This window comes from Streptococcus zalophi, from assembly GCF_016481285.1.
In the GTDB taxonomy this organism is placed as follows: Bacteria; Bacillota; Bacilli; order Lactobacillales; family Streptococcaceae; genus Streptococcus; species Streptococcus zalophi.
The window spans coordinates 1-57,671 of record NZ_JAENBP010000004.1 but is presented as its reverse complement, the minus strand read 5'-3'; the positions used below and the strand labels follow the sequence as shown (position 1 = coordinate 57,671).

General features: G+C 35.5%; 51 protein-coding genes and 5 tRNA genes (1 of these 56 running past the window's edge). 7 read left to right on the top strand and 49 right to left on the bottom strand.

Going from position 1 to position 57,671, the window contains the following annotated elements; genetic code table 11:
* The 3 genes from JHK64_RS04180 to rlmD form a co-directional block, all read right to left on the bottom strand.
* Positions 1-344, bottom strand: partial view of a GDSL-type esterase/lipase family protein gene (locus tag JHK64_RS04180; RefSeq protein WP_199567748.1) — the 5' portion only. It extends 238 nt beyond the left edge of the window; the window shows 344 of its 582 coding nt (coding positions 1-344); its start codon is at positions 342-344; the stop codon falls past the left edge of the window.
* Positions 341-1,504 carry an MFS transporter gene (locus JHK64_RS04175; RefSeq protein WP_199567747.1) on the bottom strand — a complete coding sequence of 388 codons (1,164 nt, stop codon included), beginning with the start codon at positions 1,502-1,504 and terminating at the stop codon, positions 341-343. Before JHK64_RS04175 ends, JHK64_RS04180 begins: the two co-directional genes overlap by 4 nt.
* A gap of 88 nt (positions 1,505-1,592) precedes the next feature.
* Positions 1,593-2,954 (bottom strand): 23S rRNA (uracil(1939)-C(5))-methyltransferase RlmD, encoded by a 1,362-nt coding sequence (gene rlmD, locus JHK64_RS04170; RefSeq protein ID WP_199567746.1) that lies wholly within the window; start codon positions 2,952-2,954, stop codon positions 1,593-1,595.
* A gap of 33 nt (positions 2,955-2,987) precedes the next feature.
* Between rlmD and recX the strand changes: the two genes are divergently transcribed.
* Together recX and ntdP are read left to right on the top strand one after the other, a co-directional pair.
* A complete protein-coding gene (gene recX / locus JHK64_RS04165; RefSeq protein ID WP_199567745.1) occupies positions 2,988-3,767 on the top strand; it encodes a recombination regulator RecX in 780 nt (259 codons plus the stop codon).
* An 81-nt stretch (positions 3,768-3,848) separates the two neighbouring features.
* Complete coding sequence (gene ntdP, locus JHK64_RS04160; RefSeq protein ID WP_199567744.1) at positions 3,849-4,382, top strand: nucleoside tri-diphosphate phosphatase; 534 nt, start codon at positions 3,849-3,851, stop codon at positions 4,380-4,382.
* A gap of 69 nt (positions 4,383-4,451) precedes the next feature.
* Here the strand turns inward: ntdP and JHK64_RS04155 are convergent.
* From JHK64_RS04155 to JHK64_RS04060, 20 genes are all read right to left on the bottom strand, one after another.
* Positions 4,452-4,523 (bottom strand) — tRNA-Glu (locus JHK64_RS04155).
* Positions 4,524-4,539: 16 nt separating this feature from the next.
* Positions 4,540-4,613, bottom strand: a tRNA-Ile gene (locus tag JHK64_RS04150).
* A 13-nt stretch (positions 4,614-4,626) separates the two neighbouring features.
* A tRNA-Thr gene (locus JHK64_RS04145) sits at positions 4,627-4,699 on the bottom strand.
* Positions 4,700-4,702: 3 nt separating this feature from the next.
* A tRNA-Lys gene (locus JHK64_RS04140) sits at positions 4,703-4,775 on the bottom strand.
* A gap of 26 nt (positions 4,776-4,801) precedes the next feature.
* Positions 4,802-4,874: transfer RNA gene (locus JHK64_RS04135), tRNA-Asp, on the bottom strand.
* 118 nt (positions 4,875-4,992) lie between these two features.
* Positions 4,993-5,922, bottom strand: a complete 930-nt coding sequence (locus tag JHK64_RS04130) for an ATP-binding cassette domain-containing protein (protein ID WP_199567743.1) — start codon at positions 5,920-5,922, stop codon at positions 4,993-4,995.
* Positions 5,915-6,985: an ABC transporter ATP-binding protein gene (locus tag JHK64_RS04125; protein ID WP_199567742.1), complete on the bottom strand. Its 1,071-nt coding sequence runs from the start codon at positions 6,983-6,985 to the stop codon at positions 5,915-5,917. Before JHK64_RS04125 ends, JHK64_RS04130 begins: the two co-directional genes overlap by 8 nt.
* 16 nt (positions 6,986-7,001) lie before the next feature.
* A complete protein-coding gene (oppC, locus tag JHK64_RS04120; protein ID WP_199567741.1) occupies positions 7,002-7,928 on the bottom strand; it encodes an oligopeptide ABC transporter permease OppC in 927 nt (308 codons plus the stop codon).
* Complete coding sequence (locus JHK64_RS04115; RefSeq protein WP_199567740.1) at positions 7,928-9,424, bottom strand: ABC transporter permease; 1,497 nt, start codon at positions 9,422-9,424, stop codon at positions 7,928-7,930. The genes oppC and JHK64_RS04115 overlap by 1 nt, the downstream gene beginning before the upstream one ends.
* A 74-nt stretch (positions 9,425-9,498) precedes the next feature.
* Complete coding sequence (locus tag JHK64_RS04110; protein WP_199567739.1) at positions 9,499-11,475, bottom strand: peptide ABC transporter substrate-binding protein; 1,977 nt, start codon at positions 11,473-11,475, stop codon at positions 9,499-9,501.
* A gap of 737 nt (positions 11,476-12,212) precedes the next feature.
* Positions 12,213-13,013 carry a hypothetical protein gene (locus tag JHK64_RS04105; protein ID WP_199567738.1) on the bottom strand — a complete coding sequence of 267 codons (801 nt, stop codon included), beginning with the start codon at positions 13,011-13,013 and terminating at the stop codon, positions 12,213-12,215.
* A 475-nt stretch (positions 13,014-13,488) separates the two neighbouring features.
* Positions 13,489-14,907: a Fe-S cluster assembly protein SufB gene (gene sufB / locus JHK64_RS04100; RefSeq protein WP_199567737.1), complete on the bottom strand. Its 1,419-nt coding sequence runs from the start codon at positions 14,905-14,907 to the stop codon at positions 13,489-13,491.
* A 12-nt stretch (positions 14,908-14,919) separates the two neighbouring features.
* Complete coding sequence (sufU, locus tag JHK64_RS04095) at positions 14,920-15,369, bottom strand: Fe-S cluster assembly sulfur transfer protein SufU (RefSeq protein WP_199567736.1); 450 nt, start codon at positions 15,367-15,369, stop codon at positions 14,920-14,922.
* A complete protein-coding gene (locus JHK64_RS04090; RefSeq protein ID WP_199567735.1) occupies positions 15,356-16,588 on the bottom strand; it encodes a cysteine desulfurase in 1,233 nt (410 codons plus the stop codon). Before JHK64_RS04090 ends, sufU begins: the two co-directional genes overlap by 14 nt.
* Before the next feature lie 4 nt (positions 16,589-16,592).
* A complete protein-coding gene (gene sufD, locus JHK64_RS04085; protein ID WP_199567734.1) occupies positions 16,593-17,855 on the bottom strand; it encodes a Fe-S cluster assembly protein SufD in 1,263 nt (420 codons plus the stop codon).
* Positions 17,856-17,891: 36 nt separating this feature from the next.
* On the bottom strand, positions 17,892-18,662 hold the full coding sequence (gene sufC, locus JHK64_RS04080; protein WP_199567733.1) for a Fe-S cluster assembly ATPase SufC: 771 nt from the start codon (positions 18,660-18,662) through the stop codon (positions 17,892-17,894).
* 72 nt (positions 18,663-18,734) lie between these two features.
* Positions 18,735-19,892, bottom strand: coding sequence for a glycosyltransferase family 4 protein (locus tag JHK64_RS04075; protein WP_199567732.1), 1,158 nt, complete (start codon positions 19,890-19,892; stop codon positions 18,735-18,737).
* A 1-nt stretch (position 19,893) separates the two neighbouring features.
* Positions 19,894-20,607 carry an adaptor protein MecA gene (gene mecA, locus JHK64_RS04070; protein WP_199567731.1) on the bottom strand — a complete coding sequence of 238 codons (714 nt, stop codon included), beginning with the start codon at positions 20,605-20,607 and terminating at the stop codon, positions 19,894-19,896.
* A 130-nt stretch (positions 20,608-20,737) separates the two neighbouring features.
* On the bottom strand, positions 20,738-21,589 hold the full coding sequence (locus tag JHK64_RS04065; protein WP_199567730.1) for an undecaprenyl-diphosphate phosphatase: 852 nt from the start codon (positions 21,587-21,589) through the stop codon (positions 20,738-20,740).
* Positions 21,590-21,628: 39 nt separating this feature from the next.
* Entirely contained in the window at positions 21,629-23,524 is a 1,896-nt protein-coding gene (locus JHK64_RS04060) for a DUF2207 domain-containing protein (RefSeq protein WP_199567729.1), read from the bottom strand.
* Between the two features lie 132 nt (positions 23,525-23,656).
* Here JHK64_RS04060 and JHK64_RS04055 point away from each other — a divergent pair, with 132 nt between their 5' ends.
* On the top strand, positions 23,657-25,231 hold the full coding sequence (locus JHK64_RS04055) for an ABC transporter substrate-binding protein/permease (protein ID WP_199567728.1): 1,575 nt from the start codon (positions 23,657-23,659) through the stop codon (positions 25,229-25,231).
* The gene (locus JHK64_RS04050; protein ID WP_199567727.1) at positions 25,224-25,964 is read left to right on the top strand and encodes an amino acid ABC transporter ATP-binding protein; all 741 of its coding nucleotides are present in this window, start codon (positions 25,224-25,226) and stop codon (positions 25,962-25,964) included. Before JHK64_RS04055 ends, JHK64_RS04050 begins: the two co-directional genes overlap by 8 nt.
* Positions 25,965-26,022: 58 nt before the next feature.
* Here JHK64_RS04050 and JHK64_RS04045 read toward each other — a convergent pair whose 3' ends face one another.
* The 5 genes from JHK64_RS04045 to JHK64_RS04025 form a co-directional block, all read right to left on the bottom strand.
* Positions 26,023-26,925, bottom strand: coding sequence for an SPFH domain-containing protein (locus JHK64_RS04045; RefSeq protein ID WP_199567726.1), 903 nt, complete (start codon positions 26,923-26,925; stop codon positions 26,023-26,025).
* Positions 26,926-27,061: 136 nt separating this feature from the next.
* Positions 27,062-27,985 (bottom strand): RNA-binding cell elongation regulator Jag/EloR, encoded by a 924-nt coding sequence (jag, locus tag JHK64_RS04040; RefSeq protein WP_199567725.1) that lies wholly within the window; start codon positions 27,983-27,985, stop codon positions 27,062-27,064.
* A gap of 10 nt (positions 27,986-27,995) precedes the next feature.
* Positions 27,996-28,811, bottom strand: coding sequence for a YidC/Oxa1 family membrane protein insertase (locus JHK64_RS04035; RefSeq protein WP_199567724.1), 816 nt, complete (start codon positions 28,809-28,811; stop codon positions 27,996-27,998).
* 3 nt (positions 28,812-28,814) lie between these two features.
* A complete protein-coding gene (gene rnpA, locus JHK64_RS04030) occupies positions 28,815-29,156 on the bottom strand; it encodes a ribonuclease P protein component (protein WP_199567838.1) in 342 nt (113 codons plus the stop codon).
* A gap of 264 nt (positions 29,157-29,420) precedes the next feature.
* A complete protein-coding gene (locus JHK64_RS04025) occupies positions 29,421-29,732 on the bottom strand; it encodes a hypothetical protein (RefSeq protein WP_199567723.1) in 312 nt (103 codons plus the stop codon).
* A gap of 64 nt (positions 29,733-29,796) precedes the next feature.
* Between JHK64_RS04025 and JHK64_RS04020 the strand changes: the two genes are divergently transcribed.
* Complete coding sequence (locus tag JHK64_RS04020) at positions 29,797-30,168, top strand: MerR family transcriptional regulator (protein WP_199567722.1); 372 nt, start codon at positions 29,797-29,799, stop codon at positions 30,166-30,168.
* 12 nt (positions 30,169-30,180) lie between these two features.
* On the opposite strand, the gene gltX is transcribed toward JHK64_RS04020, so the two are convergent.
* The 8 genes from gltX to JHK64_RS03980 form a co-directional block, all read right to left on the bottom strand.
* Positions 30,181-31,647 (bottom strand): glutamate--tRNA ligase, encoded by a 1,467-nt coding sequence (gene gltX, locus JHK64_RS04015; RefSeq protein ID WP_199567721.1) that lies wholly within the window; start codon positions 31,645-31,647, stop codon positions 30,181-30,183.
* A 111-nt stretch (positions 31,648-31,758) separates the two neighbouring features.
* Positions 31,759-32,469, bottom strand: coding sequence for a TIGR00266 family protein (locus JHK64_RS04010; protein WP_199567720.1), 711 nt, complete (start codon positions 32,467-32,469; stop codon positions 31,759-31,761).
* Positions 32,470-32,528: 59 nt separating this feature from the next.
* A complete protein-coding gene (locus tag JHK64_RS04005) occupies positions 32,529-33,023 on the bottom strand; it encodes a beta-class carbonic anhydrase (protein WP_199567719.1) in 495 nt (164 codons plus the stop codon).
* 59 nt (positions 33,024-33,082) lie between these two features.
* Entirely contained in the window at positions 33,083-34,447 is a 1,365-nt protein-coding gene (gene radA / locus JHK64_RS04000; protein WP_199567718.1) for a DNA repair protein RadA, read from the bottom strand.
* Between the two features lie 2 nt (positions 34,448-34,449).
* Positions 34,450-34,896, bottom strand: a complete 447-nt coding sequence (locus JHK64_RS03995) for a dUTP diphosphatase (RefSeq protein WP_199567717.1) — start codon at positions 34,894-34,896, stop codon at positions 34,450-34,452.
* Positions 34,897-35,014: 118 nt separating this feature from the next.
* On the bottom strand, positions 35,015-36,811 hold the full coding sequence (locus JHK64_RS03990) for an ABC transporter ATP-binding protein (protein WP_199567716.1): 1,797 nt from the start codon (positions 36,809-36,811) through the stop codon (positions 35,015-35,017).
* Positions 36,808-38,520: an ABC transporter ATP-binding protein gene (locus tag JHK64_RS03985; protein ID WP_199567715.1), complete on the bottom strand. Its 1,713-nt coding sequence runs from the start codon at positions 38,518-38,520 to the stop codon at positions 36,808-36,810. The genes JHK64_RS03990 and JHK64_RS03985 overlap by 4 nt, the downstream gene beginning before the upstream one ends.
* Before the next feature lie 194 nt (positions 38,521-38,714).
* Positions 38,715-39,740, bottom strand: a complete 1,026-nt coding sequence (locus tag JHK64_RS03980) for a YeiH family protein (protein WP_199567714.1) — start codon at positions 39,738-39,740, stop codon at positions 38,715-38,717.
* Positions 39,741-39,958: 218 nt separating this feature from the next.
* Between JHK64_RS03980 and JHK64_RS03975 the strand changes: the two genes are divergently transcribed.
* Both JHK64_RS03975 and galU read left to right on the top strand, forming a co-directional pair.
* Positions 39,959-40,972 (top strand): NAD(P)H-dependent glycerol-3-phosphate dehydrogenase, encoded by a 1,014-nt coding sequence (locus tag JHK64_RS03975; protein ID WP_199567713.1) that lies wholly within the window; start codon positions 39,959-39,961, stop codon positions 40,970-40,972.
* 20 nt (positions 40,973-40,992) lie between these two features.
* Positions 40,993-41,892 (top strand): UTP--glucose-1-phosphate uridylyltransferase GalU, encoded by a 900-nt coding sequence (galU, locus tag JHK64_RS03970; protein WP_199567712.1) that lies wholly within the window; start codon positions 40,993-40,995, stop codon positions 41,890-41,892.
* A gap of 48 nt (positions 41,893-41,940) precedes the next feature.
* On the opposite strand, the gene JHK64_RS03965 is transcribed toward galU, so the two are convergent.
* From JHK64_RS03965 to JHK64_RS03905, 13 genes are all read right to left on the bottom strand, one after another.
* Positions 41,941-42,630 carry a rhomboid family intramembrane serine protease gene (locus tag JHK64_RS03965; protein WP_199567711.1) on the bottom strand — a complete coding sequence of 230 codons (690 nt, stop codon included), beginning with the start codon at positions 42,628-42,630 and terminating at the stop codon, positions 41,941-41,943.
* Positions 42,596-43,153, bottom strand: a complete 558-nt coding sequence (locus tag JHK64_RS03960; RefSeq protein WP_199567710.1) for a 5-formyltetrahydrofolate cyclo-ligase — start codon at positions 43,151-43,153, stop codon at positions 42,596-42,598. Before JHK64_RS03960 ends, JHK64_RS03965 begins: the two co-directional genes overlap by 35 nt.
* 109 nt (positions 43,154-43,262) lie before the next feature.
* On the bottom strand, positions 43,263-43,685 hold the full coding sequence (locus JHK64_RS03955; RefSeq protein ID WP_199567709.1) for an aspartate carbamoyltransferase regulatory subunit: 423 nt from the start codon (positions 43,683-43,685) through the stop codon (positions 43,263-43,265).
* Between the two features lie 28 nt (positions 43,686-43,713).
* A complete protein-coding gene (gene pyrB, locus JHK64_RS03950) occupies positions 43,714-44,643 on the bottom strand; it encodes an aspartate carbamoyltransferase (RefSeq protein WP_199567708.1) in 930 nt (309 codons plus the stop codon).
* Positions 44,644-44,646: 3 nt separating this feature from the next.
* Positions 44,647-45,297 carry an orotate phosphoribosyltransferase gene (pyrE, locus tag JHK64_RS03945; RefSeq protein ID WP_281402391.1) on the bottom strand — a complete coding sequence of 217 codons (651 nt, stop codon included), beginning with the start codon at positions 45,295-45,297 and terminating at the stop codon, positions 44,647-44,649.
* A gap of 16 nt (positions 45,298-45,313) precedes the next feature.
* Positions 45,314-46,039 (bottom strand): orotidine-5'-phosphate decarboxylase, encoded by a 726-nt coding sequence (pyrF, locus tag JHK64_RS03940; protein ID WP_213086827.1) that lies wholly within the window; start codon positions 46,037-46,039, stop codon positions 45,314-45,316.
* A 41-nt stretch (positions 46,040-46,080) separates the two neighbouring features.
* On the bottom strand, positions 46,081-46,989 hold the full coding sequence (locus tag JHK64_RS03935) for a dihydroorotate dehydrogenase (protein ID WP_199567707.1): 909 nt from the start codon (positions 46,987-46,989) through the stop codon (positions 46,081-46,083).
* Positions 46,986-47,813 carry a dihydroorotate dehydrogenase electron transfer subunit gene (locus JHK64_RS03930; protein WP_199567706.1) on the bottom strand — a complete coding sequence of 276 codons (828 nt, stop codon included), beginning with the start codon at positions 47,811-47,813 and terminating at the stop codon, positions 46,986-46,988. Before JHK64_RS03930 ends, JHK64_RS03935 begins: the two co-directional genes overlap by 4 nt.
* Positions 47,814-47,883: 70 nt before the next feature.
* A complete protein-coding gene (locus JHK64_RS03925) occupies positions 47,884-48,069 on the bottom strand; it encodes a hypothetical protein (protein ID WP_199567705.1) in 186 nt (61 codons plus the stop codon).
* Between the two features lie 108 nt (positions 48,070-48,177).
* On the bottom strand, positions 48,178-49,389 hold the full coding sequence (locus JHK64_RS03920) for a DUF6287 domain-containing protein (protein WP_213086826.1): 1,212 nt from the start codon (positions 49,387-49,389) through the stop codon (positions 48,178-48,180).
* Between the two features lie 246 nt (positions 49,390-49,635).
* Positions 49,636-55,083 carry a S8 family serine peptidase gene (locus JHK64_RS03915; RefSeq protein WP_199567704.1) on the bottom strand — a complete coding sequence of 1,816 codons (5,448 nt, stop codon included), beginning with the start codon at positions 55,081-55,083 and terminating at the stop codon, positions 49,636-49,638.
* A gap of 239 nt (positions 55,084-55,322) precedes the next feature.
* Positions 55,323-56,672 carry a glucose-6-phosphate isomerase gene (locus JHK64_RS03910; protein ID WP_199567703.1) on the bottom strand — a complete coding sequence of 450 codons (1,350 nt, stop codon included), beginning with the start codon at positions 56,670-56,672 and terminating at the stop codon, positions 55,323-55,325.
* Between the two features lie 220 nt (positions 56,673-56,892).
* On the bottom strand, positions 56,893-57,671 hold a 779-nt coding region (locus JHK64_RS03905), incomplete at its 5' end, for an LPXTG cell wall anchor domain-containing protein (RefSeq protein ID WP_199567702.1).

Sequence of the window (57,671 nt, the reverse complement as noted above, 5' to 3'; positions counted from 1 at the left end):
GGCGATGGTGATAAAAAAGTGATTTGGTTGGCAGGGTATTTTTCTTTTAAAGACATAATAATTTTTAAAAGATTTTCCTGAAATTCTGGTAATGGTACTTGCTTATTTAAAGCTAAATCATTAGTACCAATCAAAATAATAACCTGATCACATCGCTCAACTGATAAAATAGCTGACATGCGATTAAGGACATCTTTAGTTGCATCTCCCGCTACTGAGGAATTGTAAATGATTAACTGAGGATCTTTTTTCAATAAGAATGTCTCAATAGCTGGTTTATCATAACCTTCATTTCTGGCAAATAGGCTATCTCCTATTAGGTGAATCTTCTTAGTTTTTCTCATCTCTCACTTCTCCGTGCTAACTTTTTTAATAAAAAATAAAAGAATATATTAACAAGCATTAAACCACTTGTTATATAAAAAGGAGTGACAAAAGGTTCTAACTGAAATAGTTCAGGAAGTTTAGTCAGAATAACAGGTGTTAATATCACACCAATATTACCTGCTGTGATAACTAAACTGGATAAAAAATTATTGTTTTTGCCATCATAATGATTAGCAATGTAATAAAACATAGCTGACATTGTGCCCACAAAACTAGAACCAATTAAAACAGAACCTAAAATAAAGAGCCATTGCTGATTAGAAACTAGATAAAAACTATTTCCAATACCCATCATAATCAACATTAAAAGGATGACTTTTTCTTCTAACCATTTGGTTAATTTCCCAAAAATAAGGCCACTAAAAATACCACTAAAAGCTAAGATCGTTAGCATATTCCCCGCATAGAAACTTGAATAGCCATAATAATTAACCAACAAACTAGGAATTTTAATCGTCGCACCAATATAAGACACCCCTACAAAGAAAGTCATTAGCATCAATAACAAAATAGATTTATCAAATCTGTTGGCATCTTTGAGGGGGATAATTTCCTCAGAAGATGAGGGAACGTAGCGATAAAATAAAAGCAATGACGGTAAAACCAACAAATAAACTAAATAGGTATAGTTAACACCAATTAATAAAGCAAAACCAACGATAAAGGTAGTTATCGCCTTACCAATATTAAGTGTGGCGGTTCTAAAGCCAATCATCATTGCCCTTTCTTCACCTTTATAATAATCACTAATCATACTAACAGAAAGCGAATTATAAAGTCCAATACCTATTCCTAGAAATAAACGACAGATAAGAACAATGGTAAAATTAGTCGTAAAAAAAGATACTAGACCAGACAATAAAATCAATATTAACCCTAGCAACACTGTTTTTTTCTTACCCAATAAACCAACAACAAAATTACTTAATACTACAAAAATGGTTATCATCATAGCCGGTAAGGTCACTAAACTTTCAACAGAAGCAAGCCCAACGACTGGATTTTGTCCATGGTATAATGCATATAATTTTGGAATAGCTGGAGCAATAGCAAGATGTGACATCACAAATATCGAAATTGATAAAATAGCTAATGTTAAAGATATTTTTTCTTTCACAATATTTCTCCTAGAAAATTATATTTTAAAAGTGGTTGACTCCTACTTATTTTAAACAATGGCCATTTTATAGATGACTAAAATAAGTTTAGTTATTCTTTCTCCTCACTAATTTCACGATAGCTTCGGTTCTTGCAGTATGAGGAAACATGTCAACAGATTGAATATACTTTACATCATAAACACTGACTAGTTTCACCAAATCTCTTGCTAAGGTAGAAACATTGCATGAAACGTAAACCATTTTTTCTGGCTTATAAGTAGTGATTGTCTTTAACAGTTTATCATCTAAACCCGTTCTTGGAGGATCAACAATTAAAGCCGTTGCCCGATATCCTTCTTGGTACCATTTTGGAATAATTTCTTCTGCTTTTCCGGCTTCATAGTAAGTATTAGTAAATCCCATTTGTCTAGCATTGTTTTTAGCATCAACGATAGCTTCTTTGATGATGTCCATTCCTCTAACAGAAGCCACCTTGTCCGCAAAGGCAAAGCCGATGGTCCCAACACCACAGTAAGCATCGATAAGATGATCTTTTTTTGATACATCAAGTGCATTTATCGCTTCTTGGTAGAGGTTTTTTGTTTGCTCAGGATTAAGTTGGTAAAAAGCTCTTGGTGATAGAGAGAATTGGTAATCAAGAACCCCTTCTGCAATACTTTCTTGTCCCCATAAAAGCTTTGTTTTGTCACCATAAATATCACTTTTTTTAGAGGTATTGATATTCATAGAAACCGTTTTAATGTTTTCAAATTCATCAGCCAATACCTTAATAATAGGCTTAAAATCTAAGACTTTACTAGTCACAAAAAGGATCTGAACTTGGCTAGTTTCTCTTGCTTTTCTAATCATAACCGTTCTGACACCAGCTGTTTTTCGCTCATCATAAATAGGAAAATGAAACTCTTCTAACAATTCAGAAATGCGATTAATGATGGTTTGTGTCACTTTGTCTTGAACAAGGCAATCCTTAATCTCAACAAGACGATGAGAATTTTCCGCAAAAAGACCAGCATGAACACTTTGACCAAAACGTCTGGTCTGAAATTGTAACTTGGCCCGATAATGTTTTGGTTCTTTCATACCAATCGTTGGTCTAATCTCAAATCGTTCAAAGCCTTGGGGTTTAAATTTTTTCAAGGCTTGCTTTAAAAGATCTGCTTTGAAATCTAATTGTTTGTCATAACGAAGATGCATGATTTGACAACCGCCGCACTCCTCATAGATAGAACATTCTGGTGTCACACGAAATTTTGAGGTTTTATTAATTTTAAGCAATTTGGCTTCGGCAAAATGACGTTTGACTGCAGTAATTTGGCAAAAAACATCCTCTCCCTTTAAGGCTCCTTTGACAAAAACCAATGTTTTCTTATAAAACCCGATACCTTCTCCGTTGATTCCCATTTTTTTAATTTTTAAAGGAATCCTTTGTTTTACTGTTAAATTCATGCTTCTATTTTACCATTTTGATATAATAAAAACATGAAAATTAGCCGATTAGAAAAGAAAAAACGCCTTTATCTGTTAGAATTAGATAAAAAGGAACACCTTTATATCACAGAAGATACTATTGTCCGCTTTATGTTGACTAAAAATAAAGACATTGATGAAAAAGAGTTAGAGGCCATTAAAACCTTTGCTCAGTTTTCCTATGGTAAAAATCTTGCTCTTTATTTTCTGTCTTTTAAACTAAGAACGGAAAAAGAAGTGACTGACTATCTGTTAAAACATGATATTGACAGAACTAGTATTTCATCGATTATTCAAGAATTAAAAGATGACAACTGGCTTAATGATCAAAAATACAGTGAAACACTGATTGAACAATCTCTTAAATCTGGAGATAAGGGACCTTATGTGCTGACTCAAAAACTAAAACAAAAAGGGTTAGACGAAAAAATAATTGCACAAACCATTGAGCAGTATGATTTTACAGAAGTTGCTCAAAAAACTGCACAAAAGTTACTAAGAAAACACGAAGGGCGACTTCCTGTCAATGCCCTAAAAGATAAGATTACTCAAGCTCTTGTCACAAAAGGGTTTTCTTATGCTGATGCGAAAATAGCATTTGAAACATTAATTATTGAAGATAATGATGAAAATGATGATGCTTTGATTCAAAATGAAGTTGAAAAACAATATCGGAAATATAGCAGACGTTATGATGGCTATGAATTAAAACAGAAACTCACGCAAGCTCTTGTGAGAAAAGGATTTGATTATGATAGTATCAAAACAGTCCTTCGCGACTATCTTGACTGAGAATTTCACAAAGCGTGCTTTTTCGATTGAATTGTGATAAACTATTTAAGGACAACGTTAATTGTAGAAAGTTGGTAGGCCATGAAGACTCCTAAAGAAGGCGACTTTATTACAATTCAAAGTTATAAACATGATGGCAGCTTACACCGGACGTGGCGCGAAACAATGGTTCTTAAAATAACTGAAAATGCTATTATTGGCGTAAATGACCATACTTTAGTTACTGAAAATGATGGTAGACGCTGGGTAACAAGGGAGCCAGCTATCGTCTATTTTCATAAAAAATATTGGTTTAATATCATTGCTATGATTAGAGAGGATGGTGTCTCTTATTATTGTAATCTAGCAAGTCCCTATGTTTTAGATGCTGAGGCTCTAAAATATATTGATTATGATTTAGACGTTAAGGTTTTTACAGATGGAGAGAAAAAACTGTTAGATGTCGATGAATATGAAAATCATAAAAAAAAGATGAATTATTCATCTGATATCGATTTTATTCTGAAAGAAAATGTCAAAATATTAGTAGATTGGATTAATAATCAAAAAGGGCCGTTCTCACCATCATATGTTAATATTTGGTATAAGCGTTATCTTAGGCTTAAGAATAAATAAAGTTGTCAAGCATCCACTAATCATGGGTGCTTTTTTCAATAAAAAAAGAATCATTGCTGATTCTAAAAATAGTCCGTACGGGATTCGAACCCGTGTTACCGCCGTGAAAAGGCGGTGTCTTAACCCCTTGACCAACGGACCTTATTTTATAACTAAATGGGCACGAGTGGACTCGAACCACCGACCTCACGCTTATCAGGCGTGCGCTCTAACCACCTGAGCTACGCGCCCAAATTATTATTAATGCCGGCTACATGATTTGAACACGCGACCCTCTGATTACAAATCAGATGCTCTACCAACTGAGCTAAGCCGGCAAATGACCCGTACTGGGCTCGAACCAGTGACCCATTGATTAAAAGTCAATTGCTCTACCAACTGAGCTAACGAGTCTTGCTTTTTTGTTAAAAACTAACAAACGGTCCCGACGGGAATCGAACCCGCGATCTTCGCCGTGACAGGGCGACGTGATAACCGCTACACTACGGGACCTTACTAATAATGATTGGTTATCTTCTAAAAAACGACTATTTTAGTTTATCATCCCTACTCACCTTTGTCAATCTTTTTTTTAAAAAAACCACTTACAAAATAGTAAGTGGTTTATTTATTATTTATTTAGTTTTTCTCTGTAAGAATTGATTTCTTTTGTATTCCCCCAAACAAAATGGTTTGGTTTGATTTCTACCATAGTTGGTTTATCAACAGAATAATCATGTTGGTCAACATCATAAACAATCAATTCTTTTTGACGTTCCAAAATAGGATCTGGAATTGGAACCGCAGATAAGAGTGATTGTGTGTAAGGATGAATTGGATTTCTAAATAATTCTTCTGTTTCAGCAACTTCTACAATAACACCCTTATGAATAACAGCTATTCGATCTGAAATAAAACGAACCACTGATAAATCATGAGCGATAAAGAGATAAGTTAGACCAAGTTCTTTTTGCAATTTCTTTAATAAATTTAAAACCTGTGCTCTAACAGAAACGTCCAACGCAGAAATAGGCTCATCAGCAATAACAAAGTCAGGATGCATGACAAGAGCTCTTGCAATACCAATACGTTGTCTTTGACCACCTGAAAATTCATGCGGATAACGCGTTAAATGTTCTGGTAAAAGACCTACAGAATTAATCATCTCAGTGACCTTATTTTTACGATCTTCTTCATTTTCATATAACTTAAAATTATGAAGACCTTCTGAAATAATATAATCAACAGTGGCACGTTCATTAAGACTGGCTGCTGGATCTTGGAAAATCATTTGAATTTTTCGAATCACATCTCGTCGTGTTTCTTTACTTGTTTTTCCATTAATTTTTTGCCCTTCATATAAGATATCACCTTTACTTGTCGGGTTTAATCCAATGATAGCACGACCAATTGTTGTTTTCCCTGAACCTGATTCTCCAACTAATGAAAAAGTCTCTCCTTTATTAATGAAAAAATTAGCATTTTTAACAGCAACAAACTTTTTCTTTCCTTCTCCAAAAGAAATTTCTAAATCTTTAATTTCAACTAATTTCTCAGCCATTTTGTTGCCCCTCCAGAATCATTTTATTTTTAATTTTCTCATGTAGGTTTTGAATTGCCTCTGGTTTTTCAACTTTAGGAGCATCTGGATGAAGTAACCATGTTTTAGCCCAGTGAGAATCGGTAATTTGGAACATAGGAGGATGTTCTTCAAAGTCAATCTCCATCGCATAATCAGATCTTAAGGCAAATGAATCTCCCTTTAATTTCGTATAAAGTGATGGTGGAGTTCCTGGAATTGAGAACAATTCACCATGATCATCAGCCAATTGAGGAAGACTAGATAACAAACTCCAAGTATACGGATGACGAGGATCATAAAAGACATCTTCAATAGTCCCAAATTCAACAATTTCACCTGCATACATAACGGCTACTTTATCAGCAATACTTGCTACAACTCCCAAGTCATGAGTAATAAAAATAGTTGTAAAGTGATATTCACGTTGAAGATCTTTTAACAAGTTAATGATTTGAGCTTGAATCGTCACATCAAGAGCTGTTGTTGGTTCATCACAAATTAAAATATCTGGCCTACATGCTAAAGCAATAGCGATAACAATTCTTTGTCTCATACCACCAGAATATTGGAAGGGGTATTCGTCAAAACGTTTTTCAGCCTCAGGAATACCAACCTTATTCATATAGTCTATCGCAAGGTTTTTAGCTTCTTGTGCCGAAACTTTTTGATGTTTAATAATAACTTCTGTAATTTGACTACCAATGGTATTGATAGGATTAAGACTGGTCATTGGATCTTGAAAAATAGTAGCAATCTTTTTACCTCTGATTTCTTCCCACTCCTTATTACTAGTTAAAGTGGTTAACTCTTGACCACGATAAGAAATGCGCCCAGAAGCAATGCGCCCATTTTCCTCTAACATACCTGTGAAGGTTTTTGTTAAAACAGATTTTCCAGAACCCGATTCTCCCACTAAAGCGAGAACCTCTCCTTCTTCTAATTCTACTGACACGCCTCGGATAGCAGTAAGAACCTTGTCTCGGACGTCAAATTCTACCACCACATCCTTAGCAGATAATATTACATTTTTTTCTTTTGACATATGTATCTACTCCATTCTATGAGTGTGAACGTGGATCACTTGCGTCTGCTAGGTTTTGACCAACAATATAAAGTGATAACGAAACTAAAACAAGTGTTGTTAATGGAATCCAGAAAAGATAAGCATTTGTTGTCACATTTTGTGAATAGTTTGAGATTAAACGACCCAAACTTGGAACAGTCACCGGTAAGCCTAAACCAAAGTATGATAAAAATGCTTCGGTTGAAATAAAGCTAGGTAACATTTGTGACATTTGAGTTACGATAACTGAAATCAATTGAGGTAATAAGTTTTTTGTTACCATTTTAAAGGTTGAGGTACCAAGAGTCTTACTAGCCAAATTATATTCCAAATCTCGGTAACGGAGAATTTGAACACGAATGAAGTAGGCAACACCAATCCAACCCGTAATAGTCATAGCAAGTACCAAATTCCAGAAACCAGCACCTAAAGAGTAAGTCAATACAATAATAACGAGGAGATAAGGGATATTGATAATAACATTATAAACCTCTATCATGATTAAATCGACTTTTTTAGAAATTCCCCAGATGCCTCCAACAATAACCCCAACAAAAAGATTGATAAAGGTGGCAATGAAGGAAATTAAAATAGAATTTCTCGCACCATACCAAACGCCATCAAAAAGCGAATGCCCATTTTTGTCAGTACCAAACCAATATTCGCCATTTGGTGAGATATATCTGGCAGAAAAGTCATTGATTTTACTAACATCATTAAAGTCGTAGCTAGAAAACATTGGATAAATAAAACTAATTAATAAAATCAGAATTAAAATACCACTCATAATAAGCGTTGATTTTTTCTTCAGAAATTCTGTAAATACTGATTTCCAGTAAGAGTAGCTCGGTGCATCAATGACTTCAGAAGCAAAATCATCTCTCTTAACAAATTGGAATTTATTTTTGTCAATCTTAGACATTATTTACCTCCTTTATCAGATAATTTAATTCGTGGATCTAATATAGTCATTGAAAGATCTCCTAATAACAAAGCAAGGATTGATAATGCTGAAAAGATAAATGCTAAACCAACAACCATACTATTATTAGCTGCTCTTACAGAATCAATTAACATCTTACCCATACCTGGATAAGCAAAAACTGTTTCAGTTAAAGTTGCTCCAACAATAACATTTAAAATGGCACCTGGTACACCAGCAACAATTGGTACCATGGCATTTTTAAAGATATGTTTATTTGCAATCTCTTTTTCAGACAATCCTTTAGCTCTAGCAAAACGAACAAAATCACTATACTGCAAATCAATGAGATAGCGTCTTACCCATAAAGTTATTCCTGGAATATATAAAATCGCTAAAATAAAAGCTGGCATAATATATGACAAAATGTTATGCGCTCCAAGTGTAGGAAAGACATCAGGTAATCCCAGACTTGAACCCACAAATCTGACCACATAAATTAAAGCAATTGAAGGAATAGCCATTAAGAACGTCAGCAATCCAGTAGATCCTCTATCAAAAATAGTGTTTTTAAAACGTGACATATAAGAACCTAGAGGAAGTGCTATCGCATAAGCAATTAAAACACCAGCCAAACCAATTCTAGCAGACATTTCTAGCATTGAAGGGTCTTTATAATTAGATAATGTTTTAGAATAGGGATCGTTGTCATAAAGTGCTTTTGAACGACTATCTGCCTTACTTGGCGATTGATAAGTTCTACTGTAGATATTAACTGTTGAAGACGTGGTGTTCCCATTTGGGAAAGTAACGTCATTAGATTCTTTTTGTCCTTGACCCTCACTAATAACTTGTAAAACAGGGATATTAGCAAAAGTTGGATAAGATGTCCCTAGGTCTAAAGTGACAAAGTTTTGGTGAATGAACGGGAAAGAACCATTGGCATAAAGGAGATATTTATGTTTTGTCCCTGATCCAACAACAGACCAACCAATAGAAGGGTCATTTTCAATTCGGATATAGCGCTCTAAATCAGGATTTGTTTCATCTTGGATTTTCCAAGGATGATCAATTTGAATCAAATTAGCATAAAAATTAAAGACACGCTCATAAATAGGGACTTCTCTTGTTGCATAAAAAGTTTTACTATTAGGCATTTGGTCTAATTGCCAACCCTTACCAATAGACTTGATATATTCCTTATAGATTGATTCATTTTTTGAATTAGCTTCTACCGTAACACTATCATTAATTTTACTTGCTTTTTGTTGAAGTTCTTTTGCTGGCATATACTGGATATACCCCATTTTTTCAAAAACAGTGTTCTCGTAATTAATTTTTTTGTCTGGATCTGCTGCTACTTTACTATAGGTGGAATCTTGTTTAAAAATTAATCGTCTAGGAACCATAGTAAAAACGATAGCATAAATTAAGGTAGTAATTAGAAAGATAGAGACTAAAGACCTTAATATACGATTGAAAATATACTTTTTCATTCTTTCCTCCAAATTTCAAAAGAACCTTCTCTATTGTGTGTAGAGAAAGTTCTCTCGAAAAAAGTTTCTATTTTTTATTCGACATGATTTGCAAAATCTTCTTGTGCTTCTGCATTAGATTTCGCTTTTTCTTCTTTCCATTTTTCAAGAGCTGCCTCATAGTCTTTTGCAACAACAGCGTCTGACTGAAGCTTCATATATTTAAATGAAGATGGAGAAGATTTAATACCTGACCATCCATATCCAACTGTAAATGGTACTGCTTTTGTTACTGTAGGAGTTGCTCCTTTAGAAGTAGTCATAAGAAGTAATGAACTATCTACTAACCAAGCTTCAGCTTTTGCGTACATTTCATAACGTTTCTTAAGATCGCTATTTTCAGCGGCCGCAGCTTGAGTCAATTCTTCATATTTATCAAGACCAACTGCTTGGGCAACATCTTGATTTTCACCTGGTGCAATACCAATTTGATGAACAGTAGCACCATTACTTGGATTAAAGATATCTAAGTAAGTAGATGGGTCTTGGTAGTCTGGACCCCAACCAGCTGCTGTAGACAAGTCATAATCATTTTGAGCAGGTGTTTCAGCATAGAATGTAATGTTGTAGAAAGTATCTTCATCTAACTGATGTAGATCTAAAACAATATTATCTGTTCCTAATGTTTCTTCAATAGACTGTTTCATTGAAGCTGCCTTTTGAACAAATATATCACTAGATTGATATACTGGCACATCAATGTGGATAGGGAATTCTACCCCTTCAGCTTCAAGAGCAGCTTTAGCTTTTTCAAACTCTGCTTTAGCTTTTTCTGGGTTATATAAACCATTTTGACCATCTGCTAAATTAACATCTTTCCACTCATCGCCATAAGCTGCTAATTCTTTTTGAGCAACCGCACCGAACGTTTCTTCTCCAACTGAGACGAACGTTTCAGGAGTCAAGGTATTACGTAAAGTTTTATCTGCTGCATCTTCACCAACATCTTGAGCTGCATAACCAGTTCTATCAAAGGCAAAGTTAACCGCTTGACGGAAATCTTTATTCATGATAGCTTTTTTAGTTGACTCTTTTTGAGCATCAGTTGTTTTAGCTGTATGCTCATAAGCAGAACGATTTAAGTTGAAGACACCATAATAAGATGTTCCATCTTGTGGTGTATAAACAATATTATCACCAAATTTTTCTTTTACTGATTTATAGCTTGGTGTTGTAGGGTAGATACGTGCTCCTGTATAGACACCATCAGTAAAGTTATTTACTAACGATTCTGGATCTGATCCATCATAATAAGTAAGTTTGATATTTTCTATATTAACATTATCTGCATCCCAATAATTAGGATTTTTTGTATATTCAATAGATGATTTTGCAGTTAGTGCTGATAAAAGATATGGACCACTATACAAAATGCTATCAGCGTTTGGCGCACCAAAGTCTTCACCCTTAGAAGCTAAAAATTCAGCGTTGATTGGGAAAGTAATCCCCATTGTCATTTTTGAATTCCAATAACTTTCAGGTTTTTTCAATGTGTATTGTACAGTTTTTTCATCAACTGCTTTAACACCTACTGTTGAAAAATCGTCTGTTTCACCATTAACATATTCAGCTAAACCAACAATGGAGTCTTGCACAAGGTAAAGCGCTTCAGATTTAGCATCTGCTGCATGTTTCATCCCTGTAACAAAGTCTTCTGCAACAATATCAGCATACTCATCACCATCTGCTGTGAACCATTTTGCATCATCGCGAAGTGTATAAGTGTATGTCAAACCATCTTCTGAAACTTTCCAGTCTTCAGCTAAAGAAGGAACATAGTTACCATATGGATCGTTTTCAAGCAAACCATCAACCAAATTCCCAACAACTTCACCAGTTGTATTCTTATTTACAACAGTATAATCAAGTGATGATGGGTCTGATGCATATACATAAGTATATGTTGTGCTCTCGCCACCATCCTTACTTTGAGAACCTCCACAAGCTGCTAGAGTAGCCGCAGAAACCAATGTAACACCAGCTAAAGCTAGTAATTTTGTCTTTTTATTCATAAAAAGTACCTCATTTTCATTTTCATTTTCAAAGACCTTTTTTGTCTATAGGCTATATTATATCATAAAAAATTTTTTTAGGAAAGCAATTTATCAGAAAATTTTGTCTATTGTTGAAATTCTTTGTTTTACCTCTGTATAATGGCTTCTAAACACCAATAAAAATTTTTTTCTAAAACTGATGATTAGATTTTTACTATTTAAACTCAAAACAAATTGAAATTTCATTACCTTTTTTGCTCATTTATTTTATTAAGAATAATCTCCAAATATTTCTTCATAGTCATCACTTTCTTAACATAAATAAAAACATTTTTTAAGCATATTCTTTAGTTATAGTACTTTGACAACAGCAATAGGTTATAAATCATGTTTTCCTTTTTAAGCTATTCTAAATAGATTATTAAAAATTCTATTAATTGATTAGAGTAGAAGGTCTGTAAAAACTTAACATTTCTCAAAAGTCTGAGAAATATTACATCGATATGCAATTAAAGTAATCACTTTCTGATTAATATTATCTTCATATAAGAATTTCATTTCATAGAACTCAATCATTCTATAAACCATTTATAAAATCAATCGTTTAATTTTTTCATAAGCATAAAATTTTTTTCTAAGACAATAATTTTTAGATTTTTTAAAAAATTAATATTACTAGAAAACCCCTCAAACATTAGATTTATAATCTAACAATTTGAGGGGCAATTCTTTTTTTCTATTTTTCAATATTATTTTTAAGGTAAGGAGATTAAACTTTCATCAATGGTGTTCCAATCAGAATAAGAAATATTAATATCAAATTCTTGAACGCCTTTAGCACCATCATAAGTCATCAATAAATTAAAATCTTGTATAAAGTTGGTTTCTTTATCAATCACAATAAATAGATCTTTTTCTAAATCTTTTTCTGTAATGCCATTTAATTTGATATGATGTTGTTCTTTGAATTGATTACTAAGAGAAATGTCTTGATTCTTTAGTGTTAGTTCATAAGTAGATTGAGTTTCAATTAATTGTAAATCTTTTTCTAAAGAAACAATTTGATTAGCAATCACAAAATAATTAGGCATCACGACAGAATCAATATTATTAGAAGAGTAACTGGTTTTTGTGTCGCCATCTTCAGTGATTTCACTATATAAGGGATTTGATTCACTAGCATCATAAACATACTGTTCTGTTTTTGTTATTTCATCTGAAAGTGTATCAAGAGTGACATCTGCTTTAACAGTCTTTTGATTTTCAAAAATAAATTCACCATTTATTCCAAGAAGCAAGTCATTGTCATCGATGGTAGTTGTAATTTGATGCGATACTAAAACAGATTTTAAGTCATCTTTAGCATCTTGAAGTTTTGCTAAAACTTCTTTGACGCTTCCAGCAGTTGATTCATCTTTATCTACTGTTGTTTGTTCACTAGTTTGTTCTGTTGGTTTTTCTGTAGTTTGTTCCGAAGACTTGGACTGACAGGCAACCAGTAAAAATGTCATCGCAAATAAAGCTACAACACTAAATAATTTATATTTTTTAACCATATTGGTCTCCTTACTATTTTAGAAAAAACAATAATTATTGTTTTGAGGTGAATGTTTTTGTTCAGATTAATTGTATCAAAAAAAGGAGAATATTACTAATATAAAAGACTTTTTTACCATATTAGTATTTTAATAATATTATTTTTTTCTATATTTTTAAATTTTCAACATTTTCTTAACAAATTATTCTAGTTAACACTATTATAACTTCAATTAACAATGTTATACCCATATCCTACGTTCCCAAATCATTTCACTCCCGACAAACTATTGATTTTAATGGATGACTATCTTGATATTAAGAAAAACTCTTTATTCCTTTCCATCATTTCTAAATCAATTTAGAAATAACGAGATAGTCACTATCTGGTGTGTTCTCTTTTTTAGACGTTTTAAAACAATAAAAATAGTATGTGGAAACTTTTCTACATACTATAAACTATATTAGTAAAATCAGTTGGGTAAACGATATCGTTTACCCAACTGAGCCTTCCATCTCGTAACTAATCAAGCGATTGAGTTCAACGGCATACTCCATTGGTAGTTCTTTGGTAAAGGGTTCGACAAACCCCATGACAATCATTTCAGTAGCTTCACTTTCTGTTAAGCCGCGGCTCATAAGATAATAAAGTTGTTCTTCTGAGATTTTAGAAACTTTAGCTTCATGTTCTAAGGCTACCTGAGAGTTATGAATCTCGTTAAAAGGAATAGTATCTGATTTTGATAAATCATCCATAATAATCGTATCACATTCAATATGACTGACTGATTTTTTGGAATTTTTAGCAAATGTCACTTGTCCACGATAATTAACCTCGCCACCACCTTTTGCAATCGATTTGGAAACGATGGATGAACTAGTGTGGGGCGCATTATGAATCATTTTAGCACCTGTATCTTGGTTTTGTCCTTTATTTGCAAAAGCGATAGATAACATGGTGCCACGCGCACCTGGACCATCTAAATAAACAGATGGGTACTTCATGGTTGTTTTTGCTCCAAGATTGCCATCAATCCACTCAACTGTTGCATCTTTTAAAGCGCGAGCACGTTTGGTTACTAGATTATAGACGTTATCAGACCAGTTTTGAATAGTAGTATAACGCATATAAGCACCATCTAAAGCAAAGATTTCGACAATAGCAGCATGGAGGCTGTTGCTTGAATAGGTTGGCGCTGTACACCCTTCAACATAGTGAACACTTGCTCCCTCATCAACAATAATAAGGGTTCTCTCAAATTGTCCAGTATTTTCGTTGTTGATTCTAAAATAAGTTTGTAGGGGAATATCTACCTTAACTCCTTTTGGAACATAGATAAAAGTTCCGCCTGACCAAACAGCAGAATTAAGCGCTGCTAGTTTATTATCTGTTGGTGGGACTAGTTTTGCAAAGTATTGTTTGAATAAATCAGGGTACTCTTTTAAAGCGGAATCAGTATCTGTAAAGATAATGCCTAATTTTTCAAATTCATCTTTCATATTATGGTAAACCACTTCTGATTCATATTGAGCCGATGCTCCTGCTAAAAAAGCACGTTCTGCTTCTGGAATACCAATTCTCTCGAAAGTTTCTTTGATTTTTTCTGGCACATCATCCCATGACCTAGCTGGTCGATCCGAAGCTTTTTGATAGTAGATAATGTTATTAAAGTCAATATCTGATAAGTCTGGTCCCCATTCTTGCATAGGCATTTTATTAAAGGTTCTTAAAGATTTTAAACGAAACTCTAACATCCACTCAGGCTCATCTTTTGCTTTTGACAACTGTCTAACAACCTCTTCGCTAAGACCTTTTCCCGTTGAAAAAATTGGAGTGACATCATCATGAAAGCCAAACTGATAGTCTCCCAAATCGATTGGTTTTGGTTCTATTTTTTCATTTTTTTCAGGCATATTCATTTTCTCCTAATTGTTTTCCTTCTTCGTTTGGTTATCTGTGACAGCCTTTTTTAAAGCATGCCAAGAAAGTGTCGCACACTTAATTCGTTGTGGGAATTTTGAAACTCCTGAAAGAAACGACGCATCTCCCAATTGTTCTTCTTTATCACTTTTTTTCCCTTGTACCATTTCAGAAAAAACATCTGCCAAAGCCAAAGCTTCTTCTTTGGTTTTTCCAATCATTACATCTGTCATCATACTAGCTGATGCTGTTGAAATAGAACACCCATGACCAGAAAAAGCAATATCAGAAATGTTATCACCTTCAAATTGGACATAAAGATTGACAACATCACCACAAGTAGGGTTACTAAGCGTCACACTATCAACCCCTGTTAAGTCGCCATGATGGTGTGGTGTTTTTGAGTGTTCTGAAACCACTGCCATATATAAATTATCTAATTTAGAAAGAGCCATTAAAATACTCCTTTGTTTTCTTTATTGCATCAATTAAACGATCACAATCTTCTTTTGTATTGTAAAGGTAGAAACTTGCTCTTACTGTTGAAGAGACACCTAAATGATTAAGAAGTGGCTGAGCACAATGATGTCCTGCTCTGACAGCAATCCCCTCATAATCCAAAGCTGTTGCCACATCATGTGGATGAAGGCCTTCAATATTAAAAGCAATGACACTGCTTCTGTCTTCAATTGATTTGGGGCCGTAAACGGTGATTCCTGGAATCTCTTGTATTTTTGGAAGGACATAGCTCATCAATTCTTTTTCGTGTTGGTGAATGTTCTCCATTCCTATCTCTTTAAGATAATCGATAGCGACACCAAGAGTAATGGCTCCAGAAATATTTGGCGTTCCTGCTTCCAACTTCCAAGGCAATTCTTTCCAAGTGGCATTTTGTTCATAGACAAAATCAATCATCTCACCACCAAACTCAATGGGCGACAGTTGATTTAACAGTTCTTCTTTACCATATAAAACACCAATACCGGTTGGTGCTAACATTTTGTGACCTGAAAAAGCCAGAAAATCACAATCTAAGTCTTGCACATCAACTGGTATGTGTGGTACTGATTGCGCACCATCAACAACAAGATAAGCACCATTTTTATGAGCTATTTCTGCAATTTCTTTAATCGGACTAACATAGCCTAAAACATTGGAAACATGGGCAAGACTTACGAATTTTGTCTTATTTGTGATGATTTTTTCTAATTGGTCCATATCAAGACTACCATCTTTCAAGTAGACATATTTTAAAACAGCTCCTGTTTTTTGACAAGCTTGCTGCCAAGGAATGAGGTTTGAATGATGTTCCATAATTGAAATCACCACTTCATCACCAGGATGCAACACCTCACGAGCAAATTGAGCTACCCAATTAAGGCTAGTTGTTGTGCCTCTGGTAAAAATAATTTCTTTTTCACTAGTGGCATTGATAAACTGGGCCACTTTTTTTCTAGCAGCTTCAAACTCTCGTGTCGCTTTTTCTGCTAAAGTATGGACTCCTCGATGAACATTAGCGTTACTAGTGTGATAAAAATGTTGCAAACTCTCTAAGACCTTCTCAGGCTTTTGAGTAGTGGCAGCATTATCTAAATAAACTAGAGGTTCATCATTAACGGTTTGATTTAAAATCTTAAAGTCTTGACGAAGTTTATAACTATCTAATTTCTTCATATTATCATCTTTTTTCAAGTTTTTTATCTAAAACGACAATTATTTCATCGCGAACTTCTTTGACAGGAATTTCTGAAATCACACTGCCCAAAAAGCCACGAATCACTAATCGTTCTGCTGTTTCTTGATCAAGTCCACGACTCATTAAGTAATACATGTCATCAGGATCAACTTGACCAATGGAGGCGGCATGCCCTGCAGTCACTTCATTTTCATCAATCAACAAGATCGGATTAGCATCACTTCTTGCTTGATCAGACAGCATTAAGACACGACTTTCTTGCTGAGCATCTGCTCCTTTTGCACCTTTTATAATATGACCAATACCATTAAAGGTTAGGGTTCCTCTTTCAAGAATAACACCATGTTGAAGGATATGTCCGACAGAATTTTTACCATAATTGGTAACTCGAGTATCAATCCCTTGAATTTGTCGTCCACTTGATGCTGCAACGACTTTTAGGTTGGCATGACTACCGTCACCTAAAAGATCGGAATCAAAATCAGCAATGACATTTCCTTCATTCATGACACCTATCGCCCAATCAATGGTTGCATTGTTTTTATGATGTCCGCGACGGGTGATATAGGTTGTTACATGATCTCCTAAACGGTCAATAGCTGAAAATTTAACCTGACTACCTTCTTTAGCAATGACTTCCACACTAATATTAGCAGTTGTTTTGATATTGCCATCTCCTATTGTTTCAAAACGTTCTAAATAGGTGACACGGCTATTTTTACCTACCACAATAAGAACATGTTTATTGAATGGGACATCAGATTCTGAATCCTGTAGGAAAACAGCTTCAATAGGAAGATCAATCTCAACATTATCAGGAATGTACAAAATAGCACCACTGTTAAAATAAGCATGATGATAAGCAGCTAATTGATCTTCATCAAATGATAAAGCTCTACCAAAATAATCTTTAATAAGGTTGGGATTTTCTTCAAGAGCTGTTTCAAAATCAGTAAAAACAACACCTTTATCGATTAAATCCATGGGTAATTGTTCTAAAACTGTTTGGGTACCCACTTGAACCAATTTCGGATGATTATCTATCGCCATAAAATCAACGACATTGGGTTTTGTATCACTTTCAGTAATAGTCCCGTCACCAAGCGACCATCTTTGAAACTTAACACGTTCAATCTGTGGTAAGGGCAGTTCAGATATTTTTTTAAATGCTGATAATCGGTGGTCTAAAAGCCATTTGGGTTCTGCCTTACTTTGTGAGAAATCTATTATTCTCTCTTTTGTCATTTTTTACTCCTTTGCTCCATATCGGCAACAATGACTCTAAACTTCTTCTTTATAATCAATGCCTAATTCTTCTGCAATAGTAGAATAGCCTTCTTTTTCTAGACGATCTGCTAATTCTGGGCCACCCGATAAGACAACACGACCATCCATCATCACATGAACAACATCCGGACGAATATAATTTAATAAACGTTGGTAGTGAGTGATAATCATGGCACCAAAACCTTCTCCACGCATTTCATTAACACCTTTAGAGACAACGCGAAGAGCATCAATGTCAAGACCTGAGTCAACTTCATCTAAAAGAGCAAAGCGTGGTTCTAACATGAGGAGTTGTAAAATTTCATTGCGTTTTTTCTCACCACCTGAAAAACCTTCGTTAAGGTAGCGCTCGGCCATTTCTTCTTTCATGCCTAAGAGTTCCATTTTTTGATCGAGTTTGGTGATAAAATCACGGACAGATATTTTATCCTTATCTTCTTTACCTGCATTCATTGCAGCACGCATGAATTCAGCATTAGTGATTCCTGGGATTTCACTTGGATACTGCATCGCAAGAAATAAGCCCAATCTTGCTCTTTCATCAACTTCTAATTCAAGAATATTTTCACCATCAAGAAGAACTTCTCCTTCAGTGACCTCATAATTTGGATTTCCCATAATGGCTGCAGAAAGTGTTGACTTTCCTGTCCCATTTGGACCCATAATCGCAGCAATTTCTCCTGTTTTTAGAACAAGGTTAACGCCTTTTAAAATCTCTTTATCTTCAATTGATACGTGAAGATTTTTTATTTCAAGTACTGACATAACACACTCCTTTTATCTAGTCCTTACATTATAACAAAAAAAGCCCTTAAGGGCTTTTTTCTTGTTTGCAAGCTAGTCATCATTTTTTTTAATCTTATCTATAAAAGATCTTCTTCGATCAGAATTACCAATAAAAGATAAGATTTTAAAAAGTGGTGTTCGTCCTTTTCCCCAAATTTCAATACTTTCAATAAAAATTTCTAGTGCAAAAAGAACACCTATCATTAATAAAACACCACCAATTCGGCTAGAAACATTTAGTAGCAAAGAAACCAAAGAGAAGAATAAAGCAATGCCATAAACAACTAAGACTGCTCCTCTATGGGTAAAGCCCATCGCTAGTAATCGATGATGAAGATGCATATTGTCTGCCTCATAAAATTTTTGACCAGACAAGGTTCTACGAATAATAGCCACAAAGGTATCGATGATTGGAACACCTAAAATAATAATCGGTGTAACAACGGCTACAGCTGTCGCGTTTTTTAATCCTTGTAAGGATAAAACGGCAATCATAAAGCCGATAAATAAAGCACCCGTATCTCCCAGATAAATAATAGCTGGGTGATAATTATAAGGGAAAAATCCAGCAATAGCTGCAATTAAAACAAAAATAGTCAGGGTTAAGAAAATATCTCGATCAAATAAAAAGAAATAGGAGATTAGACCCATCGTTGTTAAACTAATAATGGAAACGCCACTCACTAAACCATCTAAGCCATCAATGAGATTAACAGCATTGGTAATAGCTGTTATCCATAAAATGGTTAAAAAGAAAGTGATAAGTGGATTAAATTCCAACATTGGTCCACCAAAGGGGATTTTGAAACTATCAAACTTAAAGTCAGTGAACTGCCAAACAATTATGGCAGCAAGAAGAATACCAAGCATTTTTTTCTTAGCACTAATTTCAAAAATATCATCGATAAAACCCGTTACTGCAACCACAAGTCCACCAATAACAACGGGCAACATATAGTCGAAATAAGATTGGCTACCGATGATTAATTTTGTAATCATTGGCATAAAAACAAGCGAACTAAGTAAAAATGAAACAACAATCGCTAAACCACCTGAACTGGGCATGGTTACCTTGTTAATGCGCCGTTCATTTGGCTTATCAACAGCACCTACTCGAAAAGCTAAAAAACGAACGAGGGGTGTTGCAATCAAAGAAATTAGAAATGTTCCGATAAGCACCAAAACATATTCAAGTTTAAAGGGTGTCATATCACTGTACCTCTATCGATTGCAACTCTTCAATAGCATTACTAGTTAATAAGATACCGTGTTCTTGTAAATAAGCACGCGTTTTTGTACTTGTTTTAGCATGTTCAATCATACGGGCATAAATCACATTCGTATAGTAATCTGGTCGTCCGACATTTTTTATCAGAATGGTGAGGTGATAGGTATCATTTTCTTTAAATAGTTCTGAAGCCTCAATCTCATAATCAGCGGTACGAGAAAATAGAACAACATCTTTTAAATTGTCAAAATCCAAGACATAATGTGTGTAATCAGGAATCGTTTGAGTCTTTTCTTGTGCTTGTTCGTCACGTTCTTCTTCTTCTTTTAATTTATCGAGAGCTTCTTTATCACCTTTTTCACGCATTGTCGTTTCTAAATTTTTAAAAAACTCTTCTGGTGACATTTTTGCGATGTCTTCTAATTCAGCTAATTCTTCAAGGCTAAGGTCTTTACTAATCTCTGATTTTGTCACAAAGACATCAATACGATCTTGTCTTGGTGTGACGCGAAAACTAAGCATCCCGCTATCTTTAAAATTATCTGGTAAATCTAATTCGTCCATAACAGCATAGAAAAATTCTTCTGTTTTTTCTTGAGGGATCAAGAAGTCTTTTAATTCCATCCCTCTTTCTTCTAAATCATCCATACTAATCGTTATCTTTAATGTTGTATCACTAATTTGTTTCATTTCCATTGTTTTCACCTCGCACATGTAATCAGGTCTATTATACTAGAAAAAAAGATTATTTACAATTTAGATAGTCGTTTTACAGTTTTAAAAAAAGAGAAAGTTACTTTCTCTTTTTTTGATTTTCTAATAAAGATTACAAAAATAAAACTTTAATACCGGCATAGAGCAATAATAGTAAGCCCAAAACGATTCGATATTTCCCAAAAACCGTAAAATCATTCTTTTTAACATAATCGGTTAAAAAGCGAATGGCATACATACTTACAACAAAAGCTGTCAGCATGGCAATGGCTAAAATAGCAAACTGGCCTAAAGTCAAACTATCTCCACCAAGAATAAATTTTAACACTTTAATAAAACTTGCACCAAACATGACTGGTATCCCTAGGAAAAAGGTAAATTCAGTTGCAACCACACGGCTTGTTCCCAGCAACATCCCCCCGATAATGGTAATGCCAGAACGACTGGTACCTGGTACAAGGCTAAGTACCTGAAAAAGACCAATGAATAAGGCTGTTTTATAAGACATTCTTGCTAATGACGTCACACTTGGTTGAAGACTCTCGTTTTTATGCTTTTGTTCAATCCATAAAAAGACGAATCCGTAGAAAATCAACATCAAAGCCACAGTGACAAAATTGTGCAGATGTTCTTCCATCCAATCATCAAGAGGTAAACCAATAATGATTGCTGGTAAAACAGCTATAACAACTTTTGCCCATAATTGCCATGTTATTCTGATTTCTCTAGCTGTTTTTCCTTTTTGGAAAGGATTTAAGCGATTAAAATAAATAACAACAACAGCTAAGATGGCTCCCAGTTGAATAACAACGTTAAACATACTAATGAAAGCTTGGTTTTGATTTTTAAAATTAAGAAATTCTTGCACCAAAATAAGATGACCTGTGCTAGAAATGGGTAACCATTCTGTCACCCCTTCAACAATTCCTAAAATAATGGCTTTGATTAAATCTATGATAAACATGCTAACTCCTTTGATGATTTGTTTTAAATGATTTTAACATTAGAAGGCACCGCCTCCGCCTCCGCCTCCGCCACCAGAGAAACCGCCACCACTGGTCCCACCCGATGAGACAGAAAAATGTGAAGCATTTACTGCGTGATGATTTGATGATATGATGGCTTTTGTCTGCTGGCTGAGTTGTGGTGAGATAAAAAGATAAGATTGATACAAACTGTCATTTACGAGATTTGGATGAGTCATGATGAGGTGTTTTTCAACCTTTTTGGCAAAACCAAGTAAAGTGGCATAAACCAAAATACGATTCCAGACAACAACTCCTTCAATCTCGACTTGATCAAATTTTTGAATATCACGAAGCATATTGGTAAAACTAATCCACTTTTGAACTTCATCATATCCATTAGCTTCTAAAAAACCAAATTCTGACATGGTATTTTTACGAATAGAAAAATAACTGATAAGAATGATTTCCATACCAATCACTCCAAGATAAATCAATGAATAAGACGAAATAATAACACCGACAATAACTAGCATTACTATAGCTAAAATGGATATGAGTAATCCAAAAACAAGCATTGCTAAAGACCATCTATAATAGTTTAAGTCGCTTGGTAAAAATGCTCTTCGAATTTTTTCCAGTGGTCCATTTTCGATGTCTTGTAGGACTAATTGATCAATTTTATCTAGTTTTGATTCTAATCTTTTGTTAAAGTTTTCTCCCAAATGATTAACTTTTTGCTCTAACTGTTTTCCGTGATAACGTTTCTTTAATGATTCTATCTGATTATCATTAAAAAGATAGGTAGAAAAGAGTTGATTGATGGCTATTTTATTTTTTTCGCCAAAGGCAAACTCTAGCAGTTCTTTTTCAAAAGCAGTTGTTTTTTCATCTGAAACAATACTCAGTTCCTTATCATTTGACAATGATAATATCTGACGGTCGATGAGGTCTAAAATACTAGCTTTTAAGAGAGTCTCAAAAGTAATTGTTCCTAAATAAGAGGAGGATCGTTTTAAGCCTGATCTCAATGTTTTGGCATAAATATATTTTGCAACCACTAAAGGTGGTAAATCATCAGGAAGATTAAAAAGGTGACTGTTTTTATTAAAATGCTGGTGTTTTTCAACATGTTTTTTAAATAAAAGAAAGAAGAGAATTGCTAAAATGACAGTTGAAACAATGATAATGGGAATAAGTTTATCAAGTAAGAACAAAAGAATCTGCTGTTTTAAAGCAATATCCTCTTCAAGGCGTTTAAAGTCGTCTTTTCTTTTGGTTGAAAGCATAAAAGGAGTTGAAACAATCTCATTATCCCAGTATCCGTGTAATTCCAGTTGTCCTGAAACATTGATAGCTTCTAAATGATAGTCTTCATCTTTTAAGGTGATATTAGGCTGTTTTTTAACATAACCCGTGTGCCCAAAAAGCTTTGTATCTTTGGAAGTTAAATCTGTTTTAATAGTAAAATCAACTCTTTGTAATGTCCTATCCCAATCACTTATTGGTAGCCAGTTAAGTTCAGCAATGTCTTGATGGACAAAAAGAATCTCTTTTAACTGCCAAATAACGACAACGGAAACCTTATCACCCTTTTTTCCTTTGTTATATATCTTTAAACTATAGCCATCAGCTAAATCAGTCATTTCATGTTTTGATTCAACCAAACTTCCATTTCGATAGACGGTAACAACAGGTGTCGACTCAATCAAAAAACCTTCCGGCATTTTGCCTGCTTTTCCTAGAGTGACTATCTGACCATTATATGAACTATCAAAGTCATAGTCGATGATTTGCTTGAAATCTGCGGAGTTATCTGCATGAATAATCAATTCCCCTGAATATTGAGGAATAGTATAAGAAACATCTGCATCAACAGATTCACCAAATACAAAAAGGAGAAACGCTAATATAAGCCAAATAATCTTTTTCATTAGAAACCTCAGAAATATTATTCCTATTTATTTTACCACAAAACCCTAAAAATCGTATTTATCAATCAAGTCAATTGTCAAACATCTCTATTTAAGATAGAATGGAAGGCAATATACTTACAGGAGGTTAATATGAAAAAGATATTATTTACCATTTTGGCAGCAGTCACTTTTTTATTTGCTGGCGCAACTAGTATCCAAGCTGATGATACAGATAACTATTTACGCGTTGGCATGGAAGCTGCTTATGCTCCTTTCAACTGGACACAAGAAACCAATAAAAATGGGGCTGTTCCTATTGAGGGCTCTTCTCAATTTGCTAATGGTTATGATGTTCACGTTGCTCAAAAAATTGCTGATAAGCTTGGTAAAAAATTAATTGTTGTCAAAACCTCCTGGAGTGGTCTTATTCCTGCCCTAACCTCTGGTAAGATTGATATGATTGTCGCTGGGATGAGTCCTACCGAGGAAAGAAGATTAGAGATTGATTTTTCAAACAGTTACTACACTAGTAAACCAATTTTAGTGGTTAAAAAAGATAATCCCTATGCAGATAGCAGTACGTTACCTGAGTTTTCAGAGGCTAAAATAACCTCACAACAAGGGGTTTATCTTTATGATCTTATTGATCAAATTCCGAATGTTTCAAAACAGACCGCTATGGCTGATTTTGGACAAATGAGACAAGCTCTAAAGTCTGGTGTCATTGATGCTTATGTGTCTGAACGTCCTGACGGTATTTCAGCTGAAATGGCTGATTCTGAATTTCAAATGATTGAACTAAGTGATGGGTTTAAGGTTAGTGAGTCAGATGTCGCCTTAGCGATTGGTCTTCGAAAAGATGATCCGATTATGGATCAGGTCAATAGTGTTTTAGAAGATTTCTCTATAGAACAACAAATTGCTTTGATGGATGAGATTATCGCACTTCAGCCTATCCAAGAAGAAAGTACTGAGAAACCTCATTTTATTAGTCAAGTTCTTGCCATTGTTCAAAACAACTGGAAACAACTTCTAAGAGGGACTTGGATGACTTTATTTATTTCCATTTTGGGAACAATTTTAGGAACAAGTATCGGACTCTTGATTGGTGTTTATAAAACTGCACCAAAATCAAGCCATAAAGGACTTTTAGTTTTACAAAAAGCATTTAATGCACTGATTAATATCTATATTGAAGTTTTTCGCGGAACACCAATGATTGTACAATCCATGGTTATCTACTACGGGACTGCCCAAGCCTTTGGCTTATCAATTGACCGCACACTAGCAGCTATTTTCATTGTTTCTATTAATACCGGTGCTTATATGAGTGAAATTGTTCGTGGTGGTATTTTTTCCATTGATAAGGGGCAATTTGAAGCTGCAACTGCACTTGGGATGACTCATGGGCAAACCATGAGAAAAATCATTCTTCCTCAGGTCATGCGAAATATTTTACCAGCAACAGGAAACGAATTTGTCATTAATATTAAAGACACTTCCGTTTTAAATGTTATTTCAGTGGTTGAACTCTATTTTTCAGGAAATACTGTGGCTACTCAGACCTATCAGTACTTCCAAACCTTTACGGTGATAGCGATTATCTACTTTGTTCTTACTTTTACGGTGACAAGAATTCTGCGTTATATTGAAAAACGTCTTGATACCGATCACTACACAACGGGCGCTAATCAAATGCAATTGGAGGTGACAACTCATGACTGATACTATACTTGACATTAAACATCTTAAAAAATCTTACGGGCAAAATCAGGTCTTAAAAGACATTTCCTTAACGATTAAAAAGGGACAAGTCATCTCGATTATCGGTAGTTCAGGATCTGGAAAATCGACTCTTCTTAGATCGATTAATCTCCTTGAAATACCTACTGAAGGGGAAATTCTCTATCATGGGAAAAATGTTCTTGAAAAAGGATTTGATTTAACCACTTATCGTGAAAAGTTGGGGATGGTTTTTCAATCCTTCAACTTATTTAACAATCTTAACGTTTTAGAAAATGTCATGGTTGCTCAAACAACGGTTTTAAAAAGAGATAAAAGTGAAGCCGAAAAAATTGCCAAAACTAATCTCAACCAAGTTGGAATGACAGAACAATATTGGCTCGCTAAACCAAAACAATTATCTGGTGGTCAAAAACAAAGAGTTGCTATTGCAAGAGCCCTTGCGCTTGATCCTGAAGCTATCCTTTTTGATGAACCAACATCGGCTCTTGACCCTGAGATGGTTGGTGAAGTTTTAAAAACCATGCAAGATTTAGCTAAGTTAGGTTTAACGATGATTATTGTAACGCATGAAATGGATTTTGCTCGTGACGTTTCTGATCTTGTAATCTTTATGGATAAGGGTGTTATTGCTGAACAAGGAAGTCCCAAAGAAATTTTTGAGACGCCAAAAGAAGAAAGAACAAAAGAATTTTTAAAACGCTTTTTGAAATAAAAACGACGAAAAAGACCACTCATTTGAGTGGTCTTTTTCCCCTATTGAAAAGGGGAGATTAGTTATGGTTTTTCACTTTTAAGGCTGATAACACTTGTGTTCTGATATCTTCAACACCATCTGGATTGTTTGGCAAGAAAATCGTTTGATTACCACTTGCTGCAAAGGTATTTAAGGTATCTAAGTATTGGTTGGTCAACAAGATAGACATGATTTGTTCTTCATTTAAGCTGATATTAGCATCTTTTAGTTCTTGGATAGAGTCTGCTAATCCATCAACAATGGCTTTACGTTGTTGCGCAATACCAACACCATGCAAGCGATCTTTTTCTGCCTCAGCTTCTGCTGCGGTAACAATTTTAATCTTGTCAGCATTTGCTAGTTCTTGAGCAGCTACACGTTTACGTTGCGCAGCATTAATTTCATTCATTGATTGCTTAACTTCAGCATCTGGTTCTACTTTAGTAATCAATGTTTTAACAATGATATAACCATAGCTAGACATTTCTTCTGCCACTTGATGTTGAACTTCAAGGGCGATTTCATCTTTTTTCTCAAAAAGTTCATCTAGTGTTAATTTCGGAACAGAGGAACGTAGGGCGTCTTCAATGTAAGATTTAATTTGCTCTTCTGGACGCATGAGTTTATAGTAAGCATCCATAACGTTATTTTCATTAACACGATATTGAGTCGCTATATTTAGAGTAACGAATACATTATCTTGTGTCTTTGTTTCAACAATTAAATCACTTTGAAGCAAGCGTAGTTGAATTCGTGCTGCTAATCGATCAATACCAAACGGCATACGAAGATGAATGCCACTTGATGACGTTTTCAGATACTTACCAAAACGTTCTATAATCACTACCGTCTGTTGTCTAACGACATAGAGGGTACTGATAACAACTGCTAAAATTAATAGCAGAATAAAAATAAACGGTAATAATGTTACGATTAACATAATGATAATCCTCCTTTTCATAAATTATATAGTTTTCTCATACACTTTGCAAGACTTGTATATTAATAATTAAAAAAATAATAATCTCTGACCACTCAGATAGCAAAAAGAATGGCTAAAAACCATCCTTTTATTCTTAATCATTACTTGGAGCTACCACAACATAACGGTTGGGATCATTTCCTTCAGAATAACTATCAACCCCTTCAATTGCTGTAATCGTTTTATGAATAATCTTTCTTTCTGTATTGCTCATCGGGTTCATTTCATATTGTTCACCAGACTCAAGAACGCGTTTAGCAATCTTCTTAGAAAAATCAATTAGGGTTTTGGTTCTATGTTCGACATAATCATGAACATTAACAGTAACTGAGAATGTTTTTGAATAGTGATCATGGAGATAATTTTGCGCTAACAATTGTAATGATTTCAACACTTTACCATGATAACCAATCACTCTACCTGGATCTGGCGTATCAATTTTTAAATTGATTTGACGATTATTATGGGTAATATCAATAGTTGCTTCCAAATCCATTTCATAGATAATTTTAGAAATGTAGTTTGAGACATCTTTGCTCGCTTCCTCAATAGAAATCGCTTCTGTCTCTTTTTTATCATTTTTTTGATTTTCCTCAGCACTCAATACTTCTAAAACGTTGATATGACCCGTTTCTTGTAAAATTGTTTGAGGAGATTTCTTGCTTTCTAGTAATTGTTCCTTAACACTATCGTCAATCCGTTCTCCTTTTTCTTCCAATTCTCTAATAATACTAGTCACTTTTCCAAGTTCCACGGTATCTTCTAAACTAGATTTAACAGGTGCGTTTTGACGATTGATTTCATCAGGAACCCCTCTAACAGCTTTCCTATCAGCTTTATTAATAATGTTTTCACTGATGTTTTCTATTTCAACCTGTGCAGGCTTTCTACCAAATCCTAGAAACCCCTTTTTTTCACGAGATACAACTTTTATGTGGGCTTTTAGTCGCGAAATATTAAGTTCTTTTAGGCCATTTTCGATAGCCTCTTCAACAGTTTTTCCTGTGAATAAAACCATAGTCGTCTCCTTATTTTCTCTTTTTTTGTGCTTTTTTCTTGGCACGTCTTATCTTAGCTTGTTTTTCCTTTTCTTCTCTCTCCATACGTTCATACTCAGCTATTTTCTTGAAAGGATTATTAAAAATTAACGTTTGGAAAACTTGATAAGCATTTGATATCGTCCAGTAAAGGGCTACACCACTTGCCATATTAATACCAATAACTAAAATCATGATTGGCATGATGTACATCATAGCCGTTAAAACACCATTTTTCTCTCTGATACCCTTATTACTCAACCATGTTGATAAGAAGGTGAAAATAGCAGCCAATACCGGCAAAACAAAATAAGGGTCAGGATTGGCGATTTCAAGCCATAAAAAAGTTCCAGTTTTTAAAAAGGCAACTCGAGAAAGGGCTTGATAAAGGGCTAAAAGAAGGGGCATCTGAATAAATAGTGGTAGCAAACTAGAATAAGGATTGACGTTATTGTCCTTATAAAGTTGCTGTGTAGCTTCCGCAAGAAGCATCCGACTATCCGTGTCTTTTCCTGGATATTGTTTTTGTAATTCTTTTAACTTCGGTTGGATTTCCTGCATCTTTTGGCTAGATTTCATTTGCATGTTGTAAACTGGCAAAAGAATCGTTCTAATTACCAAAGTAAAGAGGATAATCCCAATACCCGTGCGTTCATTAAATGATAAAATCTGTATCATTTCTGCAAAGAAATAAACAAACTTATCCCATAAACCGTCTGAATTGGCAGCTATTTCACTAGTTCCACAAGCTGTCAAAACAACAAGAGAAACAATAACTAATAGTGATAACTTAATTTTCTTTTTCAATGGTCAACCTTTCTTTGAATAACATTTAGCTATGCTAAACACATGAATCATATTTTTTTTAATAGCTTGATAGTCAAGATTTTCAACACCTTTACGTGCAATAATCACATAGTCTTTGTGATCAATATCTTGTGATAGTTCCATAAAAGCATGGCGTATTTTTCGTTTAATATTATTTCTTACAACAGCATTACCAAGTTTTTTACTAACTGATAATCCTACTCGATAATGAGGATAATTCTTATCTAAATAATATAAAACAAAATGGCGATTAGCAGCACTTTTGCCGTAATCAAAAATAGCTTTAAAATCTTTATCACTTTTTACACGATGGGTTTTCTTCAAAACACGACTCCAAATATCTAAATTACTATTATTATACCACAAAATAATAACTCTAGTCATCTAGTCATTTGTCTTACCAACGAGATGTCTTGTTTATTAATCTCACAAGACTATATTATACCATGACACTCCTATAAAAACAATGTCACTCCCCTCAATACCTTGGAAACAAACAATTCCTAATTGATTTTCCAAACAAAAAATAATTGTAGATGAAACAAAAGATTTAATTAAATAGAGCAAATGATTAAGAAATCATTTGCTCTATAGTAAAACAATCACAAATATTACTGTTATTAAACCATGAATAACTAAATGAAAAAGGTGAACCTCTTGATAAATCAGCTGACCATTGATTGGTCTGATGATTAAAAAGGCTATTAAGCTGCCGATTATGATATAGTGCAAGTTTATTACAGAAAAAAATCCTAGTAAAAAAATAGAGAAGCTTGCAATCACCAATACAATTGGTATAATATTAAGCAACAAAAGCCATAAAGGCATTTTTTGATAACTTTTTATAATGGCTAAAAGCATTAAGAACAAATAAACTAATGGTAAAACAAGTGATAACATCCTTGTCTCCTTTCTTTTTTACCATTATACAAAGAGGGGCTTAGCCCCTGTCAAGAGGTTTATCATGAAAACAGGAACTGTTGCTAAAAAATATCAAACGACGCGAGATACCTTGCGATTTTATATTGAAAAAGGATTAGTTTCTCCCGAGAAAAAAGAAGCTCACTATGATTGGTCAAAAAAAGATTGTGAAGACCTCGAAAATATTATTGCCTTACGTGATCTTGGTTTTTCAATCAAATCAATTCTTCGAATCAAGTGGTTACACGATACAAAGTGTGGTTCTAAAGAACAATTAGAGGAAAATAAGGCCGTTTTACTTGAAGAGATTGAAAATAGAGAAAAGGAACTTGAGCACGTTAACTATCAAAAAAAACGATTAGAAGATCTCTTAAAACAGGTTGAAAAAAATTTAAAAAATCTATCAGAAAACTGATAGATTTTTTGCTTACAAGGTTTTTAAAATATTGTTAATATGTTCAATCGATTGTTCTCTACCAAGCAAATAAATAGTATTTGGTAGATCAGGACCATGCATTTCTCCTGAGACAGCGATACGAATTGGCATAAAGAGGTTTTTTCCTTTTATACCAGTCTCTTTTTGAACAGCTTTGATTTGTGGGAAGATATTTTCTGGCTTAAAGTCATCATCTGACAAAGCTTCTAACTTTTCTTTAAACTGTTTAAGCACGGTTGGAACGGTATCACCTTGTAAAACTTCTTTTTCAGTTTCTCCCAATTCAGGAAAATCAGAAAAAAATAAATCTGTCAAAGAGACAATTGCATCAATAGAGACCAGTTGCGGTTGATAAAGAGCAATCAAGTCTTTTGATTTCTCATTAAGGCGACCTGCTTTTTCTAAAAATGGTTTCGCTAGCTCATAAATGGTATCGGCTTTGGCATTTTTAATATAGTCGTTACTCATCCAATCCAATTTCTTTTGATCAAAGGCTGCTGGTGATTTACTCAAACGATTTTCATCAAACAGTTTAATTAACTCTTCACGTGAAAAAATTTCTTCTTCACCACCAGGGTTCCAGCCGAGAAGTGCAATAAAGTTAAAGACAGCTTCTGGGAGATAGCCTTTTTGACGGTAGTCTTCAATGAATTGTAGGGTGTTGGTGTCACGTTTTGAGAGTTTTTTGCCTGTCTCACTATTGATGATGAGGGTCATGTGACCAAATTCTGGCGCCTGCCAGCCAAGTGCTTCATAGACCATGAGTTGTTTTGGAGTATTCGCGATATGGTCATCACCACGAATGACATGGCTAATCGCCATTAGGTGATCATCAATAACAACAGCAAAGTTATAAGTTGGGTAGCCATCTTTTTTCTGGATAACCCAGTCCCCACCGATATTTGCCCCTTCAAAACTAATCTCACCTTTAACCATATCTTGCCATTGATAGATGCCTTCTTCATTAACCGCTAGACGAACCGTTGGTACAATCCCTTTAGCAATTCTATCGGCAATATAAGCTTCTTTTTCTTCGTCGTTCATTCCTAGAAATTCATTGATGTAACGAGGTGTTTCACCGGCTGCTTCTTGGCGTTCACGCTCAGCAGCTAATTCTTCTTCTGTGACATAAGATTTGTAGGCAAGGCCTTTTTCTAGCAATTCATCAATGTATTTTTGATAAATGTCAAGACGTTCTGATTGGCGATATGGCCCATAAGCCGCATTAGGATTGATAGGACTTTCATCCCAGTCAATACCAAGCCATTTTAAATTGTCCAGTTGCGAACGTTCGCCATCTTCCACATGACGTTTACGGTCAGTATCTTCAATACGAATGATAAAGTCTCCACCGTGGTGGCGAGCGTATAAATAGTTAAATAATGCCGTACGAGCATTACCAATATGTAGTAGTCCTGTTGGACTTGGTGCATAGCGCACACGAATCTTGTTAGTCAAAGTCATTCTCCTATCCTATTTCAATCATTTTATTATATCACAAGTCTAATACTTCTTTATCTCACAAATCTAGATTTATTGAAAACGTTGTGCCACTTGTTTTGATCAGTCTTATGATTTGGTTGGAATATAACGTTTTAAAACATTAGCAAAGGTTTCAATATTAAGACTCTGCACATAAATCTCACCAGTACCAGAAAAAGTATTTACAATTCCTTCTCCTGTTCCGATGGATTGTAAAAAGCCATTTTCTAGGTGAATATCATAGTCCAACTCTTGACTCCAAGCCACAACATGAGCGTTGTCGATGGTTATGGTGTCATTGCTTAACGCTATTTTTTTGATGGAACCAAAAGCATTGGCTAAAAGCGTTCCCGCACCTTGTGTGGTCATGACGAAAAAGCCACCTTGTCCTCCCAAAAGAGCACGTCCCACACTTTGACGTTCCATAGTATAAGATGCAGAACCATCAAGTGCTAAAAAGGCACCATCATTTAAACGGTATTGTTTAGCACCAATCTCTAAAGGAATGACTTCACCAGGTGTAGCTGGTGCTAAGGCGAGTTTACCATCGTTTGATTCTGCAACAGCTTCTGTGATAAAAGCTGACTCCCCTGAAACCACTGAACGACCGATGGCTCCCACAAGTTTTCCTAAACCAGAGCCTTTACTGTTTAATCTGGTTTTTAGAACAACATTGGGCGTGTGGTAAATCATTGATCCTTGTTGAATATAGACTTGTTCTCCTTGATCAAGCTTTATTTCAACTAAAGGAAATTGTGACGCTTCGCTAATAGTGTATGACATACGATTATCAATCATGATATTATCCTTTCTTTGTGTCATTAATAATATAAGATATTAGATAGTTTAAACACTCCTTATTTTATTTCTAGCATACGACCCGTATCAACATCGTAGATAGCACCAGAAATCATGACATCGTCTGGAATAAGGGGTGACTCTTTCAAAATGGCAACGTCTTCTCTGACACTCTCTTCAAGATCCTTAAAAGGTAGAAAATCATAATTTGAGACATCAACAGCTAAGTCTTTTTTGAGTTGTTGCTTGAAACTATCGTTAGTAAAGGTCTGGGCACCACAATCTGTGTGATGGAGAACAACAATTTCTCTTGTTCCTAACAATTGCTGAGATATGGTTAGGGAGCGAATCATGTCTGGTGTCACTCGGCCTCCTGCATTTCTCAAAATATGAGCATCACCTAAGGCTAAGCCTAGCGCTTGAGCCACGTGTAAGCGTGAATCCATACAAGTGATAATAGCAACCTTGGTTTTTGGTGGTAAAGGAAGATGGGCAGTTCCGTGGAGATTGACATAAGCTTCGTTTGCCTCCATAAATTTTTTAAAATAAGACATTTGTTCTCCTTTTCATTTCTCTAGGCACATCAAACTGATTTTAATCATAAATCTGACTTTTAGCGACCAAATACTTTTTGTAAGACATCACTTACTGTTGACACGCCAATCACTTCTATATTTTTAGGAATTTCTATACCCGCTAAGGCCGTTTTTGGCACATAAATCTTGGTAAAACCTAATTTACTGGCTTCATTGATACGTTGATCGAGGCGATTGACTCTTCTAATTTCACCAGTTAGGCCGATCTCTCCCACAAAACAGTCTTGAGGGTTGGTTGGTTTGTCTTTATAACTTGAAGCAATAGCAATTGCCACGGCTAAATCAATGGCAGGCTCATCCAATTTGACACCGCCAGCTGATTTGAGATAGGCATCCTGATTTTGTAGAAGCATGCCACAGCGTTTTTCTAAGACTGCCATAATGAGACTTGCTCGGTTAAAATCAAGACCTGTTGTCGTTCGCTTGGCATTCCCAAATACTGTTGGCGTCACGAGGGCTTGCACCTCTGCTAAAATGGGTCTTGTTCCTTCCATTGTCACGACAATAGCTGAACCTGTCGCGCCATCCAATCGCTCCTCTAAAAAGACTTGACTGGGATTTAACACCTCTACTAAACCGACAGACTGCATTTCAAAAATACCAATCTCATTGGTTGAACCAAACCGATTTTTGACAGCTCGTAAGATTCTAAAGGTGTGTTGTCTTTCCCCTTCAAAATAAAGAACTGTATCAACCATGTGTTCCAACAATCTTGGACCAGCTAAGGTGCCCTCTTTGGTGACATGTCCAACAATGAAGGTCGCAATATTGTTGGTTTTAGCAATTTGCATGAGTTCAGCAGTGACTTCTCTCACCTGACTGACTGAGCCTTGCACACTAGAAATTTCTGGGCTCATAATCGTTTGAATGGAATCGATAATGAGAAAATCCGGTTGAATTTTTTCAATTTCTGCACGGATAGATTGCATATTAGTTTCTGCGTAGACATAAAAAGCGTTGTCAATGTCACCCAGACGCTCACTTCTGAGTTTGATTTGTTGAGCAGATTCTTCACCAGAAACGTAAAGGACTGTTCCTTGATGAGCCAGTTGTGTTGATATTTGAAGAAGCAGAGTAGATTTCCCGATACCTGGATCGCCACCAATCAAAATAAGACTTCCTGGCACAAGACCTCCTCCAAGCACACGATTAAATTCAGCCATGTCGGTTTTAATGCGTGAAAAATGGCTTGATGTGACATCTTTTAATTTGATGGGCTGACTTTTTTCACCTGTTAGGGATACGCGTGCATTTTTGACGTCAGTGATTGGTGTTTCTTCAACAAAAGAAGACCACGCTGAACAATTGGGGCAACGCCCGAGGTATTTTGGTGAATTATAGCCACATTCTTGGCAAACATAAACCGTTTTTTTCTTAGCCATAATTAATTTCCTGTACTTCCGAAGCCACCCGTTCTTTGTCCGGTTGCTTCATCATTATCTGCGATTAAAAAAGGGGCAAAAACAGCTTGAACAATCCGTTCACCAACTTCGACCACCACTTCTTTATCAGTGATATTTTTCATCTGAGCAAAAATATGGCCTTCATTAGCAGGATTACCGTAGTAGTCACCATCAATCACACCGACAGAGTTGATGAGAACAAGCCCTTTTTTTCGAGGGTTAGAAGAGCGATCGTAGAGATAAAGCACTTCATTAGCCTGCATATAAGCTTTGACACCTGTTGGGACTAGTTTAATCTCTCCTGGCTCTAAAATAATTCTTTCAGCCGCTTTTAAATCATAACCAGCCGCATGGGTTGTTTCTCTTTTGGGTAATAATGTGTTTTCTGTGTACTTACTAACTAGTTCAAAACCTCTTATTCTCGTCATTTAACCGTCTCCTTTTTTTCTATACCTTATTATAATTTATTCGCAAATGAATTGCAAAATCAAGACTAACCTCCACAAAAAAGAGTCATCTTAAATAGATAACTCTTAATTTTGATTATTATTCAAAGACAAATTGATTGTGATAAAGTTCAGCGTAGAAACCTTTTTCTTTTAGCAATTGATGATGATTGCCCTGCTCGATAACTTGACCGTCTTTTAAGACAATAATGTTGTCAGCATTTAGGATGGTTTTAAGACGATGAGCAATGACAAAACTAGTTCGTCCAGCAATAACAGTTTCCATCGCTTTTTGAATTTTGCTTTCTGTTACCGTATCAACATTTGACGTTGCTTCATCCAAGATGAGGACTTGGGGATCTGTCAACAAGGTTCTCGCGATTGAAATGAGCTGTTTTTGACCCGTTGAAAAAATATTATCACTATCACTCACCATTGTTTGGTATTTATCCGGCAAACTTTCAATGAATTCATGGATATGGGTAGCACGCGCTGCTGTTTCAATCATTTCTTGACTGGCATCTGGCACACCAAAGGCGATATTTTCAGCAATGGTGCCACTGAATAAGACGGATTCCTGTAGCACGATACCGACATTTTGTCTCAGACTATCTAAATCATATTCTCTAATATCTCTACCGTCAAAAGCGATATAACCGCCATCGACATCATAAAACCGATTAAGCAGGTTCATGATGGTAGTCTTACCAGAACCGGTTGGTCCAACAACAGCAATCATCTTCCCTTTAGGTGCTGATATGGTAACATCAGATAAGACTTTTTGTCCTGGAAGATAACCAAAATCCACATGATTAATCGTCACTTCCTCTTTTAACTCGGTAAACTGAGGCGCATTTTGGGGCTTCACTTCTTCAGTCTCATCAAACATTTCTTGAATTCTTGAAGCACCCGTAAAGGCTAACTGTAATTCTGCCCAGCTTGATGAAACTTGCATGATAGGCTGATAGTATTGTTGTGAGTATTGAACAAAAGTCACTAGTAACCCTAAAGCCGCAGCTCTTGTGAGACTCGCATCATTTAAAACAATGGTTGACCCAAGAAAAATGACTGTTGCTGTATTGAACAAACTAAAGCCATTCATCACAGGAAATAGTAAGCCGGCAAACAATCTTCCTTTAAAGGTTGCACGACGAACACGATCATTGAGTTCTGTAAAGCCACTAATAGTATCTTCTTGTAAGCCTTGAACAATAATAGCTTTTTGACCAGAAATTTTTTCATCCATATAAGCATTGAGTTGACTAACCTCTTCTTGCTGGAGATCAGTGTATTTTCTGGCTTTTCTAATAATGATAAATAAAACGATGATAGCAATTGGTGTTGACATCATGGTCACTAAAGCAAGTTTGACATTTTGCGTATACATCATCCAAACCAAACCGATATAAAAGGCAATATTGGACACAACTTGGGTCATGCTTTGATTTAGAGAGTTTTGAATGTTATCCAAATCACTGGTAAAACGCGATAAAATATCACCATCTTTATGTTGATCAAAAAAGGCAATGGTTAACTTTTCTAATTTGCCAAAAAGACCTTTTCTCATACTACTAGTTGAATAGGCAACAATTCTCGTGAAGACTAATGTGTAAATCAAGGTGGAAACCGCTGTAAAAACATAGGTTAAAAAGAGGTACCACATGACGGATAAAAATGGGGCCTTGCTAGGTTCAACAAAGGCTTGACCTGTCGCTTGGCTAACTGCTTTTGCTTCAAAATAATCTTGGGTCCATTGCCCTAGTTCTGTTAAGGATTGCCCTAGAAAAATAGGGGCTTGTACGCGTAAGTAGGTTGAAACAACAATGGCCAAGAAAATAAGAAGAAAGGATAAACGGTATTTTTTAAAATAATACCAGAAAAAACGAGCTGTTTTCATTGATTCTCCTCCTGACCTTTTTGTGTTTCATAAATTTCGCGATAAATAGCATTAGTTGCCACTAACTCTGAGTGAGTCCCTTGACCAATGAGAACACCATTATCTAAAACGAATATCTGATCGGCCTTAATGACTGAACTAATCTTTTGAGCAATCATAATGGTTGTGGTGTCTTTTAATTCATTGTTTAAAGCTTCTTGCACCAATTTTTCTGATTTGGCGTCAAGTGCTGACGTGGAATCATCTAAGATAAGAACTTTTGGATTACCAATCACACCTCTTGCAATACTCATTCTTTGTTTTTGACCACCAGAGAAATTATTCCCTCTTTCTTCAACCATACTCTCATAATGCTCAGGCATCCGATCGATAAATTCTTGCGCTTGAGCAATACTTGCTGCTCTTTCAAGGGCATGATTATCTGCTGAAGGATTTCCTTGTCTTAAATTATCGGCAATGGTTCCACTAAACAAAATCGCTTTTTGTAAAACAATGGATACTGTTTCTCGTAAGTTTTTTTCATTGATTGTTTTAATGTCACGACCACCAATTAAGACACGACCTTTTTCAGGATCAAATAATCTAGCAATCAACTGAGCTAGGGTTGATTTTCCTGAGCCGGTTGCACCCACAATACCAACCATTTGTCCTTTTGAAATGGCAAAGCTGACATTTTTCAAAGTCGGATTAGTGTCTTTTGGATAAGTAAAGGTAACATCTTCAAAGACCACACTACCTGATAAGTCCACATCTTCAACGTCTTCAAATGTCATGGCTGGTTGAGTAGCTAAAATTTCTTTGATACGCTTAATAGACACAAAAGCACGACTGGCCTGCATCCCCATGAAACCTACCATAATAATCGTGAACATGATTTGCATCATATAAGTCATAAAAGTAGCGACACTACCAATGACTTCTGGATCAGTCTCAACAAAGGTGGATACCATATAAATAGCCACAAAAATCGCCATATAAGAAACAAACATAAGGGCTGGTTGCATAATGGAAAAGCCGTAACCGATAAACAAATTCAATTCTAGAAGATCATCTGATTTTTCCTTGAATTTATTGTATTGTGATTCTTCTTGAACGAATGATTTTACCACTCTAGCACCACGAAGGTTTTCTTTTGCAATGCCATTTATCTTGTCCATTAATTTTTGAAATTTACCAAATCTTGGTCCCATTAAACTCATAATGATTCCCATAATGGTTGCAATAATCACAACCATTAATACTAAAATCCACCATAATCTTGGAAGGGTATCTAAAGCAAGAATAAAGGCACCCAAAAACATCAAGGGCATTCTTAAGAGGACTTGAAATATCATCATCATCAAATTTTGAATTTGATTAACGTCGTTAGTCATTCTAACCACTAGATTACCTGCATTGAATGACTCGACATTGGCATAAGAAAATGTCTGGATTTTACGAAAGGTAGCTTCTCTTATATCTGCTGAAACGCCTTGAGCAATCTTGGCTGCCAATATCGTATTAACCACTCCTGATAATAGTCCTAGTAAGGCAATGACCAATAAAATAGTACCAACAGATGTTATTTTATCGTAATCTTCTGTAAGTAAGGCTGTGAGAATAGATTTCATAAACCTAGGTTGTAATAAAGAGTTAGTCACAATTCCTAAAACCATCATAACAGAAGCTAAAGCATACCATTTGTATTTCATAATGGCTTTAAATATCATCTTGTCTCCTTTATATAAAATAAGAGCAGTGAGTATTGGCTCACTGATTGTTTTAGTATTCTTCTTACATTCTATAATAATTATTATTAAAAGTCTAATAAGCAGTATGATTTCAATCTATGCTAACTCTATAAAAAAAGAGAATCTCCTTCTAAGAAAATCCTCTTTTTTTTATAGGTAATGAGTTAAAAAACTTACCAAAGATGAAAGAGATGTTGCATCCCTAAACTCACCATGGTGATGGCAATCCAACAACAAGCTCCTAAAATAATAGCCTGTTTACCCGTTTTTATTAATTTGATTAAGTGTGTATTAAGACCAATTGCTGCCATGGCCATGACAATAAAGAATTTAGATAACTGTTTAAGAGGATTAAAAATGCTTGGATTAATGCCTACTTGTGTCAAAATGGTTGTTAATAAGGACGCTAAAATAAAGTAAATGATAAACATAGGAAAGATTTTACTGATTTTAGGCCCTTGCTGTTTAACTTGACCGTTAGCTTGATTGTTACGCAAACGATAAAACGATAAAAATAAGGTGATTGGAATAATCGCTAATGTTCTTGTTAGTTTAACAACAGTGGCCCCGTCCAAAGTATTTGAACCATGAATCCCATCCCAAGCTGTAGCGGTTGCTGTTACTGAAGAGGTGTCATTAACAGCTGTTCCTGCAAATATGGCAAACCCATCATTTGATAAGCCAATCATTTCACCTAAAGTTGGGAAAATGAGGGCTGCTAAAATATTAAATAGAAAAATCACCGAGATGGCTTGTGCTATATCGTGATCATCTGCTTCTATAACAGGTGCTGTCGCTGCAATAGCAGAGCCTCCACAAATAGATGAGCCAACACCTACCAGGGTAGCTGTGTTAACATCTAGTTTTAAGGCTTTTTGTAACAAAAAGGCAATGACTAAAGAAGTGGTTATCGTAGAAAGAATAATCGGGAGTGAACTTTTTCCAACGGCTAAAACTTGAGATAAATTCAATCCAAATCCCAACAGAATAACAGCCAATTGAAGAATAAATTTGGACGTATATCTGACACCAATTTGGATATTATCAGATGGTTGATATAAGATGTTTAAAATCATCCCGATAAAAATGGCAAAGACTGGAGCACCAACAAGAGGCGCTAACCCTCCTAAAAACGAAGCGACACTAGCCATAACAAGACATAATAAGATACCGGGTATTCTTTTTGAAACGTTATGCAAAATAATCTCCTTAATCCTTATTAAATGAGTCGAAAATAATCTTAACTCTTTACTTAAAAAAGAATAGTTTCATTATAATAAAGTTTTTGGCTATTGTAAACTTACTAAACAACTTCTCCCTTTGAAAACTCATTTTGGGCGAGCTATTAAGACTTTTTTATAATAATTTGATATAATGAAAATAATAAAATCACCTGTTTTAATAGAGGAGAGAAAAAATGACTAAACAAAAAATTGCTGTCTTGGGACCAGGATCATGGGGAACAGCATTATCTCAAGTGCTTAATGATAATGGACATGAAGTGAGACTTTGGGGTAATGTTCCTGAACAAATTGAAGAAATAAACATCAATCACACGAATCTACACTATTTTAAAGATATTGTCTTAGATGCAAACATCAAAGCTTATACTGATCTTGAACAGGCTTTAAAAGATGTTGACGGCATTGTTTTTGTTGTTCCGACTAAGGTAACACGATTAGTCGCTAAACAAGTGGCTAATGTTTTAAAACACAAAGTTGTGATGATGCATGCTTCTAAAGGATTGGAACCAGAAACTCATGAACGCTTATCTGTCATTTTAGAAGAAGAAATTCCAGAAAATCTAAGAAGTGATATCGTTGTTATCTCAGGACCAAGTCATGCAGAAGAGACTATAGTTAGAGATATTACTCTTATTACAGCCGCTTCAAAAGATTTAAAGGCGGCTCAATATGCTCAAACAATCTTTAGTAATCACTATTTTAGACTTTATACTAACACAGATGTCATTGGTGTTGAAACAGCTGGCGCTCTTAAGAATATTATTGCCGTTGGTGCTGGCGCCTTAAAGGGATTAGGCTATGGTGACAATGCCAAAGCAGCTATCATTACTCGCGGGTTGGCTGAAATTACGCGTCTAGGAGTTAAAATGGGTGCCAATCCTCACACTTATAGTGGTTTATCTGGCGTTGGTGATTTGATTGTTACAGGAACATCTATCCACTCTAGAAACTGGCGTGCTGGACATGCCTTAGGTAAAGGTGAAAAACTAGAAGATATTGAAAAAAATATGGGTATGGTCATTGAAGGTATTTCAACCACTAAAGTTGCCTACGAATTAGCTAATGAATTAGATGTTTATATGCCAATTACAACTGCTATTTACCGCTCTATCTATGAAGGAGCTGATATCAAAGAAAGCATTCTTGATATCATGTCCAAAGAAATGAGAGCTGAAAACGAATGGTAACCAAACAAGGAGATCAGAACATGAGAAAAAAAGTGAGAAAAGCTGTTATTCCAGCCGCAGGTTTAGGAACTCGTTTTTTACCCGCAACAAAAGCTCTAGCAAAAGAAATGCTTCCTATTGTTGATAAACCAACCATTCAATTTATTGTTGAAGAAGCGTTAGCATCAGGTATTGAAGATATTTTAGTGGTAACGGGAAAATCTAAACGTTCGATTGAAGATCACTTTGATTCAAATTTTGAATTAGAATACAATCTCAATAAGAAGGGGAAGAAAGATCTCTTAAAATTAGTTGACGAAACGACTGGTATTCGTCTTCACTTTATTCGTCAAAGTCATCCTAATGGTCTTGGTGATGCTGTGCTTCAAGCAAAAGCTTTTGTCGGCAATGAACCCTTTGTTGTCATGCTCGGTGATGATTTGATGGAGGATGATATTCCTCTCACCAAGCAACTCATCAACGATTATGAATCTACTCACGCTGCCACTATTGCTGTCATGCAAGTGCCTCACGAAGAAGTCTCAAACTATGGAGTCATCGCACCACAAGGAAAAGGAATTAATGGCTTATATAGTGTTGATTCTTTTGTTGAAAAACCTAAACCAGAAGATGCCCCTAGTGATTTAGCGATTATAGGACGTTACCTGTTAACACCTGAGATTTTTGATATTCTTGAAACACAAGAACCAGGCGCTGGCAATGAAGTTCAACTAACAGATGCTATTGATAAGCTAAATAAAATTCAACGGGTTTTTGCTCGTCAGTTTACCGGGAAACGCTATGATGTCGGTGATAAATTTGGCTTCATGAAAACCTCCATTGATTACGCTTTAAGACATCCTCAAGTCAAAGATGCTTTAAAATGCTATCTTATCGATTTAGGTAAAAAACTTGAAAAAGAAACTAAAAGTGAACAGTAAATATTCCACATTAAAAGACAGGTATGGCCTCATACCTGTCTTTTTTGATTAAAATGGGTTACTGTTGCTACTAAAAGCATAAAATAATAAGAAAGCAATAATCAAAAAATAGCTAACAAAAGCAAGTAATCTCTGATTTTTAGGAAACAATTCTCCTTCAACTCTTGTGGTTAGAAAGATAGCAACAATTACACCTCCTAGAGCTCCTCCCAAGTGGCCTTCTATGCTAATACCTGGCATAAAAAGATTAAATAACAAGTTGATACCAATTAATAATTTATAATTTTGACCTAGTTGTTTGAGGTAGGGGTTGATACCATAATGACCAACCAAAGCAACAGCCGCAAAAAGTCCAAATAATGATGTTGATGCTCCCGCAACAATAACATCTGGTGTCAAAACCATAGCCAACACATTTCCCATGATACCGGATAAAAGATATAAGATTAAAAACTTAGCCGAACCAAACAGAGGTTCTGTTATTCTACCTAGGAAAAATAAAGTGATGCTATTTAAAGCAAAATGTTCCCAACCGATATGCACAAAAATTGGTGTTACAAGACGCCATAATTGACTTGGGAACATCATAACGTAATCGCCATACATGCCACCAAAACTAAAAATAGCTTGAAAACTTTCAGCTTGACCTAAGTAAAGTACTTGCATCGTCAAAAAAATAATAATTGTCACTGCCAGTAAAAAACTAGTAACTGGATAATCTTTTATCATTTGTTTCATCTATTAATACCTCTCTAATAGCTATATCGTGACTTTCTGGATCAAATTCTCTCAGCTGATACTGATAAATCGTAGCGACAGTTGCACCCTCATAATCCTTTAGATAGCGATCGTAAAAACCACCACCATAACCAATGCGATAACCTTTATGATTGAATATAAGACCTGGAACATGTATCAAATCAATCTCATTTTTTAAGATGGCTTGATGACTATTTGGTTCTCGTACGCCAAAAGATGACAAGGAAAGGTCATTTTCATCGTAAGGAACAAAAATCATTTCTCCTTTTGACATGATTTTAGGAACAAGTACTCTTTTTCCATCCTTATATGCTTGGTCAATGACTAAAGACGTATTATATTCAAAATCAAATGAGAGATAAGTCGCAATTGTTTTTGCTTCTTTGTAATCTTTCAGAGTCATTAATTGTTCTAACAGCTGTTGATCTGTTTGCATTTTTAACAAAGGATCTTGTTGTTTTAATTGAGCAATCATCTCTTGTCGCCATAATTTTTTTGTCATGTTACTATCATATCATGAATGTTTCGTTTTTTCTTCAAAAAATTTTAAGAATTTGACAATGAAAAATCACTAGGCAAAGCTAGTGATTAAAGATTTATTCTGTTTTTGATTACGCTGTTACTTGTTCGGCATCACAGTAGACACAACGATAAACCTTTTGGTCTTTATTGACCAACTTAAATTGTTGAACAATTTCTTGTTCAATCGATGTGATACAACGAGGGTTTTTACACTTGATAACATCTGTCAAAGATTCTGGTAAAGAAAGGTGTACTTTTTCTTCTAATTTTCCTTCTTTAATACGGTTAACAGTAATATTATTATCAATATAGCCTAAAACATCAAAATCTAAAGGAATATCTTCGTCAATCTTGATAATATCTTTGCGACCATATTTGGTGCTCATCACACGTTGAATAACAGCAACACCGCAAGATAATTTATCTAGTTTTAACAAGTCATAAATTTCCATGCTTTTTCCTGCTTTGATATGATCCAACACAATGCCTGTTCTAATTCCATCAATATTCATTATTTCTCTCCTTAATATCTATTGCCACTTATGCTTTTTTCTCAATGCCTAATAAGAATAAAATCAATGCCATTCTAATGTGTTTACCACAAAGCGCTTGGAAGAAATATGCTGCTCTTGGATCTTTGTCGACTTCAACAGAAATTTCATTAACCCTTGGTAGTGGGTGTAAAATGGTTAAATCTTCTTTGGCTGCTTGTAATTTTTCCAAATCAAGAATGTAGCTATCTTTTAATCTAATGTAGTCTGCTTCATTAAAGAAACGTTCTTTTTGCACGCGTGTCATGTAAAGAATATCAAGAGAGCCCATAGCATCTTCTAATTTTTCAACTTCAGTCCACTGGGCCCCTGCTTGCGTCATCTTTTCTTTCATGTAATCAGGAACCTGTAGTTCTTCTGGAGAGATAAGGACAAATTTAACGTTAGGATAACGAAGCATGGCTTCAATCAGTGAGTGAACGGTACGACCAAATTTCAAGTCACCACAAACACCAACTGTCATATCTGAGAGTCTACCTTTTTTACGTTTGATGGTTAAAAGGTCTGTTAGAGTTTGTGTTGGATGGAAATGCCCTCCATCACCAGCATTGATAATAGGAACAGTTGTTCTTTGTGAAGCAACGATAGGAGCACCTTCTTTTGGATGACGCATGGCAATAATTTCTGCATAGCAACCCACTGTTTGAATCGTATCACTAACGCTTTCTCCTTTAGCCGCTGAACTTGAGTTGGCAGATGAAAAACCAAGAATGCTACCACCAAGCTCTAACATAGCTGCTTCAAAACTTAATCTTGTTCTTGTACTTGGTTCAAAAAAGAGAGTAGCCAATTTTTTGTGCGCACAAATGCTTTGATAGTCTTTAGGATTTTCGACAATATCATCTGCTGTGGCGATTAATTGATCAATTTCTGCTACGGTTAAATCAGTAATATTGATAAGGTTTCTGATGTCTGTCATTGTTTAGTTGTTTCCTTTCATCCATGAATCATCTGTTGGGTTATTTCTAAAAGTAATAATCTTTTCTTTTTGTTCTGGTGTAATAACTGTTTGATCAACAGCAACGTCTAGTAACACATCAAGATTAGAAAGACTATGATTAATCACTTGGTTTTCTTGCAAGCGCTCGTCTGCTTTTGACATGCCATAGGTAAAGATACTAGCAATGCCTAAGACATCTGCGCCAAATTCTCTTAAAACATTAACGGTATCAATGGCTGAACCAGCTGTTGAGATTAAATCTTCAATCACCACTACTTTTTGTCCTGGCACTAATTTCCCTTCGATCTGATTTGTTCGACCGTGTCCTTTAGCTGAGCCTCTCACATAACCCATTGGTAGATTCATGAGATGCCCAACAATGGCAGCATGGGCAATCCCAGCTGTACTGGTTCCCATTAATACTTCACAGCTTGGAAATTGGGACTTAATAATCTCTACTAATCCTTCTTCAATTATGGTTCTAACATCTGGTGAGGTTAGGGTTAAGCGGTTATCGCAATAAATAGGGCTTTTAATCCCAGAAGCCCACGTAAAAGGCTCATCAGGTCTTAGAAATACAGCATTAATTTCTAAAAGACCCTTAGCAATGGTTTTATCCAAGTCTTTTGTCATCATCTTCCTCCTTTTATCATTTTAAAAATGCTTGTTGACAGTTTTTATAGGCTAACACTGGATCTTTTGCCTTGGTGATTGGTCTACCGACCACAATAAAATCTGACCCTAATTGTTTGGCTTTTTCTGGTGTCGTTACTCGCACTTGGTCATCTTTATCGTTATCTAGGAATCGAATACCTGGTGTCACTGTTAAAAAGTCTGCACCGCAAACCTCATGAATCATTTGCACTTCATGAGGTGAACAAACAACACCATCAAGTCCAGCTGTTTTGGCATTTTGAGCATAAACCTTAACGGTTTCTTCAAGCGAGGATGAAATCAAGAGATCTTTTTGCATCCTTGCTTCATCTGTTGAGGTTAACTGAGTCACTGCTATGATAAGTGGGCGCTTTTTTGACTGTTTAGCAGCTTGATTTGTCAACCCTTTTAGTGCAGCCGCCATCATATCAATAGTTCCTGCAGCATGAACGTTAACCATATCCACCTCTAAAGTGGCTAAAACACTCATCGCCTTTTCTACAGTGTTTGGGATATCATGTAGTTTTAAATCGAGAAAAATGTGATGGCCTCTAGACTTTATTTCTCTGATAATGGCTGGTCCTTCACTGTAAAACAGCTCCATTCCAACCTTCACAAATAATTTTTCTTCAGTAAATTGATTTAAAAAAGCAAGTGTCTCTTGTTTGTTTGGAAAATCAAGAGCGACAATAACTGCCTTAGGTATCTGTTTTAACGTCAATGGTTAGCCTCCTTTTAAAATTTCGTTTCACCATAATCACATTATAAAGCAACACCGATAATATCTGATAGCTTTGTAATATCTAGTTCTGCCATCTTTTGTGGCAACTCCTCAATAATTTCTTTACAAATATAGGGATTAATCAGATTAGCTGAACCAATCTGAACAGCACTTGCACCAGCCATCATCATTTCAATCACATCATTAGTTGATGAGACACCACCAATACCGATAATTGGAAGATGCGTTGATTGAGCCACCTGATAAACCATTCTAAGTGCAACAGGGAAAACTGCCGGTCCTGAAAAACCTCCCATTTTATTGGCAATCACACAAGATCTCCTTTTAGTATCAATCCGCATTCCAAGTAAAGTATTGATCAGACTTAAGCCATCAGCACCACCAGCTTCACAAGCCTTAGCTATTTCTGAAATATCAGTGACATTTGGGCTTAGTTTAATGTAGATGGGTTTTGTGGTAACAGCCTTAACGGCTTTTGTGACATCATAAACACTGTCAGGAGAAACACCATAAGCCATACCTCCATTGTGAACATTGGGACAGCTAACATTGACTTCAAGAAGACTGACTTGATCTTGTTTATCAAGCCTTTCAGCGCAATAGGTGTACTCTTCGATAGAAAAGCCACTAATATTAGCAATGAGCGGTTTATGGTAATGTTTAGCAAGTTCTGGTAATTCTTTATTGATAACAGCTTCCACACCAGGATTTTGCAGACCCACAGAATTAATCAATCCCATCGGACATTCAGCGATACGTGGTAAAGGATTGCCAAAGCGTTCTTCTCTTGTTGTTCCCTTAAATGAGATAGCTCCCAAGATATTAAGATCATACAAATCAGAAAACTCTTTGCCGTAGCCAAAGGTCCCACTTGCTGGAATAATCGGATTACTTAAGGTTATCCCGCTTAAGGTAACTTCTGTATTCATCTAGCGACCTCCCATATCAGTTCAGATTTTTCAAAGACTGGACCTTCCTTACAAATTCTCTTATAACCCGTTTTTGTTTTTTTCGAACAACCCATACAAGCACCAAATCCACAGGCCATACGAGCCTCCAAACTAAATTGACCATCAACGCTATTTTGTGTACGAAGAGACTGGCTCTTTGTTGAAATGTCTTTACTGGCTTCTTTAGCATTTGCTAATAACAAGCTATGAATGGCTTTTAGCATCCCTTCTGGACCACAACAACAGATATAATCAAACGTTAGATTTTTCAAAACATCAGTGACAAAGCCCTTTGTGCCTTGACTTCCGTCAACTGTCGTAACTAGTGGTTCAATTCCTAGTTCTTGAAAAAGAGTCAATCCAAAAATATCCTCTTTACTATTAAAACCTAGAAGTACTTGAGGCGTTTTACCTTCTGCTATCATCTGTCTAGCCAGACCAACCAAGGGCGGAACCCCAACACCACCTCCACAGAGAACTGTGTTAGACGTTGTTTTACTCACATCAAAACCAGTCCCAAGCGGCAAGAGCAACTCCAATTCTTCTCCAATAGCTGACTGGGAGAGCTTATTTGTGCCTTCTCCTACCACCTTATAAATCAGCAATAAGCGACTTTCTTTTGCGTTATTATCAATAGTCCAGTCACAGATGGAAATAGGGCGTCGTAAGTAAAAACCTGGTATCTGAAGATTAACAAATTGACCGGGAGCACTAATTTGACTAACATCGCCAGACAGTTCTAATTGAAAGACATCTTTTGCAATCCTATTATGTTTTATAATAGTAAACCGTTCTCTTAGCATGACAATCCTTTCATTTCAGCATGCGATGATAATCACTTTTTGACCATAAAAAAACCAGTCAAGCCAATGACTAAAGTGTCAAAGCAAAACCGGTAAAAATAATATTATCAAAAGTGAAAATAGAAAAGCAAAAAGCTTTAAATAACTGGTATTGCATTTGTACCAGTAAAACGAATGATTTGAAAATAGAAAAGAGACGACCATGACCAAAAGCTGAACTATTAAAGATAATTGTTTGCTTTAAGTGATTAAACATTCGTCTCTCCTTTTCATTTATTCTATTTTTTTATCTTTCCTATCTTAGCATACGAACAATAACTTTGTCAATCAATTTTTTTAAAAAATTTGAAGAAAAAGTGGAAAATTATTGGCGGTAATAATAGCTATCTGCGGAGTAATTTCCTCCTTGTTGGGCGATAATCAAACGTGGACGACTGGTATCACTCTGATCACCCTCAGGGTTGTTAAAACCAATTTTATATAACCCAAGTGCTGCCCCTGTATACCCATAACTGATGCTTACGTATGGTACTTTACTGATTTCACCCGAATTTTGAACAGAATATAATTGTCCACTACCATTAGTTGAGCCATCCTCATAAATCACAAGAATATTGCCTTTGCCATCTTTCCAAGTTCCTACTAAAGACGAAAAGTCTCCGTTATTAATGGCTTCTATGTCTAAATCTTTTTCCTGCGATTGATAGGCTTTCCACCAATCTTTTTCAAGATACTCTAACAAGCGAATACTACCATCAACACCTTCCATAAAGGCCCGTCTTTCTTGACTGACAATCCCATCTGGTCCTTTTATCTTTGGTGGCACAAGTAACAAAGTCATTTCAGTATTGTTTGCCCCTGTATTTGTACCATACAAATGAACAACATAATAACCATCTCTTTTAGTAGGTAAATTAGAGGGGCTAATAGCAAAATTACCATGAGATAAAATCCCATTCCAATACCCATCCTTTTTAATGGTAGGAAATACTGTGGTTCTATCACTAAAATAATCCTCAGGAGTATAACCACCATAGGTGAAGCCTGAATCTGCTACAATTCTATTAAATGCATCAGTAGAAAAATGTCCCTCAAATGGTGTTAAATCACCTTGTAAGACAACATCATACTTTTCTAACTCACTAGGTTCTTTTTTAGTGAATGTCATTTGGTGGCTTGGGTTGCCATCGGTCATCGTTATTTTGATATCCGTTTTGCTTTTATATTCCACAATAGTGGTAAAACCCAAATAGCCATCCGATTTTGTCATTGGTGTTTCTGACTTACTCATGCCATCTGTTTGTTCCCACTTTGTTTCAAAAGTGGCTGTAACATCACCATCTAATGTGGAATAAGCTATCTCCCACTTATTATCATTTAATGATTTAAGAGTTGCAGTCTCTCCTGAACTACTATAAAAAGTACCAGATAAATCAATAGTTCCTATATTTTCTTCTGATATTATCTTTTTTGTTTTAATATCTTTATCAGTAGTCTCTTTATTTTTCTGAGTGTTTGAACAGCCTGATATAATCATTAATATGACAACTAAAAAACTAATAAGACGATAGTTCATTTTCTCCCACCTATTTTCAAAAATGGTATTTCTTCTTTGTTTGGTATTTTTATCATCATGTAGCATACTTTATGATTTGTGATGATATGTTATATTATACCATGTTATTAAATTTCCTGTTGTGACATAAGAATAGTTGGTAATTTCTCACAATAAAAACACTCTGGCAGAAAGACTTAAATGTCTGTCTATCAGAGTGTTTTTGATACCTTTTAGATATTAATCAAACTATCATCTACTCAAGGTTTATTGATTTTTTCTTCTACGATATGTTGTCGCCATTCCCATTCCTCCAACTACTAGACTTAAGCCCAGTAGTGCTGATGTGGTATCTGCATCTCCTGTTTTAGGAAGTGTTTTACCATCATTAGAAATTGTAGAAGCTGATACTTGAGTTGAAGAAGAAACATCTTTTTTAGTGTTTACTGCTAGTGGTGTTACTTGCGTTTCTGTTGTTGAAACAGTGGTTTTCTTATACACCAATCCATAATCACTAAAGTGTTTAGCAACAAAGACAACTGCTTGATGTAACTGACCATCCTCATCTCTAAAGCTAGTTGATGTAAAGTCTAGTGACTCCTCAGTAGAAGTGTTTGGTAGATAAACGACACGTTCAACTTCTTTACCATCATCAACTGGTAAGATGACTAGAGTATCTTTTGTTGGTTGCACACTATTTCCATCTTTATCTAATAAAATAATATCATATAAATCATAATCTTGTGATGCTAAAACACTTGGTGTCTGTGCATCAGCTGTTTCCTTATGAGTGATTTTCAAACCAACAATGGATGAGCGTTCGCCTTTTTCAAGAATAACACGAACACCATTAGTTGAATCAATAAGAGTTTTCGAAGAAGTCAATACCTCTTTATCAGTTGATGTGTCTTTTGAGTCTTCTGGTGTCGGAGTTGCTTTATCTTCAGATTTTTCACCTGATTGATCTGGCGTTGGAACAGTAGTTGATCCTTTATCAATCATTTCACCTTCAAAAGTTGGTTTATCGTCTGCAGTAGGTGCTTCTTCTGGCACTTTAGTTTCTGGTATAAAGTCTGAAGCTGGTAGCTCATAACTTGGTGCCTCTTCTGGTACTTTGGTTTCTGGTACAAAGTCTGAAACTGGTAGCTCATAACTTGGCGCTTCTTCTGGCACTTTGGTTTCTGGTACAAAGTCTGAAGCTGGTAGCTCATAACTTGGTGCCTCTTCTGGTACTTTGGTTTCTGGTACAAAGTTTGAAACTGGTAGCTCATAGCTTGGTGCCTTATCTGGCACTTTGGTTTCTCTTATCTCTTTGCCATCTAAGCTATTAATAGCTTCTTGAAGTCGATTAAAGAGAGTATCTACTTGTTCTTGGCTTGCTTTATCATTTGCTAAGAGAGTTTGAGCTTCTTGCAATAACTGGTCATAGGCTTCTTTTTTGTCATCACTAGCATTTTGATATTTTACTGATGTTTGTTTAAAGTCTGGTGCTTTTGAAACCAAATCACTTAAGTTTGACTTGTTTGTCTCTTGTCCAGTTAACTGTTCTCTAGCATTGGCTAGACTTTCCAAGGCAGCATCAATTTCAACTTGAGTTACTCTTGTTTTTTGTAGCACTTGTTTGGCACTTGCCAATTGATTAGCATAGTTTTCTTTTTCTGATGTGCTAGCATTGATAAAACGAACACTTTCTTTAACATCTGTTTCTTTTGCTAATTCTTCTGACAATAAAGTCACAACTGTTTCTTGTCCATTTAGTGATTGATGCGCTGTTTGTAATTCTAAAACGGCTTTGTCTATCTCAGATTGAGGCGCTTTATTTTTCAATAGATTTTGTGCTTTTTCAAGACTTATCAAATAAGCTCTTCTCAATTCTTCAGCTGCATTGTAAAAAGTAGCTTCTAGTGGTACATCCGTTTGACTATTGATGACTTCCATTAAAGCATTTTTATTGATGAGGGTGAGTTTTATAGTGTTCACTTCATCTTCAATAACTGAAACCGTTAAAGTCGCTAAATCTTCTAAAACATCATAACCTGTTGGTAGGGTTAAAGCCAAGCGATAGTCACCTGTTGGCACATACTTACCATAGTCTGAACGTGAATAAGTTGAATTTGGTAATACAATACTTGTTGTTTCACCACTTGTTAGACGGACTTCAGAACCTTTTGGTAACTCTTTGTCAAAATCAATCAGAAGAGATGCTTTTGATAGAACTTTTACTTTGAAGATGGCATCTTTAACACTATCTTCTTCAGAGATGGTCACAGTGACACTTCTATCACTAACTAATTGTGCGCGTTCTTCATCATAAACGAATAAATCAACAGTATAGGTCCCAAATGGTAATTTGACAAGATTTAAGTCGCCACCATGGAATTGTTTTCTCATCTGTTGGCCATTTGCATCTCTGATAGAATAAGTCACATCTACTGACACCTCTGAGTTTAGTTCTTCACTAAATACTTTAATCGCAACTAAACCATTTTGATTACCGATACTAATCAAATTAGCTAAGGTAGACATTGCTCTGTTTCCTGCATAATCTTCAACCACATAATAGGCATGAGAGAAATCTGTCAATTCTTGAGGTAATACAAAACTACCATCTTCTTGTTGGTCGACAAATACTTTATTATCTAAAATAACAAAACCATCTTCACCTTGTTTTCTATAGCTTTCGTTATAGTGACCGTCTTGATCAGCAACAAGATAGAAAAGACGCTCTCTGAAGATTCCTGACTCACCGTGTTCAACTGCTGAACGAGCTTTAAAGACTCTACTTGCTTTATCATAAGTAGCTGTTGTCAAGGTTGGTGCTTGTCTATCTAAGATAATATCAAATGCCATTTCTTGCATAGCACCACCAGGAACATCTGAGTAATACGTTAGAACATATTGGTATTTACCATCAGCTACAGGTAGACCATCAGTTGTTGTTCCATCCCACTCTGTTTCAAATAATAGATTAGAGAGAGAATTGTTAGGATTTCCGCCAAAGTAGTTCTTATAACCATTTTGAGCAGAGCTTACCCATAGAGGCGTTGTTCTTTCTTTATCATCAAAACGATAAACTTTAGCACGTAGGTTATTAAAGTTACGCAAGAAGACACCTTTAAAAGCAAATGAATCTTGGTTTTGGTCATCATTTGGTGAAATAGCTAAATGAGGTTTACCGTCTTCATCTAATTCAAGGATGTAGGCACCATCATCTGATTGATAAGTCCCTAACACTTTCAATTCAACTGGTGTTGTCTCTCCTGTTGAAACAAGAGTATCAGTTGCCGTTGTTACAAGTCCTGTGTAATTTTCTTGACTTGGAATTTCGAGAGATTCCTGCGGAGTGAAATAAAAACCAGCTTCCTCATCAGCAACAAGATCATAAATAGATTTTTCAATCACCTCAAGATTTTGGAATTCTCCTTTAAATCCAACATAAGGAATACTAACAACATCACCACCATCAGCGATATCAGTAAATCTGACATAACCTTCTAAGAAGTAGCCATTTGGCATAAGGCTTCGAAGCGGTTCATCATATTTAGAAGCGTCAATATCAATGGTAATTGTTTTAGTTTGATGAGCTTCTACACGAACTTTTCCGCCAGGAGTATTTTCTATATTAAGTGGTAACAAGGTAAACACACCTTGATTGACCAAATCAGTGTTGAGATGGGTAATATAGTTTAATTCTTTAGCAGTATCACCAATATTGTGAAGAGTGACATCAAATCTAATTCTGTCTTTAACGTTACCGAGCGCAATACTACCATCACTATCCCCATTTCCTGTTAGATAGAGATTTGTTTGAGTAGCTGCTGCTACATCAATGAGACCAGCTCCTTGTTGGCGTGGTGATGTATAGGCGTTTGTATCTTTATTCAAATGAGGTTTGGCTGTACTCATCAAAAGAAGCTTGATGCTTTTTGCCATTTCTTCTTTAGACATGTTTGGATATGTCTTCAATAAATATTGTTTGACTAAGGCCGCTGCTCCAGCAACATGCGGGGAAGCCATACTTGTACCACTCATCATGGCATATTCATTGTCATTGATAGAAGAATAAATAGCCCCACCTGGCGCCGCTAAATCAGGTTTTAACTCACCATCAGCTGTTAATCCCCAGCTTGAGAAACTAGATAATTTTTCTGCTTCTGGATTAGCTTCTTTGGTTTTTAAATTATTAAAAATTAATTTGTAATGATGTTTTGCTAACTCATCACCAAACTCTTTTTGAATAAAAAGAGAAGGAATCACATGAGCTGGTGCTTCTAAACTCATCACTTGGTTAGCTTCACCTGGACGATTGTTAAAGACAATGGCACCTATTGCGCCATGTTGTGCGGCAGTTGCTATTTTCTCTGTAAAGGTAAATTCTCCACGTTCAATTAAAGCGATTTTCCCTTTAAGGTCTTTACCAGCATAATGCTCTTCTCTACCAAGATTTACAAATTCATAGTCATATTCTTTTCCTAATTCAAAAGTTTTTTTGCTAACTTTTGGATCTTCATAAGTTACAAGACCATGATTAAAATTGCTATCATTTTCAAGTTCTTTTATCTTAAAGACTGGACTAATAATAGTTGAATTGTTATATGAGGCAACAGAAATAGATTCTTTAGCAGTTGAAGGACTACCAACTAAGCCATAATCAGGATAGAGGGCTGATGGTTGAGAATAACCGTTACCAAAAGTCCCATCATTTCCTGCCGCCATAACGACAGTAACTCCAGCTTTTCTCGCTTCATCTATCGCTCTTATTAATCTGTCATCAGAATTAATTAAAGAACCATTAGCACCACCTAAGCTTAGATTAATGGTATCTGCGCCTAATCTAACAGCATCTTCTATGGCTTGAACATATAAAGCTGGGCCTGTTCCTCTTCTTTCATCAGAAAAGACACGCATGAACATCACTTGTGCTTCTGGTGCAACACCTGTGATCAATTCTCCTATATTTTCTTTCTTAGGATTACCAGCTGCAATTCCTGTAACGTGTGTCCCGTGAGAATCTTTTTCTGATTCTTTTAATTGATCATTATTATCAACATAGTTATGACCAAAAATAACCTTATTGTTATACCATTTACCATAGTTAATACCTGCCTTAGTTTTGGCAGCTTCTATTTCTGCTTCTGACTTATATTTAGCTGTTGTTAAGTCAGTTAATTGCAAAACATCATGTTCAATATCAAGACCCGAGTCAATGATTGAAACAACAGTTCCTTCACCTTTATAGCCATTTTTCCACACTTTAGGAACCGAAATAATGGTATTACTATCAATATTTTGTGGGATTGCTTCAGTTTTATTAGCTGCTAAAGGAGTAGATTCGTTGCTATTTTGGTCAGTAGCGATAGGATTTACTTCTAGTTGGGCTGATGGGATATCTTCTACAGTTTCAGATGTAGATGCTGGTTTCGTCTCAGAAACAATCTCTGTAGAAGTTTCTGTCGTTTCAGGCTGACTTTCCCCAGAGGCTACTGTTTCTGTTAAATCTGATGATGGGAGTGTTTCTAAACCACTATCATTAGATGAGGCTGTTTCTTCAAGTTTTGCAACCTCTTCTATTGTGGTTACCGCCTCAGATGGACTTTTCGTGTATGAATCCGCAGCAACTGTGCCTGCACCACTGACGAAAAATACTGTTCCTAGTAAAATCGACATAGCACCGACTTTGTATTTACGAATTGAAAAACGTTGTTTTAATTGCATAAATCTCTCCTTTTATCCTAAAATGTCTATGAAGATATTAAACCATAAATTATCAGAAATTTCTATAATTTTCTGAATTTTATTTTTATTTTTATTTTTGATAAAAAAATTACTTAGAACATTGCACATTTTAGAAATTTTTTTGTATTAAATGATACATTTTCACTATTATCTTACTCATCATACTTCGACAATAGAAAAAGCCATTAGTGACCTAATGACTTTTATTTATTATATTTTTACAAACGGGCATTCAAGGCTTTACTTAGTTCTTCAAAACCTGGCTTGCCTAAAAGTGCGAACATGTTTTTCTTGTAGGCTTCTACTCCTGGTTGGTCAAATGGATTGACACCATTAAGATAACCTGATAACCCAATCGCTAACTCAAAGAAATAGATGAGATAACCAAGTGTAAATTCGTCTTGTTGTGGGAGAGTAATGTACATATTTGGAACTCCGCCATCTGTGTGGGCGAGAAGTACGCCATCAGTTGCTTTTTTGTTAACAAAGTCAACGTCTTTTCCTTGCAGGTAACCAAGACCATCTAGGTCTTCAGAAAGTTCTGGAATAATAACATTACGACGTGGTTTCTCAACACGAATAACCGTCTCAAACAAGTTACGGTATCCTTCTTGGATGTATTGACCAAGAGAGTGAAGATCCGTTGAGAAGTTGGCTGATGAAGGGTAAATCCCTTTTTTATCTTTACCGTCTGATTCACCTGCTAATTGTTTCCACCATTCTGCAAAGTATTGAAGAGATGGCTCATAGTTAGCTAAAATTTCAGTGATATAGCCTTTTCTGTATAAAATATTTCTGATAGTAGCATATTGATAGGCTTCATTTTCTTCTAATTTATCTGAAGCATAGTCAAGACGGGCTTTGTTGGCACCATCCATCAAAGCTTTAATATCTGCACCACTTGCTGCAATTGGTAACAAGCCAACAGGTGTTAAGACTGAAAAACGCCCACCAACATTGTCTGGCACAACAAATGTTTCCCATTTATTAGCATCAGCCTCAACCTTGACAGCTCCTTTCACACGGTCAGTTGTCGCATAAATACGTTTATTAGCTTCTTCTTTACCATATTTTTTAACTAGTAACTCTTTAAAGACACGAAAGGCGATTGCGGGTTCAGTTGTTGTCCCTGATTTAGAGATAACATTAACTGAAAAGTCTTTGTCAGCGACATAATCAACTAAATCCGCTAAATAATTTGAAGAGATAGAATTGCCTGCATAAAGAATTTGTGGCGCTTTTCTTTCTTCTTTTGATTGGAGATTAACAAATGACGAGCTTAGAAAATCAATCACCGCACGCGCTCCAAGATATGAGCCTCCAATACCAATCACCACTAAAACGTCACTATCTGATTGGATTTTTTTTGCTGCCTTTTGAATGCGGTCAAATTCTTCTTTATCATAGTTTTCTGGAAGATCAATCCAACCGAGAAAATCTGAACCAGGACCTTTCCCCTCGCGTAATAATTGGTCTGCTACAGTGACATAAGGTTGCATCATGTCAAGTTCTTCTTGGTCAATAAATTGATCTATCATTTTTGAATAATCAAATCCTATTTGTTTCATTATCATTTTAACTCCTTCTTTAAGTATCCTTTACTATACTACCTTTTTATCCTTATTTTTTCAATTATTTTAGTGAAATAATTCTCTTATTAGAAACTCTTTGATTAACATAAGTGAAAACACTTGGCAGAAAAACTCAAAAAGATTTAGGAAAAAAGAAATTCCTAAATCTTTTGAAGTCTTGTCTTATCGTTTTTTAAAATTCATCATAATGACAAACTTAGTATTCTCTTTTTTTAATAGTCATCACTCCTAAAATAACCATAATGACTAATAATAACCCCGTAATAACAGACTGGTTATTAGTTTTATCACCGGTTTTAGGAAGTGTTTTTTTCTCATTCTTTTGCTCTTGGTTTTTTTGGTCTGACTTTGGTTTATCGTTTGATTCTGGTTTTTTCTTATCGGTAATTTCACCTTTAGGCAAGTCATAACTTGGAGCATTATCTGGAATCTTAAACTGGCCTGGTACTATGATAGTAGCCATTGGACCTACTTCGCCAAAGGTATTAGTGATATAGGCTGTGACAGTGGCACCCGGCTTAACTTCTAACATTTGACCATTATCTAGAAGAGATTGTGTTACCTCATAATCTTTACCGTCAATGGTTAACATGTCACCAACTGCTGTACCTGTAGGTACTTTAACAGTTACGGTCACAGTGCCATCTGAGCCTACTTCGTCTTGACTGTAAACACCATCAGAGCCTGGATCTTCATGGGTCAGTGTTGGTGCTTCTGGTACTGGCGCTAGAGTATAGGTTTTGGTTGCTACAATTGTTCCTTGATTACCAACTGCATTAGTTGCGAGTATAGAAGCGTCAATGATTTTATCGCTATCTGCTACTAAATCAGAACCTTTAACGGCGATGCTAAAGTTGCCTTTATCATCCACTTGACCTTGGTAATAAACATCATTGATAGTAAGAGAAATGTAATCACCTGCCATAAATACGCCACTAGCTTGACCAGTAATCACAATATCTGCTTGAGCTTCTT

What these genes read in the sequence shown, in the direction of transcription:
- oppC (WP_199567741.1), bottom strand. Translation starts at nt 7,928, where the DNA reads ATGTCTAAGATTGACAAAAATAAATTCCAATTTGTTAAGAGAGATGAT.
- jag (WP_199567725.1), bottom strand. Translation starts at nt 27,985, where the DNA reads ATGGTTTTATTCACAGGAAAAACTGTTGAAGAGGCTATCGAAAATGGC.
- JHK64_RS04010 (WP_199567720.1), bottom strand. Translation starts at nt 32,469, where the DNA reads ATGATTGATAATCGTATGTCATACACTATTAGCGAAGCGTCACAATTT.
- JHK64_RS04005 (WP_199567719.1), bottom strand. Translation starts at nt 33,023, where the DNA reads ATGTCTTATTTTAAAAAATTTATGGAGGCAAACGAAGCTTATGTCAAT.
- JHK64_RS04025 (WP_199567723.1), bottom strand. Translation starts at nt 29,732, where the DNA reads ATGTTATCACTTGTTTTACCATTAGTTTATTTGTTCTTAATGCTTTTA.
- recX (WP_199567745.1), top strand. Translation starts at nt 2,988, where the DNA reads ATGAAAATTAGCCGATTAGAAAAGAAAAAACGCCTTTATCTGTTAGAA.
- pyrE (WP_281402391.1), bottom strand. Translation starts at nt 45,297, where the DNA reads ATGACAAAAGACTTGGATAAAACCATTGCTAAGGGTCTTTTAGAAATT.
- ntdP (WP_199567744.1), top strand. Translation starts at nt 3,849, where the DNA reads ATGAAGACTCCTAAAGAAGGCGACTTTATTACAATTCAAAGTTATAAA.
- sufC (WP_199567733.1), bottom strand. Translation starts at nt 18,662, where the DNA reads ATGTCAGTACTTGAAATAAAAAATCTTCACGTATCAATTGAAGATAAA.
- JHK64_RS03960 (WP_199567710.1), bottom strand. Translation starts at nt 43,153, where the DNA reads ATGACAAAAAAATTATGGCGACAAGAGATGATTGCTCAATTAAAACAA.
- mecA (WP_199567731.1), bottom strand. Translation starts at nt 20,607, where the DNA reads ATGGAAATGAAACAAATTAGTGATACAACATTAAAGATAACGATTAGT.
- JHK64_RS04045 (WP_199567726.1), bottom strand. Translation starts at nt 26,925, where the DNA reads ATGTTAATCGTAACATTATTACCGTTTATTTTTATTCTGCTATTAATT.
- JHK64_RS04105 (WP_199567738.1), bottom strand. Translation starts at nt 13,013, where the DNA reads ATGGTTAAAAAATATAAATTATTTAGTGTTGTAGCTTTATTTGCGATG.
- JHK64_RS03955 (WP_199567709.1), bottom strand. Translation starts at nt 43,685, where the DNA reads ATGAATATTGATGGAATTAGAACAGGCATTGTGTTGGATCATATCAAA.
- JHK64_RS04020 (WP_199567722.1), top strand. Translation starts at nt 29,797, where the DNA reads ATGAAAACAGGAACTGTTGCTAAAAAATATCAAACGACGCGAGATACC.
- sufB (WP_199567737.1), bottom strand. Translation starts at nt 14,907, where the DNA reads ATGCCTGAAAAAAATGAAAAAATAGAACCAAAACCAATCGATTTGGGA.
- JHK64_RS03920 (WP_213086826.1), bottom strand. Translation starts at nt 49,389, where the DNA reads ATGAACTATCGTCTTATTAGTTTTTTAGTTGTCATATTAATGATTATA.
- JHK64_RS03915 (WP_199567704.1), bottom strand. Translation starts at nt 55,083, where the DNA reads ATGCAATTAAAACAACGTTTTTCAATTCGTAAATACAAAGTCGGTGCT.
- rlmD (WP_199567746.1), bottom strand. Translation starts at nt 2,954, where the DNA reads ATGAATTTAACAGTAAAACAAAGGATTCCTTTAAAAATTAAAAAAATG.
- JHK64_RS04090 (WP_199567735.1), bottom strand. Translation starts at nt 16,588, where the DNA reads ATGAAGAAATTAGATAGTTATAAACTTCGTCAAGACTTTAAGATTTTA.
- JHK64_RS03910 (WP_199567703.1), bottom strand. Translation starts at nt 56,672, where the DNA reads ATGAAACAAATAGGATTTGATTATTCAAAAATGATAGATCAATTTATT.
- JHK64_RS03995 (WP_199567717.1), bottom strand. Translation starts at nt 34,896, where the DNA reads ATGACGAGAATAAGAGGTTTTGAACTAGTTAGTAAGTACACAGAAAAC.
- radA (WP_199567718.1), bottom strand. Translation starts at nt 34,447, where the DNA reads ATGGCTAAGAAAAAAACGGTTTATGTTTGCCAAGAATGTGGCTATAAT.
- JHK64_RS04060 (WP_199567729.1), bottom strand. Translation starts at nt 23,524, where the DNA reads ATGAAAAAGATTATTTGGCTTATATTAGCGTTTCTCCTTTTTGTATTT.
- JHK64_RS03975 (WP_199567713.1), top strand. Translation starts at nt 39,959, where the DNA reads ATGACTAAACAAAAAATTGCTGTCTTGGGACCAGGATCATGGGGAACA.
- JHK64_RS03990 (WP_199567716.1), bottom strand. Translation starts at nt 36,811, where the DNA reads ATGAAAACAGCTCGTTTTTTCTGGTATTATTTTAAAAAATACCGTTTA.
- JHK64_RS03965 (WP_199567711.1), bottom strand. Translation starts at nt 42,630, where the DNA reads ATGAAACAAATGATAAAAGATTATCCAGTTACTAGTTTTTTACTGGCA.
- galU (WP_199567712.1), top strand. Translation starts at nt 40,993, where the DNA reads ATGAGAAAAAAAGTGAGAAAAGCTGTTATTCCAGCCGCAGGTTTAGGA.
- JHK64_RS03925 (WP_199567705.1), bottom strand. Translation starts at nt 48,069, where the DNA reads ATGTTTAATCACTTAAAGCAAACAATTATCTTTAATAGTTCAGCTTTT.
- JHK64_RS04065 (WP_199567730.1), bottom strand. Translation starts at nt 21,589, where the DNA reads ATGTTTATCATAGATTTAATCAAAGCCATTATTTTAGGAATTGTTGAA.
- JHK64_RS04075 (WP_199567732.1), bottom strand. Translation starts at nt 19,892, where the DNA reads ATGACACCCTTTAAACTTGAATATGTTTTGGTGCTTATCGGAACATTT.
- JHK64_RS04050 (WP_199567727.1), top strand. Translation starts at nt 25,224, where the DNA reads ATGACTGATACTATACTTGACATTAAACATCTTAAAAAATCTTACGGG.
- JHK64_RS04110 (WP_199567739.1), bottom strand. Translation starts at nt 11,475, where the DNA reads ATGAATAAAAAGACAAAATTACTAGCTTTAGCTGGTGTTACATTGGTT.
- JHK64_RS03985 (WP_199567715.1), bottom strand. Translation starts at nt 38,520, where the DNA reads ATGATATTTAAAGCCATTATGAAATACAAATGGTATGCTTTAGCTTCT.
- JHK64_RS04115 (WP_199567740.1), bottom strand. Translation starts at nt 9,424, where the DNA reads ATGAAAAAGTATATTTTCAATCGTATATTAAGGTCTTTAGTCTCTATC.
- JHK64_RS04055 (WP_199567728.1), top strand. Translation starts at nt 23,657, where the DNA reads ATGAAAAAGATATTATTTACCATTTTGGCAGCAGTCACTTTTTTATTT.
- JHK64_RS03935 (WP_199567707.1), bottom strand. Translation starts at nt 46,989, where the DNA reads ATGAATACAGAAGTTACCTTAAGCGGGATAACCTTAAGTAATCCGATT.
- pyrB (WP_199567708.1), bottom strand. Translation starts at nt 44,643, where the DNA reads ATGACAGACATCAGAAACCTTATCAATATTACTGATTTAACCGTAGCA.
- JHK64_RS03930 (WP_199567706.1), bottom strand. Translation starts at nt 47,813, where the DNA reads ATGCTAAGAGAACGGTTTACTATTATAAAACATAATAGGATTGCAAAA.
- JHK64_RS04125 (WP_199567742.1), bottom strand. Translation starts at nt 6,985, where the DNA reads ATGTCAAAAGAAAAAAATGTAATATTATCTGCTAAGGATGTGGTGGTA.
- sufD (WP_199567734.1), bottom strand. Translation starts at nt 17,855, where the DNA reads ATGACAAAAGAGAGAATAATAGATTTCTCACAAAGTAAGGCAGAACCC.
- sufU (WP_199567736.1), bottom strand. Translation starts at nt 15,369, where the DNA reads ATGGCTCTTTCTAAATTAGATAATTTATATATGGCAGTGGTTTCAGAA.
- JHK64_RS04130 (WP_199567743.1), bottom strand. Translation starts at nt 5,922, where the DNA reads ATGGCTGAGAAATTAGTTGAAATTAAAGATTTAGAAATTTCTTTTGGA.